The organism is Bacillus cereus group sp. BfR-BA-01379 (assembly GCF_022663605.1).
In the GTDB taxonomy this organism is placed as follows: Bacteria; Bacillota; Bacilli; order Bacillales; family Bacillaceae_G; genus Bacillus_A; species Bacillus_A mobilis.
In genome coordinates this window covers 1-57,090 of sequence record NZ_JAKUFT010000021.1, presented here as the reverse complement: position 1 = coordinate 57,090, position 57,090 = coordinate 1, and the positions used below count along the sequence as shown (strand labels likewise).

Genomic DNA, 57,090 nt, shown 5'->3' with positions numbered 1-57,090 from the left:
ACAATATTAATTTCCTTTTCTCCAGCTCTACTCTTTTCACCGCTTGGCCAATATCTACCTTATTTAGCTAATATTATTCTTATAAATACAACCTTTGTTACGATAATTAGTTTAATAGCTGGTTATTCCCTTTTAGATTGCTTTATAAAAAAAGATACTGCAAATATGAAAAAATATAATTGAGTACTCTATTGAATCGTGCAAGCCAAGGTTTGTACTTCCTTGGCTTGTTGTTAGAATAATTGCATTTAGCAAACAGTGCGACAGAGCCAAATAATCAATTTTTAAGTGTCGTTGGTTACGGTGGTTTATTTATAAGTGCGATATTACTTGTAAGAGTCGCTATTCATGCGGTAAGGAAATTTAAATAATAATAAAACGAGTATACAATCACATAGATTTTATACTCGTTTTTTATTGTTTATATATTCAATATGTACTAGGAAATTTATGTTAAACTAAAGAAAATCGTGTACTAAGTTAAATAACACTTCAACTAAGGGAGCATTATTATGTATAAACTTTTTGGATTTTCGTGTCTAATGTTTCTCGCAAGTATATGTTCTTTCTTTATTTTAAGAGGGCCTCATGCAAATTTAACCTTAATTATTACGATTCTAGCTATACTTTCATTACTCGGTATTATTTTTGCAATCGCATCAAAGAATTGGTTATTCGGAATAGTTGATACAGCATTAAATGGCGTAATATTAGTAGTTGTATATTTCTTATTGCTAGCAAAAGGAATAGGTGGTTAATATATTTACGTTTCAATAAGAAAAGCTCAAGCTTAAGCTATGAGCTTTTTTACTTATCTCACCTTTTCATCTACATACTCCATAAACTGCTCTGCTTGAATAAATCTTTCTTTGTACGCCTCAGGTACGTCTTCTACTTTCATTCCACCAGTTGATTTTGTCTTTACTTGTACGATTTCATATGTCATTAAAGCTTCCACATAATGGTCAAACTCTTCTTGTGTTAATACTTCTTTACTAGATTTATGACCATTTAATTTATCAAAGTATGGTTGAAGCCCCATACTTACCTTCTTCATCTCTTCTCTTTTTGCTGGTGATAATTGATCATAATCAATATTACCGTTCGAATCTCCGTATACCAGCTTTGCATTTGTTAATTTTTTTAGTTCTTTTGTAAACTCTTCATATTCCTTCGCACCCATTTCATCTTTCGCTTCTGATAATTTTGCATTCAAACGCATATACGCTTCTAATGTCATCGCTCCGGCATGTTTTTTTAAATTCTCAAAAGACCCGTATATACCATCCGCCATAATAGATTGATACGCAAAACCAGTCGTCGGGATTAAAAAAGCCGCTGCAAGCACTCCTGCGATAAGGCGCTTCTTCCTTTTACTTCCCCCGCTCTTCATTTTTATTTGAACAATTACTTTTTCTTTTAACTCCGGCGGGGCAATAATCCCCTTCGCTTCTTCTTGTATAGATTCTCTAACTCTACAATCTAAACTCATTTCACATTCCCTACCTCTCCTAAAAGGATTTCTTCTACTTGCTCTTTTTGACGTAGTTTTTTTAATGCCGCGTGAATTCTAGATTTCACAGTACCGATCGGGATATGTAATATTTGTGCTACTTCTTCTTGTGAATAATCGTGTAAGTATCTTAAGATAATAACTTGTTTCAATTTATACGGTAATTTATGAATGAGTTCGATTAGTTTTTGGTTTGATATTTTACTTACAACATCGTTAGAAAAATCAATTTGTACTGGTTTTCTTTGCTCTTCTGCTTTTTTTATAATTCGTAATCGCATCCACCTCTTTCTTCTATAAGAGTGAATTTGTTTAATCGCAAGTCCAATTAGCCAAGGGCGAAATGGTTTCTTGCTATCATACTTACGAAGCGATTCATATAGCTGTATGTATATTTCTTGAACGACATCATCTACATCTGTTTTATCTTCAATTAAAAAATGTGCTGTTTTATATACTTCTTGAATCGTTTTATCATACAGCTCGCTATATGCTTCTTTATTTCCTGATAAAGTTAAATGGATTAAATCTGTATACACTGTTTCATCCTTCATATACCATCCCTCCTTTGTCTTACACTATATATTGGCAAGTAATTGATATTTCGTTCGATTTTTTCAAAGGTTTTTTATATAAATTAATATAATGATTCAATGAGTTCATAAGCTTCACTTTTGAACTACTCACCACTTAACGTCCTTACGGACTGTTTGAAGTGGAAGATTCCTAAGTACAGAAGCCTAGCGGCTTCTAATTCATTAGGCTATCCCCGTAGTTCCTACGGTTAGAAGCCTTAAAGCTTCATTTTTAAGATTGATACTTGCGTTAATATCTCTGTCGTGATGACTATTGCACGCAGGACAATCCCATTCACGAAGATTTAGATTCTTAACGTCTTTATTTTGATACCCACAACAAGAACATAATTGGCTTGAAGCAAATGTTTTGGATACCGGAATGACTTGCTTTCCATACCATTTTGCCTTGTATTCTAGCATCGTTCTAAATTGTGACCAAGATACTTCACTAATCGCTTTTGCTAACTTATGATTTTTTAACATATTCGATACTTGCAAATCTTCTATACCGATAACATCGTGGTTTTTGATGATTTCAGTTGAGATTTTGTCCAAGTAATCTTTTCTAGCATTAGCTATGTGTTCATGAATTCTAGTTACCTTTACTCGTTGTTTATTCCAGCGAGAAGATCCTTTCATTCTTCTAGAAAGAACACGCTGTGCTTTTGCCAACTTCTCTTCCAATGAGCGAAAAATTTAGGGTTTTTATAGGTTGTTCCATCTGACAAAATGGCGAAATCTTTTAATCCTACATCCATTCCAATATAAGAATGTGTTTTCGGAAGTTCTTGCACTTCTGTTTCAACTAACAATGACACAAAGTATCTGCCAGAAGGGTTCCGTCTAACCGTAGCATTTAAAATACGTCCCTTTACTTCACGACTTTTTGCAAATCGAACAAGACCTAGTTTCGGCAATTTCATTTTGTTCCCCACAACAGCAATGTTTTCATTTGTTTGTTTTGTCGTATAAGATTGTATGTTGTTCTTTTTAGATTTGAAACGCGGGACACTGTTTTGTTTTTTAAAAAAGCGTGTGTAAGCATCCGCAAGGTTGCGAACAGACGATTGAATAGCAACACTATCCACTTCTTTTAGCCAAACAAACTCTTTCTTCATGGCAGGAAGTTTGGCAGAGCATGTACCATATGTCAAACCTTTTCCTGTTTCTTTGTATGCATTATCCCATAGAGATAGGAAATGATTGAATACAAAACGAGAACAACCAATCGTTTTATTGATCAGAATCGCTTGTGCTTTATTTGGATAGATACGAAATTTATACGCTTTATTGATCATCCTTCGTTTCACCTCCATTTCGGTATATGTCTATTATACACCAAACATACATTCTATTTATAGTGAAGTGATTATGACAAATTGTCCGGTAACACTTTACATATGTCGAACAATTAAGATGACTTCCTGTCATCTCTTGTTCGAAGCCAATTCATCTCCCACCTACTCGCTGGGCTACGTCCTTCACGCTCCTTGAGGAAGGAGTCTTCTTGGCTAAATTGATAAAGTCGCATAACTATTATATAATTTTCCAATTCAAGATGCAGGGAAAGCACATGAATGGGTCGAAAGTAGAAAAAGTACAGGGAAAGTAATACTAACTGTCCAGTCCTCTTCCTGAAATGAATACTTGAAACCGAGGTGTCATTCATGGGATCACGAATTATGCATGCTATTATCGCTAACAGGATTGCCGAGAAATTATCTATTCAAGATAAAAATTCTTTCATACTTGGAGGTGTAGCACCTGATGCTGTTCATTCAGCAGCAGAAAAAGGCGCTTCACACTTTTACGCTGGCACAACGAAAAACTATACGAGAAGGATAGATTTCAATTCTTTTTTTCAAAAATATAAAGTTCATATGGATTCCCCTTTTCTCTTAGGCTATTACACCCATCTCATTGCCGATGATAATTGGCTAAGTGGTTTTTTTCTACCTTGGCTAAAAAATAGAATAGAAAATGACGAAACTATCGCACCTATGTACTATAACGATTTTAAATTATTAAATGCAAAGTTGCTTCATCATTACGATAAAGAACAACGACTCTTCTCTCTTCTCAATCAAGAGGCTCACATTGTGGATATTGAAGAGGTTTCTAAAGAAAACGTTTTAGCTTTTCGAAAGTATCTTTTTGAAGATATGTTGTATCCAGAGCAACATTTGCATGAAGACTTACAAGTATTTACGTTTGATCAAATCGTTGGTTATATTGAAACAGCTATTGAAAAAGGCGTATTTTTTATTAATCAACTCTCTAATGAAAAATCCACTTCAAACATGTAACCCCCCTCAATATATTTGAGGGGGGGTTTTTACAAAGCAATATTATTATTTGTTCTTTTCCATAACCGCAAAATAATTCCCTTCACTATCAGCAAAGTTAAACACTTTACCAGAAGGCATAGTTACCATTTCTCCAACAGTAACATTTTTATTTTTTAAATCTGTATATAGTTGATCAAGATTTTCTGAGAAGAACATTAAGGACGGTGTACCAAGATTTAATTCTGGGTTCATTTTCGAAATCACTTCTTTATTATGTAATATAATGCTCGTTTCTGCACCGTTAGCCGGAGCGATTTCAATCCATCTCATTCCTTGCTTATTATCTTCCTCAGCTACTACATGAAACCCTACCTTTTCCGTCCAAAAATTTACTGCCTCATCTTGATTATTTACATACAACATAATTTGTCCGACTTTATGAATCATTTCATTTCCCCCTAATGGTTTTTATATTCTATGTAGCTTTCTACAGATGCTATCGTTATTCCTTTTGAATTTATATGTACTTCTTTGCAAAATTTATCGACTGACTCATCCCATCCAATTCGTCAAAATAATCATTTCTTTCAATCATGTTATATCCGTCGAATCTAATTTCATCTAATACCTTGAAGAATATATCGAAATCCACTTCACCATTTCCTGCTGCTACTTCTATATACTTACTCGAGCTATCACTTTTTACTTCTTTACAATCTTTAATATGAGTTTGTACTATATAATCTTTTAATAGTAATAAACCTTCTACCGGATTTTCATTTACATCACTTATTAAATTTGCTGGGTCAAAGTTAACCGCTAGTCCTTTTGAATTTATACTTTCTAAAAATCTTTTTAACACTATCGCTTTTTCAGAACCCGTCTCAATTGCGAAAATCCCTCCAAATTTGAGTGCTAATTCCCCTATCTCATAACAAACTCGCTCCATTTTATTATAATACTCACTTTTTTCATCATCTGGAATTCCCCCGATATGAGCTGTTATTATCTTTGCTCCTAACTCCAAACCTCTGTCAGTAATGTATTTAAATTGATCTATTTCACTGTCAACTTCCGTTCCCACAATTCCATTTTCTCCAAAGCTAATTGCTAATGATGGAACCTTTATTCCATTAAAAGATAAGCTTTTCTTTAAAGTATTCCATTCTACCCTTGAAATATTAGCTAAGTTGAAGTTCTTATTCATAGCATATAATTGAATAGATTCTAAATTCCATTCTCTCGCCTTTTTTATTCCTTCGTTTACTTCAATATGTTTCGTATTTAAAAACATTCCTAATTTCCTATCCATATATGTACCTTCTTTTTATTATTTCGCATCAGTTTAATATTCGACTCTCTTTATATTACTTCCTTGTACAAAACTAAATGAGAAATAATTTACCTTTATAGATATTTCTTATAAGATAGGTACATTTAAATTCCCTTTGTTATTGAATTACAAACAAAAAAGACGTAACTACAAATAGTTACGTCTTTCCCATTCTTTATCTAGGCTTTTTCTTCCCAGTAAACGCTGGTTTCTTTTTCTTTGGTGCTTTCGGTTTCGTTTCTACAAATGATCCGTTGAACATTTCTTGCTTCGTAAATACGATACCTAGTTTTTTTGCAAATTGAAGTAATTTACGCTCTTCTTGTTGTGTTACAAGAGAAACGACTGTTCCTTCTTTACCCATACGTCCTGTACGTCCTGAGCGGTGAATATATTGGTCTACTGTGTCTGGTAACTCCAAGTGGATTACATGTGTTAAATCATCAATATCAATACCGCGTGCTGCAATATCAGTAGCAAGTAGAATTTCTAATTTCCCGCCGCGGAAAGCACGCATCGTTGCTTCACGCTCTTGCTTACCTGCTTCTGCATGAAGAGCTGCTGCTTTCATTTTACGGAACTGCAATTTCTGAGTAATTTCATCTAAACGGAATGGGTCATTTAAGAAAGCAACTGCTTTTACATCGCCCATATGCATAATTCTTCTTACGTAATCATTTTTTTCGCGTCGCTCACAAATGATATACGTATGCTCAACTAAGCTTTTTGACTCTGCACGAGTTACACGTACCACTTGTGGTTCAACTGCTAAATCACGTGCCGCGTCTTCTGCAGCTTTGGTAATTGTCGCTGAGAAGAATACTAATTGACGGTCGCGCATCGTTGATTTAATTACATCTTGTACTGCGCCCATCATCTTTTGTTTTACAATTTGATCAAACTCATCAAATACAATTGTTTTCACTTCATGCATTTTTAGCTTTTTCATACGAATTAATTCTAAAATACGTCCTGGTGAACCGACAATTACTCTCGGGTGTTTCTTTAATTTTTCAACTTGGCGCTTAATATCTGCACCACCAATTAAAGATGCACCTGAAATTTCAGTCCCTGCTGTAAACTTTTGAACCTCTTCGTGAATTTGCATAACAAGCTCACGTGTTGGCGCTAAAACAACAACTTGTGGTTGTTTTACTTCAGGATTAATTTTATGTAAAAGGGGTAATAAGTACGCTAATGTTTTTCCTGTTCCAGTTGGAGATTCAGCTATAACGTCTTGTCCTTCTAAAATAGTTGGAATCGCTTGTTTTTGAATTTCAGTTAATTCTTTAAAACCAGCCTTCTCCCAAGCTTGTTGTAAAAATGGTTGCATATCTTTTATCATTTGTTTTTCTCCTTTATCTCTATTTTTGAAGAAAATGTTGTATTGTTCGCACCGTTTCTATCATGTGTGAAATAACAGCTATTAAATCATCAACATGGTCTTCTGTAATCGCTTTTTGAAATAGAACCTCTACCTTATTATGATATGAAATCGCTTGCTTATTATATTCGTATGAAAGTTTTTGCGTAATCATTCTTTCTTTTCCCCATATAGAATGCATGAAAGTTTCAATTTCTTCGCACACTACCTCTGGCTTTTCTATCGGGAATGAAAATGCTAACTTCATTTCACAACCTGGTGTAAATTGTGGTACTTCCAATATTTCACCAGATAAGTTCTTTGCATCTACAGATAGTGAAAATGTTGCTTCTACTAACTGTTCGAACGGCTCTGTTAATTGAAATGAAATATTGTATATACGACTTAATGAGGCAAGGTCCATCATATCTTTTCGATCTGTTACAAGAATATCTCCATGTAAATCAAAATCATATACAGCACCTTCTACGATTACTTTTAAATTATCAAAAGCAGTTGGATCAAACATAATTTCCTCCAAAAAACAGGCGCCTTTCGATGGAAAGGCGCCACTTGATGTATATATAGTTTACAGATAAACGAGATGAATTACAACCTTTTAGAATAAACCTACTGCTTTTCCATCTTCATTTACGTCCATTTGTAGTGCTGCTGGCTGTTTTGGAAGGCCTGGCATTGTTAACATTGTTCCTGTTAACGCAACGATAAATCCTGCACCAATTGATGGTTTCAGCTCACGAATTGTAACGATAAAGTCTGATGGACGACCTAATTTTGTTGCATCGTCAGAAAGAGAGTATTGTGTTTTCGCCATACAAATTGGTAGGTTACTCCATCCTTCTCCTTCATATTGAGCCAATTGCTTACGTGCTTTCGGAGCAAATTCAATATCTTTTGCGCCGTACACTTTTTGAGCAATTGTACGAATTTTTTCTTCTAATGGTAATTCTAATTCATAAAGTGGTGCGTAGTTGTTTTCACCTTTTTCAATTTCTTTTAACACTTTCTCAGCAAGGTCAACTCCGCCTTGGCCACCTTTCTCCCAAACTTCAGTTAAGGATACTGCATAGCCACGCTCATTGCACCACTCTTGTAAGTATGCAACTTCTGCATCTGTATCTGTAATAAATTTATTAATTGCAATTACGAAAGGCACACCGAAGCTTTGAATTGTTTCAACATGCTTCTGTAAGTTTTCCATACCTTTTGCTAATGCATCTACATTTTCTTCTTTTAATTGATCTTTTGCCACGCCACCATGCATTTTAAGCGCACGAATAGTCGCAACAATAACAACAGCTTCGGGTTTAATGCCAGCTGCACGAGCTTTTATATCTAAAAACTTCTCTGCACCTAAATCAGCACCAAATCCAGCTTCTGTAATAACATAATCACCTAATTTTGCCGCCATTGTTGTAGCGATAACACTGTTACAACCGTGAGCGATATTCGCAAATGGTCCACCGTGAATGATAGCTGGTGTATTTTCTAACGTTTGTACTAAGTTTGGTTTTAATGCGTCTTTTAATAATAATGTTAACGCACCTTCTACACCTAAATCTTTAACCGTTACAGGTTGATTTGCAAAGTTATAAGCAACTACGATGCGAGATAGACGCGCTTTTAAATCTTGAATATCTGTTGCAAGGCAGAATACAGCCATAATTTCAGATGCTACTGTAATATCGAAACCGTCTTCACGTGGTACACCTTGAACTGGTCCACCAAGACCAATTACTACGTTACGTAGGGCACGATCATTTAAGTCAACACAGCGTTTCCAAACGATTTTACGCGTATCAATTCCAAGTGTGTTTCCTTGTTGGATATGATTATCAATAAACGCCGCTAACGCGTTATTAGCAGTTGTGATCGCATGGATATCTCCAGTAAAGTGAAGGTTAATGTCTTCCATTGGTACAACCTGTGAAAAACCACCACCTGCTGCCCCACCTTTTAGTCCCATCGTTGGTCCAAGAGATGGTTCGCGAAGTGCGATTACTGTTTTCTTACCAATTTTATTAAAAGCTTGACCTAAACCAACTGTTACTGTTGATTTTCCTTCTCCAGCTGGAGTTGGGTTAATCGCTGTTACTAAAACAACTTTACCGTCTTTCTCGTTCTGTAAGCGCTTAAAAATGTCAAGAGATAACTTACCTTTATAATGCCCGTATGGCTCTAATTCATCTTCTAAAATATTTAATTCAGCTGCAATTTCTTGAATCTTCTTCATACTCGCTTCTTGCGCGATTTCAATATCGGATTTAACTGTTGTAGTAGTTGTCATATACCCTAGTCCCCCTTTAATTGGTTCTGATGATATTGTATCAGTTTTTTGTATTTTCTGCACTTATTTACCTCCTAAAAATTCTATCATTTCTTTATATGTTTTTTAACATAAATACCCATAAGAATGTTAATGATTGTTGTAACTCTGTAGGTAGTTGACCTAGCATCTTCTCATTTACTCCGCGCTTATATACACCGATGCCATCTACAACTTCAAAACCTTGTTCTTTCGCTAACTGTTCAAACTCCCAAGGCATCATCGTATTACAAACAACGTCTTTGCCGTATAAACGAGGATAACTGTTCTCTCGAGGCTTGGCTGTCGGTCCTAAAATTGCAATACATGCATACCCATCTCTTTTTAAAACGCGCTTTATCTCATTTAATGCTCGCAATGGCTCCTCGGTCCATTCTAAAGAATTAATTGCCATAATTGATTCAAATTGCTCATTTTCAAATGGTAAAGAAGAAAGATCCCCTTTTATAAAAGATAAATTCGGTCCTTCTCCGCGTTCCTTCCCTTTTTGAATCATCACTTCTGATAAATCTACTCCAACTGCTTTATAGCCCGCGTGACTTAATTTATATGTACCGTATCCATCTCCACAACCAACATCGAGCACTTGAGCTTCTTTCTTCACATACTGTTCAAAAAATGGAATAATTGTACTTCTGCTCCCGCTGTCCCACATCTCCTGACTATTCTGAGTCCAAAATTCTGCACTACTATCCCATTTTTTCTCTGCTGATTCATGCCAATTAAATTTCGTCATACATTCCCCTGCCTTCACGTTTTATCACTCATTTCATTCTACATCATTTTCCAAAATTCCTGTTTATCCCGCTTTAATGGGCAGTAAGACCCCCACCTCAAAATGCAGCGAAAGCAAAGAATTTAGGTGGGGGATCAACTGCCCATAAAAGTCCGATTGGTTCAACTAATAATCAGTGGAGGCTGAAGACCCCCCCACTGATTAAAGTTTCACTTTATCTTCATTAGGAGATGTACAAACTAATGATGAAATCTTTATTCTCCAATTTTTGCTTTACTTGGGTTTAACTCATACTCATGTTCTTCTCTTTATGTAAGATACTATAGGTACACCCAATTGAAAGAGAGGGATGTACATGCGAAGAAAGAGAAATCATCATTTTAAAAGTGGTGAAAAAAACGAAGAGTATGCAGCTGAAATATCACCAGCTGGCATTCCGATTAGACATAACCGTAAAGAAATTGCAAATGAAGTAGAAGGTACAAATACCGGTGCAATGGTAGGCTATGTCGCTTTATTTCTTTCGCTTTTCTCAATTGCATTTTATCCGGTTACACTCGGCTCTCTTGCGATTTTAGTCGGCTTATTAGCTGTCAATTTCGGAGCAAGAACACTTGGATATACTGCGATTGGTTTTGGTAGTTTTTCTGTTTTATTTACTTTACTCTATCCGCTTGCTTTGTCAGCGTTTTAAAAAAAACACACCAAGTTATACTTGGTGTGTTCATTCGTGATACAACATAATATGTCCGCATCCACAGCAATGTTTCGCTGTAATTTCTTGAAACACTGGATAATTCTCTTCATCTCGATGCTCAATAAACACCTTTTCAAATCGATACATATTTTGTGCATACGCCCAATCTTGTTTCGTACGTGCATACAAAGTTGAAGAAAAAAACTCCTCACCACCGCAAACGATACATGTCTTCTTCATTACTACCCCTCCTATGCTTGTCTTACTTCATCTATATGAACATAAGCATAAGAAAAAGACCTTCTATTACTAGAAAGTCTTTTCTGAAACAAAAAGAAATGTACCAAACATTCCTACTCCGCTATATTCTTTCGTAACACCAGCTTCTGTCTTAAATGTTTGCTTTACAGTCATAAAAAATACACCATTTCGTGCATCTGTACTTTCAAATTTTAATTTTTCTTTTTTACCATCTACATTTTGTGTGCATTCAAAACTACTCTCATCACATTTCAACGCATACTTATCCTCTACATACACTTTAAAATCTGATTCTTTTGGACAAGTAATAAGTAAAATCGCCACGAGAATAATACTTATCATACCCACAATTGTATAATATTTCTTCATTTGTACTCCTTTCAAATGACAAGAAAACTTGACTTCATGCGCCAAGTTTTCTTAGTCCACAACCCATTGCCATTCTTGTTCTTTCTTATCAAAAATGAGCCAACCTGTCTCTGTTGCTTCTTCTTTCAATTCATCAATATTATCTAGCACCTCATCCGTACTTTCATACGAACCAACTACATATACCGGAATTTCAAGACCCCTTCTTGACTCAATTTTCCCTGCTAGATCAATATAAAGACCGTCTTCCATTAATGGAATAAGCCCCATGATCAATTCTTTCGAAATTGCTGGGAAAATTTTTGATTTTTGGAACAAAGAAAAACGTTTCTTACCGAAAGCACCGAGTTTATAAGGAATGACTTTACTTAACATGCCTACAAAATCAGCAATTCTACGATAATACACTTTGTTGTACCATCCATCATCATGTGAAAAATAAACAAATCTATTTTTCAATAGCGGAAAGAATGTTCTTGCAAGTGGTTCTTTTTTGTGAGCCAAATATAAAAGCTCTGCAATTTCTTTTGGCTCTAACTCATCTAAATCGCTTGCATCATCAAAATCTACCCAACAAAATTCATCAAATTCATCAATCTCTGCTTGAATTAGCTTATGTATATTTTCTTCCTCAACATATTCAAATAAAGTATGATAATGAAAATCTGTCCATTCAAAGTTATGCTTCAAAAGCAACACTTGATGAAGCGGTGAAGGGATGTTACTTGCAAACTCTTTAAACGTAATTCCTGATGTAATAAAACAATGACCTCGACGATTACCATTAATATATATCATATTCTTTACTTGGTCAGATCCTCCAGACAAAGCACCTAGCCACCTTCGTTTTATATGTTTCAATTCTATAGCATATTTTAACATGAAAAATTTTAGAAACATAGAAAAAAATTCAAAAACTATTTACAATTTCATGTGTTTTATTACATAGTGATTACAAGAAAAAACACCTGCTCGTGAGCAGGCGTTTTTAAAGGATTTCATCTGGGTTTTGAGGATGATGATTTCCCTCTTTCTTTTCATCTTTTTGGAACATCGATTGAATTTTATCAATTGTTTGTGGAGCTAATTCAATCATTTTTTCTGCTAAATGTGTCGCATTTTGTAGATGCAGAATATTTACTCCATCTTTATTCACTACAAGAAATGCTACTGGTGTAATAGAAACACCACCCGCGCTACCGCCACCAAATGCAGGGTTACCGTTCGCTCTTTGTCCATCATTCGTTTGGAAATCAGAACCTCCTGCTCCAAACCCGAACGCTACTTTAGAAACCGTTAACACTACACCACCGTCAGCCGTTTGAACAGGCTCTCCAACAATCGTATTTACATCGACCATTTCTTTTAAATTTTCCATTGCCGCTTTCATTAACCCTTGAATTGGATGATCCACCGTTCATAACCTCCTTTGTCATATCTTTCCTAGTTTTTCCGAAAGTTGGTGAACTAAACATAAAATTTTATATTGATATTAAAAATATTTTTTATAATCTCCGCAGAAACAAAAAATGCCTATGAATTGTAAGAATGTCTCTAACAATTCATAGGGCACTTCAAATTTGATATTTTGTGTTTTTCCATGCAAGATAATTAAGTAAATAAAAATTCATTACATACTTATATTAGATTAGATTGGAAGTGTCTACTTGATCGTATATACTGTAAAACCACTTCACATTTATAAAAAAATGCAAGAAGAAGGTTTTTATCATGGAAATGAGAAATATGTTTGTCCTCACTTCAAATCTCCATATGCATGGATGATATTACAGATGAAAGAGAGAATTCCTAATTATGATGGCCGGACTTTCCCTGTATGGGTTTGGAATAAAAGACCTGACCAAAACCGCCCAGCACTTTTACCTAAAGGTCAAAAAGGTGTCATTCTTACATTAGACATACCAGATGAAGACATTCTTTGGTCTTGTTTTCATACTTGGCACGCTATTTTAAATAATAGTCCTATAACTAAAACGGAGGAAGAATGGGATCATTTCGAAACAGAAGGTTTTCCAAAAGATAAAATGATAGCTACCTGGACCAGAATTTTTGACTTTGATTGGTTACAAAGCCTAGATAAAGATTGGATAGAATTTGATCCAGATTGGGTACAAGGTGTAACACCTCGTATAGAAATGAAACATATAATGAAAGCTAAACGATTCATTGCTAAATAAAGTAGAGAGCCATAGCTTTCTACTTTTTGACTTTATATATAAAATAACGGATTTGAAGAATGAAAATAATTAATATATAGAGTGTAAATCTTCGTATCTTAGATTTACAAGTTGTTGCACGTAACCTTTTTTGTGCCACTTCATATTAAATGACTCTATTATTTCCCCTCATATTCTCACTTCAAAGTCATAATTACCTGTCTTTCAACAAACCCAAACTCTTCATACATTTCTTTTGCAAAATTTCCAGCAAATACATTTAAACGAATTTCTGAATAATTCTTTTGTAATTCCTTAATACCATCCTCCATTAACTTTCTTGACAATCCTTTCCCGCGGTACTCTGGAAAAACATACAATTCGTATATAAACCCTAGTTTTTTATGAGAAAAATAGTCCGTATTTTCCCCTATTAATATCCATCCCATTACATTATTTTCTTCTTTAACGACTAAATAATATGCTCCCTTTTCTACAATCGGCCTTGTAATTTCAATTGCTTTCTCTGTACTTAACTGGCAATTCCCTCTTGTCCCTTCAAAAAGTGATTGAGCTGCATATTGTATTATTTTGCCCGTTTCTTCCCGATTTGCCTTTTCTATCATTTTTCACAACTCTCCTCTTTAATAGGCATTAATATCGCTCGTTCAAGATCCTCCGCTTCCATAACAATTCCCATCAATCCCTTTTCCGTTCTCGTCTCATGAAATTCACCCTTCTCCCAAAATACAGCTTGTCCCGCTTCCACCTTCACTTTTTCTTTATCTGCTCCGCATACATATCCTTCTCCGCCCACAATAAGAAGCAGTTGCGATACAACTGCTTCATGATATCCAATTATTCCATTCTTTTGTAAATGCATAGCACCGATATGTACATTTCCTTTATGATTTAATATTTTCGACATTATGAAATTAGATTGAAATGCTGTGATTTGCTTTCCTACTTCTTCACTACAATCAAAAATTTTCATTACTGGTCCTCCTTATACGTATAAAACCATCCTTACTGTCTGCATCATATGTCCTTCAAAATCTTCCTCAAATTCCTCTAATTGTGCAAAACCTTTCGCTTCATAAAAATGTTTTCCTTTTTCATTCGCTGCTTCTACATGAATGTATAATTTCCGAATTCCTTTTAATGCCGTTAACCCTTTTTGTAATAAAGCACTTCCTATCCCTTTCCCTTGCTGATCGGGTAACAAATAAATCGCGCCTAATTCTGCTTCGTTTTGCAGTCTAACAGGTGAAAAATTCGCAAAGCCAATTACTTCTCCCTCTTCTTCCGCAACGAATAAATGTGTATTTTCGAGACGATATTTCATTTTTTCATCAGAATAAGCCTCGTCTAAGAAACTGTCTTGAATCTTTCTCGGAATAATACCTTCGTACGTATCATGCCAAGCTATTTTCGCTACTGATTGTACAGCGTGAATGTCTTCTTGCTTCATTTCTCTAATTACATATGTCATCTCGATGTCTCCATTCTCTTAAAATTATATTCTGCTAATATACTAGAAGAAATGGCAGAACCATTTTCATAATTTACTTTAATTAATTTTAATTTCTCAATTGAAGCTGTTGCACAATTAAATTTTCCATAAATATATTCCATTGCAATTAAAAACTGATTTACATGTAGCTTATTTGCAATTGTACAATGCGGAACCCATTTTCCAGGCACATAATATGAATTTAAATTATCATGAAAAGTTTTAAAATAATCATGATAAGAATGATGAAGTTTTAACAATTCATCTGTAATGGTCGGTGCTAAAAAGATCGTTCCGTTAGTAGGAAAAGTTCCAACAGCAGGAAAAGTTACCTCAGCCATATTCTCTTGAACTGCTACAAACTCCTCTAATTTCTCCTTATATAAATGAACGTCTAACTCATGGTAATCAGCTAATGTAATATGAGGTTCTACTCCTGCTAATTGATTTGTGCCAATGATATTTGTTATTTCATTTTGCAATTCTATAATTTTATTAGTAAACACACGATCAAATGTAGCAATAATAGCGTACATACTTCCTCACCCCTTTATTACATATAGTGCTTCCCATTCTTCACGAATCATACCCATTCGAATAGAATCATAGTATGTTCCGTTATAATAACGGCATTTGCGCATTCTACCCTCTAAAGTCATTCCTATTTTCTCCGCTACTTTCATCATTCGTTCATTACCAGACCAAGTCGTGATTCCTACCCTACCAATTTCCATCTTTTCAAATAGTAAATCTCGATATAACGTTAACGCTTCTGTACCGTAGCCACCATTCCAGTAATTTGGATTATAAATAACAAGCCCCATCTCCAACCAACGCGTCGGTTTATGCTCCCAATAAAACCCGATTGTTCCTATAATTTGGCCGTTATTTTCTATAATTAATTTAGATAGAGGTTCTTCTTTTAAACGTGTTTGCATCCCCTCTTTAAAAGATGGGTATTCTTGCATTGAAAACGGAAAATACGGTGCATCCCATTTTTTCCATTCTGGATTTTTTTCTTTAAATATGAGATTCCATAATAGGTTTATATCTGATTCTTCAATTGTACGAATTGTAACTTTATCCCCATTTACTATTACGTTTTGCATAATTTTCCTCCTACAACTCTCTTTATTTCATATATAATTATAATATTTTTTCAGAAAAATCAAAACAAATATCATTTATTATATTGTATAATTTTGTTATAAGATACCAATTATTCATGTAGAAAGCTGGTGATTCAATGAATAATCGATTTAGTATTGCTTTATTTCTCACTATTATTACGACAAATATTATTCTCTATTTCTTCTTACCTTTAAGTATTGTTACGAAATGGGACTTCAATGGAACGCCTACATCAACAATGGATAAAAGCACTTTTGTTATCGTAAATATAATTATATGTTCCTTCTTATTCCTTTTATTTTTAGCTTTATCTAAAGTAGAGGGTAATCCGAAATTTCTCCTTTGGATCGGCAACACAATTTTACTATTTTTATTTTTTGTCGATATTATCATTGCCCTCATCGCTCTTGGCTTCACACTTCCTCTTGATCATTTAATATTTTTAGCATTAGGGCTTTTATTTATATTAATAGGCTATTTCAGTTCCAAAATTGATACGACTAAATCAACAATTTCATTGGAATGGAATGATAAGCAGCTTGAAAAAAGAGCTTCAAATATTTGTAGTATTTCAATGATGATTGCAGGTATTTTTCTAGCGGGGCTTCCATTTATCGTTTCTGCTCCGTATAGAGGTTATGCTATACTCACAATTATTTTAGGAATGACGCTTATCATTTTACCGAGTACGATTTACTTACTTATGAAAGACAGCAAGCAATCTACTCCTTTAAAAAAATAATAAAAAAATAGGAGGTTACATCCCTCCTATTTCAGCTTAATATTTTCTTTTTCATTTTTTCTATCTCAACTAAAATACCTTTCTCTATCCAGCCTTCTACTCCATCTCTTTTAATTAAATCATATCCTGAGCAGCTATCATCGATGAGAGAAACAATGTCCCCTTTTCTTACGCTTATTTGTGCACAAGAAATATCGGTTTTCACTGTGCATTCACCTGAATCAAGTTGCCTAATATATTCATTTTTCACAGAGAGTAATTTATTCGTTTCTCTTTGCTTACATATCGTATAATCTTTCAATTTCTCCATAGGCTCTATGTAATAATACGGATATGTCACCCCGCCCTGCATGTCTGAATTCGCATTAAAATCTGCTATCACTTCAAACTCTGGAAAATAGTCTACATATGTATAAGAAAACGTATCACCTGCTCTTGTCCTCTGAATGATAAATGCGTTTAATTGTCCTGCTTCTTTAATCGCATTTCCACCGTCAATTGCAATAATCTTTTTCTCCTTATCAATAACTGGATTGTTTGATGGTGCGTTGTCTGAATAGTTTACAACAGGCCAATGACCGACAACTACGTACTTATTTGCTCTATGTGATTTATTATAAAACTCCGGCATTGCTATCGCATTTTTCCGTTCTGTTTCTTTCCAATCTTCTCTATTTTCAAGGCCAGCATGTACAAAGATATAATCCTCAGTTTCAATCGCTGTTGGCAATTCTGTTAGCCACTTTATTTCTTTTGAAAAATGGCTCATCAGTATGTTTTTCACTTCACAAATATCACTTTCTCCATTAACAGTAACGTTCAATTGCCCTAGCCACTCATTAAAAATTGTATTCTTTCGCGTACATAAATAATGTATTAGCGCAGGGTTTTCATTTACAAGCGCTTCAACTACAACTTCACAATTCCCTTCAATTACATAAACGTTTGGCTTGCTAACTATAAGGTCCATCACATAATTTACGACGCCAATGCTATTTCTTCCTTTCTCACAAAGATCACCATTAATAATTAAATAATCTTCATCTTTAAAATGAACTTTATGTAGTAGTTCCTTAAAAAGATCTAATTCTCCATGAATATCAGAAATAATGATGACTCTTACATCATTTGGTATAGATAATTTCTTTATTTTTTCCAAGTATAAACGCTCCTAACATGCTCTAAATTCAACATTTCCTTGTTAAATTCTAATATTCGACAAATTATATTACTAGACCTGTTCCTAGCTCAAATCTGGAAAAGAAAATAGGCTCCATATATTTTCACACACGGAACCTACTTAGTATTATAACTCTTTATAAAAAGAATAGCTTACCTTATCATAGCCCTCTCTTTCGTAAAAACGATGTGCTTCAATTCTTTGAAACGCGGATGTTAGAACGATAGAACCGCACCCTTTTTCTCTCCCCCATTTTTCTACATAGGACAGCAGAACCTTACCATAACCTTTTGATCTGTGAGCTTCCGCAGTTACAAGGTCATATACGAAAACATGTTTCTCATTATAAAAATTCGTACAAATTGCTACACCGGCCAGACTCACAGCTTCATCCTCTTCATTACGTAACGAGAGTAGTTTATAATTTTCTTCTTTCATTTTTTGAAATAAAGAACTCGCTTCTTCTCTTGAAAGCTTCGTTCGTAATTGCTGTAATACTGGGAATACATCATGTAAATCTGCCTCTGTTACTACCGCTCTAATATTCATTATGAATCTCTCCTTACTATTTATAAAATTTTCTAAATGTTATATCATCATTATAGAAAACCACTGCCCTTAACTTAAGTGACAGTTCTATTCTTTTTTATAAGGCCAGTATAAAGAGGAGCGTCTACGAATGGATCTTACTATCCCATTACAATCGCAAAGTAAAACACCCATTTACATACAGATTTACGAATATATGAAACGAGAAATTTCTCGTGGATCACTATGTGCCGGTACACGCCTTCCTTCTCACAGAAATTTAGCTATGCAACTTAATGTGAGTCGTATTACAGTTGAATCTGCTTATCAACAATTACTAGCTGAAGGGTATGTAGAAAGCAAACCGAAACGCGGGATTTTTGTTGCAGAAGTTGATATCGATGTCATTCAAAAGACACAGCAAATTGCGTCAAACAGTGCTAACAATAAAGAAAATGAACAATATGATTATGATTGTAGTCAAGGACTTATTGATCAAAAAGCTTTTCCGATAACAAACTGGAAAAGAGCAATACAAGAAACTTTATTTCAGTATGAAAATGAATTATTTGCTAAAGAAGATCCACAAGGTGAGCTCGTTCTACGAGAACATATTTCAAAGTATTTATATCATGCTCGCGGGGTACATTCTACACCTGATCAAATTATTATCGGTGCAGGCACGCAGCCTCTTCTTTGGCTACTACTTCAACTACTTGGTTCCAAAAAGGAATATGGAATCGAAAATCCTGGATTTCACCGTATCCCTGCTATGATTCAAAGTTCTGGCCTTCCCGTTCACCCTATCCCTTTAGATGATAAAGGGATTCATATTTCCGCTTTACGTGAATCGGGTTCCAATGTAGCGTATGTCACTCCATCTCACCAATTTCCACTTGGAATCATTATGCCGTTATCTAGAAGACTCGAGTTATTAAAATGGGCGAATGATTGTAAAGGCTATATTATTGAAGATGATTACGACGGGGAATTTCGCTATATAGGAAAACCTATTCCTTCTTTACAAGGGCTAGATTCAACTGAACGTGTTATTTATATGGGAACTTTCTCGAAATCTTTTTTACCTTCTTTACGAATGGGATATATCGTTTTACCACCTTATCTATTAAGTGCTTATCAAGAACTTGGTGGTATGTTTAAACAAACAGTCTCTACGTTGCAACAACTTACCTTTGCTACCTTTATTCAAAATGGTGATTGGGAACGTCATATTAACCGCAGCCGCACGTTATATAAAAGAAAACATAGTTCTTTAATTAAATCTATTACAAACGAAATGGGTAATAACATTCGTATACTCGGTGAACAATCCGGACTTCATATCGTACTTCACGTTCATAATGGGATGAATGAACAAGAACTTATTCATGCGGCTGCGAAACAACGTATTAAGTTATACCCTCTCTCCACATACGATTCTGTTCATAATATAAGAGAGGAGTCGTATGTATTACTCGGTTTTGGCAGTATTCCAGAGGATCGTATCGAAACTGTTGTCCAATTACTGAAAAAAGCCTGGTTCCCTAAATAAGAATAGCTCCACGCAAGTTATATTTACGTGGAGCTATCTTCATTCACTATTTTTCTGATTTCGCTGTTCTTCCTGGTCGTTTAACACCTGTTGTTTCTGTTGAATAGGAAGCTTCAATGATAGCAGTTGGATCTACAGAGAGAACGAGATCTTTCATTTTCGGATAAATGAAACGGTTTGTAATACAATAAATAATTCTCTTTTCTTCTCCTAAAAAACCACCTTCTCCATGTAGATACGTAACAGATAATTGCAATTCTTTCATAAGTAGATCGCCTATTTCTTTATTTTTACCAGAAATAATCATAACGCTCTTTCCTTGATTTATACCATCTAATATGAAATCAATCATCTTCGTAACAATATAGAAAATTGCTAATGAGAACATCGCTTGTTCGATTGAAAATAAAATCGCTACAAATGTGAAAATAACTGCATTTACAGCAAGTAAAAATGTACTAATCGGTACTTTAAAGTGTTTGTTCATCCAAACTGCTAACATTTCTGATCCGTCTATTGCTCCGCCCATTTTGACAACAATCCCAACGCCAATTCCAAACAATACTCCGCCATAAAGTACAATTAATAGTTCAGAAGTTGTAATCGCAGGAAATGGTTTTAAATAAATTAATCCGAGTGTTGTAACTACATTTGCATAAGATGTACGGATGAAGAACTTCTTCCCCATTACTTTTGCGGTAAATAACAGGATAGGAATATTAAGTCCTAAAAACACTCCGTACAGCGGTAATCCAGCAACTTTATTTGCCATGATAGCAATGGCCGTTACCCCGCCATCTACTAATCCATTAGGTGCTAAAATAAGCTCTAATGAACCCGCTACAATAATTGAGCCAATTGTTAATAATATGTATTCAAATAACCTTTTCATTCATTACCCCCAAAACTTATATATTTTCTTAGTATTATTTTAACGTAATTTTACTACTAATTCAAAGATATGAGTTTATATACACAAAAGTTTCACCTTTACAGTGATTTTTTATGTAATTTTTTTATAGAAACACACTTACATATTACAGTAAGTGTGCTCCAAACATTTATTTAAGTTTTGAGTATGAATTCATTTTTAATATTTCATCAACTGCCCTCTTATACCCACCAGCATTTCGAAGTGACTCTCCAACTTTACGACTATTCCCCTTAAACGTTACATCATCCATTACTTTCTCTACGGCTTCACGTAACGATTCAGAAGTTAAATCTTTACGATCAAGCCTTATTCCAGCCCCTACTTCATTCACTCGTTTCGCAACTAAAGGCTGATCTCCTGTTACCGGAATTACAACTAACGGGACACCATAATATAGTGCTTCACTTGAACTATTCATACCACCGTGTGTCACGAATACATCAGCATACTGTAATACTTCTAATTGGGGCACATAATTAAACAACTTAAAGTTATTCGGAATGTTTTCAAATTGACTTATATTTATCTTCTTTCCAACAACTAATATGACTGTCGCTTCTACATCTTTAAACGCTTCAAAACATTTTTCATATAGCTCAGGTTGTTCATTAAAAACTGTTCCCATAGAAATGAAAATCAATTTTTTATCTTTTAAATCTTCCATAGGAAAACTGCCTACTTCTTTACGCGTAGCAATGGATGGGCCGACAAACTTATACGATTCATCGAATACATCTGAACGCGGCTGATATTCCTTTGAAGTATATACAATCGTAATATCACCAGGATGGTTCATAATATCATACATACTATTACATTTCATTCCATACTGTTTATTCCATTTTTCTATTCCCGCTAAACAAGATTGATACAATGGATTCGTTTCATCTACTTTTCTTGATTCATGTTCATCGTTAAAAGTAATATATTGATTAAAAGCAAACGTTGTACAAGAAGAAACGCTAGGTAATTTTAAAGCATTGGCTATAATACGTCCTACCGGAAAATGATTATCGTATATCATGTAATCGTACTTTTCCCCTTTTGTTTCTTCTACAATTTGAGTAACAATACGTTCTGATGCTTCAATCATATGAGATAGCATCGTCAAAGGACTCCCGCCTTCATTTACTCGCTCCATAATATTAATTTGAGAGAGGAAATTCTCAAACACTCGGAATTCTGCACCTGTTGCTTCAATCTTCTTTCTATAATCTTCAATACAATACGAAACAACTGTCTCTCCTCGCCGAATTAACTCACTTACAATAGCTAAAGTCGGATTTATATGACCTTCTCCAGGGAAATTTATTACGAGTACATTTGCCATCATATTCTCTCCTATCTAATATTATTAATAATTAATTATATTAATTAATTTAAAACTATTATAAGGGAATCTATTCTATTACTTTATATTTTTCTCTTCATTTTATTATTGAGAAATATTTTTCATAACCCACATTATTACTCTCATAAAAGAACACTTAACTCTTCATTTACTGAAAAATAAGAGACTTACATTTGGGCATTTTTGCAGATTTATCATCAAAAATATTATTTTGATAATTCATACAAAACTAGAAAAATATAATTTACATACTGATTTCTCACCGTGAATGTATTTAAGTTCTATGTTGTTCCTATCATTATCCACTTGGAACATATTCTGTTATATAATGAATTTATAGAATTTACAGAAAAAAGGAGCAACTTCATGCTACAACAACTATTCACTTCACCTATTTTATCTGTTCAAACTTTACACCCAGGTTATGAAGACCATGCAAGCGATGTGTTTCTCGTCCGAACAGAAGATGCAGAAGTTATCGTTCGTTCTTCTAAAATTAATGAAGAACCAAATAATGATTTTTGGTGGGGATGTAAAAACCTATTTGGAATTGATCCAAGGAACGTACATCATTTAGAAGCTGTGCATACATTGCTGCAAGAACATACTAACCTTCTTATCCCAGCAATATTAGAAAAACATATTTTAAATGGGCGTGAATTCGTTGTAGCCGAAAAGTTAGTAGGTAACACAGTTCAATCTTTTATCGGGCAACCAGATTCTATTTTATTCAGGCTAGGAAAAGGGCTAGCCGAAATACATAAATTTAAAGCTGATTACATCGGAAATGTGTCAGGTTCCTTCCAAATTACACTAGATGAATTCCAATCACACATTTTAAATGTGAGTAAAGAGCTTGTGAATATGTTTTATTCCGATAATGAAAGCATACAAAATGCATTTCCTACTTTTGAATCACAACTTTCTTCCTTACCAGCACCAAAAGAATCAACGCTCGTTTTAATTGATATGGATCCTACTCAGTTTTTATCAAATGGTACATCTATTACAGGCTTAGTAGATACAGAAGCCTATGCAGTTGCTCCAAGGGAGTTTGATTTTATCGGCTTAGAATATATATTTACCGAAAAAGAGGCTCATGCTTTTCAACAAGGTTACGAAACCATTATGCCCATTCCTAATCTTACAGAATGTAGACCTCCCTATCGATATTTATACCGGTTACTATCAGTTCAAGGCAGCGTGGAGTTAGAAAAGTGGTTAAGTCATCCATCCTATTTTTAAATACGAATGAGGGGGATTATGAAATGAATATTGAACGAAAGAAATCTTTAACAGCAAACGAAATTCAGCAAATGAAAGAGTTAGCTCATATTTGTGGGCAACACGATGAAATTGATTACTCGTCAGATTTACATGTAAACTTTTTAACTGCTCGTAATAATGAAGAGTTAAATGATTTTCTACTTTATGACGATACTCAATTAATCGGTGCATTAAGTATGTATGACTTTGAAAGACCGACAAAACTGGAGTTAATAGGGTTTGTTCATCCGAACTATAGGAAACAACATATAGGCACTACTCTTTTACAAACCGCAATGAAAGAAATACGAATAAGAAAAGCAGATGAAGCTCTCATTATTATAAATGGGGCGTCTGCTTCTGGGAAAGAATTTGCAAAGCATATGAAGTTACTTTATTTATATAGTGAATATAGTATGGAGTTCAAAGCAAAAGAAGTGCAAAAAACAACAAAGAATACTATACAGCTCACTCTTGCATCTTCAGCATCACTTCTTGATCTTATTGAACTTTCCAGTAAAGCTTTTGGAGATTCAGTAGAAAATACCGCTACATGGTTACAAAAGATGATGAATTCACCTTCCCATCAAGTTTACAGTGCTCTTATCGACGAAAAAGTGATAGGAACGATTACAGTTTCTGAGCAAGAGCAATCTACTACACTATCAGGCTTCGCCGTTCATCCTTCTTATCAAGGTAAAGGATACGGAAAAGATATTCTTAGTTATATGGTATATACCCTTATTTCAGAAGGAATATCAACAATTGAATTAGACGTCGAAACGAAAAATAACAATGCTTTAAAACTATATACACAATGTGGTTTTGAAATAAAAACGAAGCATGACTACTATAATGTAATGAATCTTGATGTGAATACATATGTCTAAAAAACTAATTTATTCTAATTATGATATTTTTGCAGACATCTATAATAAACATTGGGGGCATTATGCTGAACACTCCTATCTACTTTTGGAAAAACTCGTTTTATAATATGCACCACCACATTCTCATGTTTTAGATCTTTGCTGCGGGATTGGTCACCTTACTAAGAAATTAATTGATAATACTTTTGTAGTAACTGGTATAGATGGTTCTGCTCAAATGATTGAATACGCACGTCAAAACGCGCCAGACGCAACATTTATCGTCGATGATGCTCGTTATTTCAATATAAATAAGCATTTTCACTATGTTATCTCTACTGGCGATAGCTTAAACCATATTTTAAAATTAGATGAATTAAAAAGTGTTTTTCGTAATGTTTACTCCGTATTACATAACGAAGGTACATTCGTATTTGATATGAATATGGAGAAAGGTTTTCTTGAAAATTGGGTTGCTTCATTTCATATTTCAGCGGAAGAATATGTTTGTACGATTGATTCTTCCTATGATAATGAAAATAAAAAAGCAGAAATGAACTTTATACTATTTAAACATGATCTAGATAACGCTTGGACAAGAAGTGACTTTTCTTTTGAGGAAGCTTGTTATTCCAATGAAGAAATAATTTCTTCATTGGAATCTGTAGGTTTTAAAAACATTCAAATACACGGTACAAATAGAGCATTTTTCATTTGCCAAAAATAAAAAAACTGAATCATAACGATTCAGTTTTTTCTTAGTATATTTACGACAGCAGTCGTTTCATTATTTTCTTTATACACTCGCGGGATTCTTCTGTCTAACATACATGTAACTTCATAGTTAATGGTACCTAACATATCCGCGATGTCTTCTACTGCAATGTTTTCTTCGCCTTGTTTACCGTAGAATACTACTTCGTCCCCAACTTGTACTGGCATTGCTTTTGAAACGTCTAACATAAGCTGATCCATACAAACACGGCCAATAACAGGTACTCGAACTCCATTTATTAATGCATGCCCTTTATTAGATAACTGACGATTATAGCCATCAGCATAGCCAATCGGTACAGTTGCAATCCATTCTTCACCCGTCGTTACATACGTATTCCCATAACTTACACCACGATTCTTCTTCGCATGTTTAATGTGAGCTATTTTTGATTTTAACGACAACGCAGGCTGTAAAGAAACAACTGAATGATCTACCTCTTTTGAAGGGTACATTCCATAAATTCCAATACCTACTCGAACCATATTTTGAAATGTATTGCTTAGTTCCATTGAACCTGCACTATTTGAACTATGAATATATGGAATATGAATTCCTAATTCTTTTGCTGCATTGACAGCTTTCTCAAATAAACTTGTTTGCATATTCGTATATGATTTATCAATTTCATCTGCCGTAGAGTAATGTGTAAACATTCCTACTACCTCTACATACTCCATACGGTTTAATTCTTCTAAAAATGGTTTAACCTCTTCTTCTTGTAAACCGATACGACTCATTCCTGTATCAATTTTCACTTGAATTTGCGCTTTCTTTTGAAGACGGTTTGCGATTTCATTTATACCATGTAAATCTTCACTTCTATAAACAGTCATCATAACGTCATATTGAATTGCCTCTTCAGCAGCTGCTACTGATGTATAACCTAAAATTAAAATCGGCACGTTAATTCCTGCTTCTCTTAACTCTATCGCTTCATCTACAAATGCAACTGCAAGCTGATTTATTCCTGCTTCAATAGCAGCTTTCGCAACTTCAACTGCCCCGTGGCCATACCCATTTGCTTTTACAGCAGCCATCATTGCAATATTTTCATCATTCACTCGTTTTTTAAATTCTTTTACATTATGTTTTACTGCATTTAAGTCAACTTCAATAATTGTATCTCTTCCATATTTCAAACTCATTGGTCTAACTCCTAACTCAATAATTGCATTCCATTCTATTTCACGTTTCATATGACCTTTTACAATATAATACTTTTCAATATGCTAGTCAAACTACTAGAATTTTCGGAATTTTGAGTATGATATAATACCCTTAAGAAACTATTATATACGGAGATGAGGAGAATTACAATGTTTGTAGAATCTGCCTTGCATCAACTTAAAGTTGCTGTTGATACTTCTATTCAAATGCTTAACCAATGTAATGAAGAAGAATTAAAAATACAACCCATTCACGCAAAGCGATCTTTATTTGAAATGTGTGCACATCTTTCTCTTATTTGCCATGCAGATCTCCTCATTTTAAATGGGATTACGGAAAAACAACTACATACTTTCTATAAAGAACAAACACCCGAAACAATTACGCAAATACAACAAACGATGATACAGGGCTACGATTTACTTTCTAAAACTTTTTTATCCTATTCCAATGAACAATTAGCAGAAATTAAGACTGCTTATTGGGGTATTTCTTATTCACGCTTTGAATGGTTGCTTGAAATTGTTGCACACTTTTATCATCATCGTGGGCAAATTCATATTTTATTATGTGAGCATACAAAAGATCCTCACATTGCTTTATTTGAGTGATTTTCCACTCATTCATTATCCAGTACACTTTCGTTGTTTATAAATAGAGAAGCGATAAAACCAATAAAAAGTATCATTCCTAATAAAATAAACGTTTGAGCATAACTTCCTATTTTCATAAGATAAATAGAAATGACGGGTCCTATACTAGTGCCTAAAAATAAAATAAAAGTATAAATAGAAACTGCTATTCCCCTTGCTTTCCCTCCTAGTTGGCCAACAAGAGAAACTAAAGACGGAACGGATATAGCAATACCTATTACAAAACAGACACTCATTATGACAAGAAGAGGCAAATACGAAACAAAGCCCATTGCACTTAGACTAAAAATAGCGACCAGCAATCCACCTTGAAGAACTTTCCTTACTTCGAACCTCTTCGTTAAACGACCCGCAATTGGTGATAGAATCATACCAATTAGCCCCGCTAAGCGAAAATAAAGAATTTGTTCTGCAGTTAAATTATAAGTAGGAGAGCTCAAATAATTCCCTAAAACAGTATACATATTAACAAAAGCCATTAATAAAACAAACGCAATCATATAGCTCAATACTAAGCTTTTATGTGTAAAGACTTTACCCATCTGTTTAATCGGTCCCAAAATATCAGTATAAGATTGAGATATCTCCCCTTTCGGAAGAGAATACTGAATCCATACAGCAGTAATCATATAGACAACGCTAAGAAGAAAGAACACCATATGCCATCCAAAATGTTGACTAACAACCGTACTTATTACCTGCCCTACAATTCCAGCTACTAAAAAACCGGTACTAACAAATCCTATTGTTGTAACCTTTTTTTCTACCGGAAACATTTCTACAACGTATGCTAACGCTACCGGAGAAAATGTAGCTGCTGCAATACCCTGTAAGCCCCTAAAAATAACAAGCCAAAATATACTATCCACAAATCCTAAGGAAAACGAAATAATCGACAGAGCAAGTAATCCAATGAAGATTACTTGCTTCCGCCCATATTTATCAGAGATTGCCCCAAATAACAAGCAACCTATAGCAAAGCCAACAGAAAATATACTGCCTGTAGCTGCAGCTTGTGCTAGTGAAACATTAAAAAGGTCTGAAAATAGTGCAATTAAAGGGATTGTTACATATAAGCTAGACATCACTACCATACCCGACCAACATAATACAACGGTCATTATTGTATAATTCTTTTCACTATTTATTTCCTTTCCTATTTCCATCATAATATCTCTCCCTTATTACAATTTTTTATCAATTTAAAACCTCTAAAGCACGCTTACTTATTTTAATTACATCGTAAAAAGTATGACTACCTCAAAAGTTAGTTAAACATATAATAAGGTAAGCTAATTATATTTCCAAATAAATAAGTTGACCCTTATAATCAACTTATTTACCTACCTTCTCCTAATTTCACCTGCATATTTACTTGCATTTTATTTAATAACCTTTCTAAAACTTGACGCTCTTCTTGATTAAAATCGTCAACTAACGAAGCGCAAGATAACCAAAAAGTTGGTAAAGAGTGCGTAACTAATTCTTTTCCTTTTGGAGTAATTTTCACTTTTAATCTTCTTCGATCTTTAGAATGATGGAATCTTACGATTAACTCTCGTTTCTCCATCCAATCTAATAGACCAGTGACAGAAGCACGTGTTATCCCTAATCGACTCGCAATATCAGAAGGGCTCATATTCACTTCTTCCCCATTGGATTCCATTTCACGTAAAATAAACAACAGTAAAAAATCTAATTTACTTTCCGAAATACCAAGCGGAGCTAAATCAACGTCAACAGAATCAAGAACATTATCAGACGTCCATAACATTAACAAACCAATTTTTGCTGCGATTGGATCCGTATCCGCTGATGCTGTCTTTTTTATTAGCTCAGCATACGGCCCAATCCCTAAAGGAAGAGAATCTTTTTTTGAATCCATTCATCTTCACTCTCCTTTCTCTTCAATTAATTAGCTTACCTAACTACTTTTCATTATACTCACATTTTTCCTTTTATTGCAAGAATATTGTTAGACAAAAAAATCCTGTAATTAAAACAGGATTTTTCAAACTGACTAGCTATTATTTTTAAATAAGACGAAACTCCTTTAAGGCAAAGGAAATACCACCTTCACTCGCCTTCTTTGTAACGAAATCAGCTCTTGTTTTTAACTCTTCTCCGCCATTCCCCATCGCAATACCTAATCCTACATACTGCAACATCTCAATATCATTTCCACCGTCGCCAAATGCAATCGCTTCTGATTTACAAATGTTTAAGTGATCTAATATCTTTTGAATTGCAGTTAATTTTGATACTTTACTATCTTCCAATACATTTATAACGTAATTATGAAAACGGTCAAACGTAAGTAATGGATATCTTTCAATAAACTTTTGAGCTTCTGTTTCATCAGCATACAGACATAAACAATAGATTTCTTCTGACAAATCTCTGCTTTTTTCAGGATACTTCTCTAAATTCAACGTCTCGCTAAGTGCTTGCATTACACGCTCATTATCCGAGTCTATTCCGTTCATTGCAAAATCCTCGGTAAAATAAGAAATACCGTAACCATGTAATGCAGCAAATCTCGAGATATCATGAACGATTTCACTAGAAAGTACCGATTTATGTAGGACTGTTTCTCCACACTTAATATGTGCACCATTTGCAGAAATAAACGTATTTATGCCTAGTTCCATAAATTGCGTACATAAGCTATATGGTCTCCCTGTTGTAACAACTACGTGAATCCCTTTAGCTATTAATCTTTGTATCGCTTCTTTTGTACTTTCGTGCATACTTCTATCAATCTCACTTAAAAGCGTACCATCAACATCAAAGAACACTACTTTGTACATAGGTCTTTACATCCCGTCTAAATGACTCGTATCATTAATGAAATGTACCGTTTTTTGTTCGCCATCAATTTCAATTAAACTTATTCCCGTATCTCCCATTTTAAAATAATAATCCATTGAGATTGGCATTTTGAAAAATGCACGTAATAGACTATTTATTACACCACCATGTGCAACGATTGCAATTCGGTCATATGTATTCTCTGTCACGATTTTAGAAAAGATTCCCTCTATTCTCATTCTAAATTCAATAAATGATTCCCCGTTTTCAAAACGGTCATGAAGAAACTTTGGCTCTGGATATTTCTTTGCTTCTTCAAAAGATAAGCCAGCTTGCACTCCGTTATTAAACTCCATTAATTCCTCTTCTAGTTGAATTGGGCATCCAATTCCTTCAGCTAACGTTTCACCCGTTTCACGAGCACGTTTTAACGTACTTGCCCAAATGAAATCTGGCGAAAAATCTGCTTTCACTTTCTGTACAAGCCTTTGCACTTGCTGTCTTCCCTTTTCTGTTAATTCAAAGTCAGCTCGTCCTTCATGTACATGTAAAATATCTGCTTCAGATTCTCCGTGGCGTATTAGTAGTATTTGCAATCTTATTCCCCCTTCTCTCCTTAAAACCAAGGTTAAATTTTAACATATTATTAAAATTTTTCAAAATAATAAAGCAATCCCCATCAATCTAAGAATGAACATTGTAATCTATAAAAAATAAAAAGAGAAATGGCATCCCATTTCTCTTTTTCACTCTTATTGTTCTTTTGGTGTATCTGAAGGAGGCAATTTCTTCGCTTGTTTTTCTTTAAAGATTTCTCCAATTGCCCCGAGAGTACCAAGCGTCTCAATTGCATTAGACGGAATAAAGACTTTATTTGCTGGTCCTTTCGCAACCTCAATCAATGATTCAAATGATTTATAAGCAAGTACGCGTTCATCTAAATCTGCTGCACGAAGTAATTCAATTCGATTTTGTTCTGCTTTTGCAATTTCCTCAATCGCTCTTGCTTCCCCTTGCGCTTCTAGTTCCTTTGCTTCTTTTATACCTTCAGCTTCTCGAATACGTGCTTCTTTATCCCCTTCAGCCATTAATATTTTACTTTGCTTTTCCCCTTCAGCACGAAGGACTTTATCTTGTTTTGCGGCTTCAGCTTCTAATATGATCGCACGTTTATTACGTTCTGCTTTCATTTGTTTTTCCATTGATGCTTGCACATCTTTTGGCGGATTAATATCAACAACTTCAACACGTTCAATACGAACGCCCCATTTTTCTGTTGCTTCATCAAGCGCTAAGCGAATTTCTGTTGAAATTTTTTCACGACCAGACAACGTTTCATCCAGTTCCATTTTACCGATAATTTGGCGCATCGTTGCAGAAGTAATGTTACGAACACCATATTCATAGTTCGAAATACCATATGTCGCAAGTTCTGGTTCCACAATTTGATAGAAAATAATTGTATCAATTTCTACTTGTACATTATCTTTCGTAATTACCTTCTGCGGTGGTACATTCGTTTGTTGAATACGTAAGTCATGATATACACGAACGCGGTCTACAATTGGTATTAATAAATTTAATCCGGGCTGCATAATACGCTGAAACTTACCAAATCTCTCAACGACTCCAACTTTTTGCTGTGGAATAATTTTAATTGTTAATGCGATAAATGTAACAACAATTAGTGCGAAAATAATCGTTAATGTCAATGCTACTGCCATATTTATTCACTCTCCTTTTTCACTTGTAATATAGTACTATTCCTCTTTATAACAATAACTTTTTCTCCAGCATCAATTGGATCATCTGCAATAGCTGTCCAAGTATCTCCATCCACCTTCACAATACCATTCGCTTCATTTGTAATCGCTTGCATAACAATCCCTTTTTTACCAACTAGCAAATCTACTGTATCAGTAAAACCTTTTGCTTCTCGAAAGTTTTTTGAAATTCTTTTTGTAAAGAAAGTCAATGTTAAACTTACAATCGCACCAGCAATAACTTGTAACAGTAGTGCATCAGGAGCAAATAAAGCAATTAGACCTCCGACAACAGCTCCAATTCCAAGCCAAAGCATGTAAAACGTAATCGATAACATTTCCGCAATAAATAAAATACCAGCTATTATAAACCAAATTACCCAAGCAGCCATATGCAACCCTCACTTTCTTTCTCATTTTCTATATGTATATGAAGAAAAGAATGGTTTATCCGCCCTTTCTTATACATGGGCGCTTACTACAAGCTATTGTACCTATTCACTGTTATAATGAGTATTTTTAAAATACTATATTAATATATTCTTCATTATACATGAAAATCCCTTTCAAAAAGCGACAAAAAATGAAATTCTTTCGAAAATTTAACTTTCAATTTATACTTATTTTAACTACTAAAATATTATTTTTTAGGAAGGTGGTGTGCTTGTTGCATAGTCGTTCATTAACTTACTATTTAGGATCAAAAATATGCATTACTCTCGCTGACATCGTATACATCATGATTATTACAACCCATATGTATATCACAACGAAATCAGCAACATTAACTGCTCTATTTCCATTACTCCAAGTCATAACTACTCTTATAGCAAATACATCTGCACCACTTATCATGAATCGTTTTCCATCTTATTCATTACTTTTTACACTACAATGGACAAAAACTGCTCTATTATTTTTATTAATGATATTATTCCCATTCCTGTCCACAAACGTTGTAGCACTATTCATTTTCATTTTTTTCATTTCATTATGTAGCGGCTGGAGCGCACCATTATTATACAGTATCCTACCTCGCCTTACACGAAAAGAAAAATTAGTAAAAGTAAATAGTATTTTTTCCTTTTCCACACAAATTGCGCAGGCCGCTGCTTATTCATTTACAAGTGTTATTGTTCTTCTTATCGGCGCTACTTCTACACTTATGATGAATAACATATTGATGATTTTTGGGTGTGTTGCACTACACGCTTCATTACGTTCCATACATAATGAACGAGTAATAGAGCCTTCTTCTTCAAAAGGCGCTATTTTGTTGGAAGGTTGGAAACTCTTATTTCAGAACCCGTCTCTCCGTATCGTTACATGTATGGACTTAATTGAAACTTTCGCAGGGACGATATGGATCGGTGCTATTACGATGGCTTATGTAACGACTGTCCTTCATAAAGGCGAAGAATGGTGGGGATATATTAATACAAGTTATTATGTGGGGACGTTAATTGGCGGGATATTAGCGTGGAAAATGAGTACATACATTCAAAACAATTTAATACGCTCCATGGCGATAGGCTCTCTTATGTTTAGTATTCTTACATTTTTATATGGAATGACAAGTAGCGGGTTTATTGCGCTTTTTCTATGCGTTCTAATGGGGCCATGTTATCAAATTAGAGATATTTCTCAAACGACAGTGCTACAATCAAGTGTCGCTCCTACTTTATTATCAAAAATGTATACAGCTCATGGTGCACTCCTCTCGACAGCTTCTGGTCTTTCTATGCTTAGCGTTGGAATTATTACCGATTTATTTGGTGTTCGTACGATTTATATCATCGCTGCTTTTCTTATTTTATGTTCCGCTTGTTTATCTTTTAGCCTATTAAAATATAATCAGACCGACCAGAAAGATATTTCGATGTAATCAATAAAGTAAAAAGGACAGGAACTCCTGTCCTTTTTACTTTATTCTATTTATGACAAACCCGGAATTTTCCGGTGTTTTGTCGCTTGTTCAAAAGCATATGCTAGTTTAATCAAGATCCCCTCAGAAAAAGCCGTGCTTGCAAGAGTAATTCCAAACGGTCTCCCGTTATCCATATATCCCGCCGGTATTGCTATAGACGGATAACCTGCTTTCGCACATATAGTGGAGCCGATATAGGAAGGGAATAAAATTGCATCAAGATTATATTTTTCCAGTGTAAAGTCAATACCTTGTTCTTGCGAAAAATATATATCTTCTAATCTTGCGTTTATATATTCAGGATTCCTTAACGTATTGGGAAAATCTTTTCTTCCTTCTAACTTAGTTTGCCCATATTTCAAAGCTCTTTCTGCTATGTTCTCGTTAAACTCCATTAACTCCGAAATTGAATGCACCGGAATAGTATGAGATAATTTCGAAAGATAGTTATCTAAACTATGCTTTAGTTCATAAAGCGGTACTCCCCAGCTCCATTCTCTATGAAAAGACGGAATATCAATATTTTCTACTACTACCGCTCCCTCACTACGCAATACTTCAATTGTTTCCTTAAACAATTTTTCATCATACTCACCAGATTCATAATAATCTTTTGGCGCATTGCTATATACACCAATCTTTGCTCCATGTAAGCCATTAACATCAAGATATTTTGTATAATCATGTTCTGCTATACCTTCACTTTTATGAGTAGCTACATCCTTCTCATCTACCCCAGTTAAATTCCCTAACAAAATAGCGGCATCTGTTACTGTTCTAGCAAATGGACCCGCTGTATCTTGCGAATACGTGAACGGAATAATGCCTCTACGACTAATTAAACCAACAGTCGGTTTAATACCGACTACAGAGTTTTGAACAGCTGGACTTAATATAGAAGCATCTGTTTCCGTTCCAACAGATAATACTGTAAAGTTAGCGGCAACTGCTATCGCAGATCCTGTACTTGAGCCACCAACAAACATATTATCCTCACCTGTACCGTAAGGGTTTATTGTTTGTCCACCTCTTGCACTATATCCAGCCCACATGTCAAAAGACATTGCATTTGCTAACTCTGTCATATTTGTCTTTCCTATTATGATTGCTCCTGCTTCTCTCAGTTTCGTAACGAGAAATGCATCCTCACTACTAATATTTTGTTCCAAGGCAATCGTACCTGCACTTGTATGCATGGAATCATTCGTTTCAATATTGTCCTTAAGTAAAACAGGTATACCATGTAATGGACCTCTTATACCTTTTATCTTTCTTTCATAATCTAACGCTTCTGCAATAAAAACGGCATCTGGATTGATTTCTAAAATAGAATTAATTTTTGGTCCATCTTGATCATATTTTGCAATTCTATGAAGATAATACATAACTAATTCTTTTGAAGTTAATTGTCCAGCTTCCATCGCTGCTTGTATATCATGAATTGTTAATTCTTTTTGTAATTGTGCATTGAATTGAATCTCCATCGTCATTCTCCTTCTATAAAGCCTTTTATTGATATCATGTATCTATTACTTGTTCATTTTCTCCGCTCCTCGTATATACAAATACAATCCCTGTAAAAGAATTCAACTTGCCAATGTAAAAACCTTTTATTTCCTGAAAAATAAAAAAAGTCTGAAACGAGTTCACCTTCGCTTCAGACCCTATTATTATTGCACGTATACTTCTTCTAACAGATGTAAAAACTCCCCTTGTTTCCCAGCTAATTCAGGGCATTTTGCAATATCAATCCATTCGTAGCAAAATACTAAACCTTCATCTTCCTCACCAGCACTTACAATATGTTCCCAATCATCTTTTACATCTGTTAGTAACGTTACATGGAAGAAATGGCGCTTTTGATATTCTTTTTTGTCTTTCACAAGTATGATGTAATCGGCTAGGAATCTTTCTATGCATAAATGGCGTAATCCAGATTCCTCTTGTACTTCACGTAAAAGTGCTGCTTCTAACGTTTCCCCTTCGTCAACTGTTCCCCCTGGTATTTGTATACCAGCTTCAGGTATATCACGATGTTTAAAAACAAGCAGTTGCATAACTCCTTCTTTTTCTCTTGTTACATATGCGTGTACTTTTTTCTTATATAACACCGTCATAATCCTTCTCTCCCCTCAATTTTTCACTGCGTTACTTCTTCAAGTGTCAGTTGATTTTCATATAAATATGTAGCTTGTGGATTTCCCACATACCTCACATGCCATGGTTCATATCGATAACCTGTAAGCGATTCTTTCTCTTTTGTATATCGAATGACAAAACCAAATTTATGGGCATTTTCAGAAAGCCACTGCCCTTCTTTCGTTTCGCCAAAAATTGTCTCTAATTGAAACTTAGCAGATTGAGATGTAATATCCATAGCTAGACCAGTTTGATGTTCACTCGTTCCAGGAACTGCGCTAGACATCGCTGTTTTTACTTCTCCATCTTGTTTTTTATACATCGTATTTAATGCTTTTTGTCGATCAAAAGACCTAAATCCAGAAACCGCAAAAAGAAAAACGCCCTCCTTATCAGCTTGCTGAAACATTTCCTCAAGCGCTCCTGCTGCCTCTTTTCTCATTTTTTTCTTTTCTTGATCACCTTCACTTGAGTAACGCACTTTCGGAATAACTAAATCTGGCGGTCTATACCCATCTGGTAAACGCCTATTTTTATTTACAAGCACAAGCATCGAATTTGGATTACTAATTACCGCAATATCTCCATCCATATTCGCAATCGTTTCTTTCGCTTTCGGAAATATGTTATTTACATTTACCTCACGCGCCTGCTTATCCTTATACATTTTATAATTGATTCCTGCTACTCCAACAATGAGTATCATCGCTACGATACCAAGTAGTGTCCATCTTTTTTTCATATAACGACCTCTTATTTTAATAATTTGGCCATTTCATACTCATCGATGTTCTCGCCATCGATAATAAGAGCAGCTCTTTTGACACCTTCTTTCTCAAATCCAGCTTTTGTATATAGTGTCTGAGCTCTTGTATTGTGGGCCATTACCGTTAATTCTAAACGCCATACATCATGTAATCTTGCCCACTTCTCAGCCTCTTTAAACAATCTCGTCCCAATACCTCGCCCGCTATACTCTTGCAAAATACCAATTACAATACCTGCTACATGTCTTTTTCTTTGAATATGATTTCCATTCACTAAAATAAACCCTACTATTCTCTCATCTTCAACTGCTACCAATATTGTTGCATACTTATTTTCTATAAAGCGATGAATCATCTGTTCTTGTTGCTCGTCTGTAAATTTTCTTTCTCCTGGTTCATATAACATAAATTTCGTTTCCTCATCTAGTTGCTTACTTAATTGCAAAAATGGTGCTGCATCTTCTATTTTAATCTCCCTAATCACTTCAATCACCCTACCAATTTCATAATAAAAAGTTTTCCTTGTAAAAAGATTTTCTCCACTTTCCTGAAAATCCCTTTGTAAATCTCCCAGTATAATTTGACAAATTTCGATATTACTATAACAACGACAAATTATGTCTATTCTGTGACGTCTCATCATGACAAAAAAAACGTAAGTATTACACTCACGTTTTTTCAAACTCTTCCACTCATTTATGTTTCACTTTATCCATTCACTTTTTCTGCTTGCCAGAAATATTCACCAAACGCTTTAGCAAGGGCATCAATCGATCGGTTTAGTTCTTCCTCTGTATTATCTACGCCACCAACTTCAATTAATATCGCTTGCCCGGATAAGTCTTGATTGTAGACACCATTTCCTGTTTGGAATCCTTTTTGAATGACACCACGACTCACTCCTGGATACTTCTTGCTAATCGTCTCATGTAAAGCCGTTGCTAATTGCAAGTTTTTTTCATAGTTTTTGTTTCCTTTCCCTACTACAAATGCAAGCTTCGCATATGATTTATCACCAATTGTTTTTGTCGTAACATTCTTCCGAGCACTATCACGGTGTATGTCGAAAAAATATTGTAGTTCTTTATTACCAGTCATTGCTTCTTGTACAATTTCCCGTGACATTTTGTAAGAACTATTACTATTTAACCCTTTACTAATCAACTTTTGACCAATATCTGTTTTATCGTTAGTAGCTCCGATCCCTTCGCTTACTAATTGTTCACGAAATCGATCGCCCACTATTGATATGTTCGTAACAGAACTGGTCGCTTTATTCGCATTTGGATCGTTTGCTAAATTAAGTAACGGCAAATAAGATTCCCAACTATGCGAATGATAAATAAACGCAACTTGTCTTTTTCCTGTCGTTTGAGCCGGTTGCTTTTTCTCTTTGTTCGTATCTGGCTTTTGAGCCTGTCCACCTTCACCAGTCCGTTCTTTTACTACTTCTTCAAGTGGAACGCTCGACTCTATCGGTAAGTTAGAATAATTTGTCCCTTCACCCGCAATTACAATTTCTGTATCGTACTTACCAAAACCAGGTAGCTCTTTGCCGACAAAACTGCGTACATCGTTAAAACGAATATTCGTAGCCATCGAAAAGAGAAAAGAAGAAATCGAAAAATCCTGATTTAAATTTCGATACTCTTGTGTAAAATAATGATTCTCTTTCCCAAGAACGTACATGTAACCATTCATCGATAGCTCATTTAACCAATTATATAAATACGTTGACTTTGTCTCTTTCATAGAAGTTACCATCATACTAATAAGAAAGAAAGTCGCTAGTACTGTAGCAATAATAAATAAAACTAACTTACGTACACTTGTGAATTTCACATAAAAAAAGCCTCGATTCATACTATCACCCTCTCTATTCCAAGTTATGTACAAGCTCTAGAGAATAGACCGTCTAAATTCCGGCTATATTGTTTATGAGGTGAAATGAATTGAAGCTACTAATAGGAACATTACCCGTTGTACTATCATTTATTTTTTATTGGCTTGCTAAGCATCATACAATCCGTGTTACTTTACATATTTCAGCGTACTTAGCACTTTATGTACTCGGCACAATTATTTCTATTCATATATATGATGTTTTAATACAAGATTTAGTTTTCATGACAAGCATTCATGGTATTTTACTAAATCCATTTTTTCTTATATCAGGAGCGTATATAGGGATATACACTTTATACTTACTTTTGTCTTACATGATTATAAATATGAAACATGGAGCGTAATGAAATGCAACCACCATTCATCTGTCATATATGTAAAAAAAGAATTGTACGAAAGAAAGATCTTATTACTGCCACATCGTACTTCCGCTTATATTTATTTCACGATGATTGTTTTAAACGACAGCAAATGTTCATCTCACGATTTATCCCTGTGAATACACTATTTATTTTCTTTCTTATTATATATGGACTTATTTTTGGCAGCATTCTTATGTTTACAGAGCCATCTATCACTTGGCTTATTTTTTTGTTTCCTATTCTATATCGGTTTCTTTCCTATTATTATGTTGAACGTTTTTTCTCTACATAAAGTGAAGACTGCCCTCTCGGAATACTTAGACATTCCCACTCATTTTCTTTTAACATTTTACCGATGTAAATAATCTGTCCAATATGCAAAGCGTAATGAGAAATTTGTCTTTCAATTGCTTGCATAACAGTCTGTGCTTCACCGCGAATATATACCGTCTGTAATAAATGTTCTGGCGTTAGGACATTCATCGTTTTAAAAACATATTCCCATCCTTCATTCCATGCTGTGAGAACCTCTTCCTTAGAATGATAGCCACCTTCAAATTCAGCATCTCGGTTACGATCTATTTTTTCACCATCAGATGTTAAAAAATCCGTCCATCTAGAACGCATATTTCCGTGCAAATGCTTAATTATAATTGCTATGCTATTTGTTTCTTCATGGGAAGACCATTCAATTTGTTCATATGATAATTGTGAAAGCACCCGTTCCCCTTGCTTCTTTGTTGCTTTAAAATTTGAAATGGCACATTGTAAATACTCTCGTCCAATATCCATGTTCCCCCGCCTTTACACTAACTAATTTTCGTTCCATTTGGTAATTCCATATTCGGCTGCAGTAATACGACATCACCAGCTTCAGGTACTCCTCCTAAAACAAGTACTTCTGATTTAAATCCAGCTACACGTTTTGGCGGAAAATTTACAACAGCAGCGATTTGCTGACCGATTAAATCTTCTGGGGTATATCTCTTCGTAATTTGAGCACTTGACTGCTTAACTCCAAGCTCTCCAAAATCAATTTTCAGCTTAATCGCTGGAACTCTCGCTTCTTTAAATTCCTCTGCATGTATTACAGTTCCAATTCTTACATCCAAAGTTAAAAAATCTTCAAAATTAGCCATTTTATCATTCCTCCCATTTATTACTTAGACAAAATATAAAAATCACCTTTAAAAAAAGAAAGGCGCCTAAGCACCTTTCTTTTGTAGTTCACTTGATTCATTTGATTTATAGAAGAAGAAACCGAGAATCCCGCCAATACATGATGGGATTAACCACCCTATTCCTTCTTTATATAATGGTAACATTTGTAATACGTTAGAAATCGCGTCAATTTTAATGTTCGCACTTTCTAAACCGTTAAAGAAGCTGATTAACAATGCACCTAAAATAGCTCCAATATAAATGGTATTACGCTTCCCAATCCATTTATGGAAGTAAGAAAGAACAATTAATACAATTGCAACTGGATAAATGATCATTAACACTGGTAAAGTAACTGCGATTAATTGTGTTAAACCTAGGTTAGATACAATTAAACTAAACAGACATACCATTGTTACGATCGTTTTATGCGAAAGTTTTGGGAATATGTTTGTAAAGAAGCCCGCGCAAGCTGATGTTAATCCAACAGAAGTTGTTAAACAAGCGAGTATAATAACAAGTCCTAATAAAACTTTACCACTTGTTCCATATAACTCATTTACAACATTCGTTAAAATAAGCCCACCATTCTCTGATACACCAAGTGATGTACTCGTTGAACCAAGATAAGCAAGTGATAAATAGATTAACGTTAAACCAAGTACAGCAATAATACCTGATACTACTGTTATTTTTGCAACTTCACTACTCTCTTTTATCCCTTTAGAGCGGATAACTTGTACAACAACAATTCCAAATACGAGAGCACTTATTGCATCCATCGTTAAATATCCTTGTATAAATCCACCAAAGAAAGCATTTTCTTTATATGCCGCTAGCGGCGCAGCTGGTTCTCCAATTGGATCAATAATTGCCTTTCCGACAATAACAGCAACAATCAATACTAACAATGGTGTAAGAAATTTTCCAAACCAATCCACTAATTTAGATGGATTTAATGATAAATACCACGTTATTCCAAAGAAAACTATCGTGAATAAAAACAGCATGTACCATTCTGAAACCAATGCTTCTGATAGAAATGGCTTCATACCCATTTCAAATGAAACGGCTCCCGTACGCGGAATCGCGAAAAATGGTCCAATCGCTAAATAACTAATCAATGGAAAAATAAACGCAAATATAGGGTGAACTCTAGAAGATAGCGCTTTCAAGTCCCCCTCTACAAACGCGACAGCTGTTACAGCTAATAGGGGTAATCCGACTCCCGTTACAAGGAATCCAATTGTAGCAACCCAAACATTCTCTCCAGCTTGTTGCCCTAAAACTGGTGGGAAAATTAAATTTCCTGCTCCTAAAAATAGTGCAAATAACATTAAACCAATTGCTACCGTATCACCTGGCCTTAAACGTCCCTTCATACTTTTCATTTGCATAGCACTTTTTCATTGTTTATCTCTATTTTCACAATATGCTATGCATCCTCCTCTCTGCTCAAGATGATAAAATATGCCCCTTACAAAGCAGTGTCTTTCTCCATAATTTCTCCATTCCCCTTATTCTTACTCTAACTATTAATTTTTGATTTTTTTGAATATTTAACTCATTAGAGTGGTATTGCGTGGAGTATAGTTGTCAGACCTCTTTGTTTTTATCACACATATAGTAACATATTTAGTTGAAAAATAAAAACATATTTTCAAATTGATTTTTTTGAAAATCAAAATTATCTACATTTTTTATTCTTTTACACAAATATTGTTACAATCTCACCTTTTATCCTATCATTATTTTCAAATAACTTTATGCACGTAACATAGCAAAAAAGCCATCCAACATAATTAGATGGCTTTTGCATGTTACTCTATCGTCTCAACTTCACGTGGATTTTTCATCTCTTCCACATACACAACTCTAAATCCGTGATCTTCTAAATCTGTCAATAACGTCTCTAATTCACCGTCGTTAAACTCTTCTCCTAATGTAAACATAATTCTACGAACTAATAAGGCATCATTATCAAAAGTCATTAAACTTTGGATACCTGTATATTTTTTTAATACTGTCGATAATTTTTGAATGGCCCCATTATAATCCTGTGTCCCAATCATGACAGAATATTTACTAGAATGAACGCCCCAAGCATCTTCTAACAACTCAAAAACTTTTTTATGCGTTAAAATTCCAAGGAAAACTCCTTTTTCATCAACCACTGATAAATAAGGTAATTTTTTTATTGTAAAAAATACTTTAAAGAACGAAGAATCTTCTCTGACATACCCTTCTTTATCGTTTAATAATTGTACTACACTCTCTTCCAGCGAACCTTTATATTCTAAAATATCTACTTTATATATATTCCCTAAATATTTCTCTTTTTTTTCATCTAAAACTGGTACACAACGATAGCCAGTTTTATTTAAATGCTTCAGCGCTTCCCCTATTGTAATTGAACTTGAGCAAAATAGAACTTCCCTTTTCGGCACATAATTCCCTTTAATCCTCATAAACAGCCTCCTTATGTTAAAATACTTTCTGTGCCATAACTATATTATATTTTCAGAAAAAAATAAATAATTTATTTTACTTTTCTGAAAATTATTCATTTTCTTGTCATAATTTATTCACGTTTCATTCACTTATATCCCCTACAATACTAAACTTCTTTAAGAAAAATATATTGTAACTTACACAGAAAAAAGCTAAAATAAGAATAAGAATTTTCTGAATATTCTAAGAGTAGGTGATTACATGTCTTTATTGCGCTCACATATATGTAAATTTATTATCGGTGTTCTCATTATTTTTATCATTAGTCCTATTCCTGCTTTATTCATTACACATAAATACTCATACATAACTGGCTTTATAAGCATTTTTCATAACTTCGCACAACTTTCTTCTATGACAATTCCAAAGATTGATTGGATGAACGAATCTATCTTTTTCTCAGCAAATCAGATGGTTCATACTTCGAATCATTCAACACCGTTATTCCCTTACATATGGGAAATATATTTTGTATCGATTGTTCGTTTTACCTTTACTCTTGCGATCGGATTCTTCATCAGTCTAGGGATCGGTCATTTATTTTTTAAAGCACCTCATTCGGTTAAGAAGTTCACTTCTTTATTAAGATGGATACCGTACTCTTTTTGTACCGTATTATTACAATGCTCAGTCTTATTTCTACTCCTATACATCGCAAAATTTATAAAACTTCCCTACTACTCATCTTTCATCATCGTTTGTAGTACTTCCATGATTATCGTTATGCAAGCAATAAAAAAGTGGGTCCCTTTCTTAAGTAACAGAAATGAATATGAAATAAAACAATCTTCTTTCCTTGTAGATACATTGTTTTTGGCGCTTACTTCAAATCATAAATCTATTCTAGGTTCCATTATTCTTTCATTCGTTTTTATGGAATGCGTTTTTCACGCAAGCGGACTATTACAATTTATCGTTCAATTCGGCGGAAATGCACCTGTAATTGTCACAATTAGCTTACTGCTTTTGTATATCCCGTATTGCATACTCTCTTTCCTTCAAACGCTATGGACGACAAATCACGTTAAACAACAATCATACGCTTTAACGAGAAGTATTCCAAAACCTTAATTTGAAATAACCCTCTAGAATCTGAAAGTGGAGGGTTATTCCTTTTGTATAGCGGACAAAATAACAGCAAATTCAAAAGCTATTGCAGAAACATACCAATATTTACCCTTTTTCTTTGACTATTCTTTTCGTTTGGATTTATTATAAAAGTATAACATAATTGCAGGAGGTGACATCTTTATTCCAAACTAGGGAATAGAGAACACACTTGGACATATTAAATATTTTTCTCATCTTTATACTTATCCTTATTTCAGGCTTTTTCGTTGCATCAGAATTCGCTGTTGTAAAAGTACGAAAAAGTCGAATTGACCAGCTTGCAAATGAAGGCAATAAACAAGCTTTAGCTGCAAGAAGTGTCCTATCTAATTTAGATGTTTATTTATCAGCTTGTCAGCTCGGAATTACGATTACTTCTTTAGGACTTGGTTGGCTTGGTGAACCGACTGTGGAACATTTACTACGACCGCTCTTTGAAAAAATTAATATTACTGGAACAATGGCGAATACTTTATCCTTTATTATTGCTTTTAGTTTTATTACATTTTTCCATGTTGTATTAGGTGAATTAGTTCCAAAATCTTTCGCCATTCAAAAAGCAGAATCAATCACACTTAAGTTTGCAAGACCGCTTATTTTATTTGATAAAATTATGTATCCATTCATTTGGCTACTCAACAGTACGGCAATCTTTTTCACAAAACTACTTGGTTTAGAGCCTGCGAAAGAAAATGAACTTGCCCATTCAGAAGAGGAACTACGACTCATTTTAGGTGAAAGTTTCAAAAGCGGCGAAATAAACCAAACCGAATATAAATATGTAAATAATATTTTTGAATTTGACGACCGGGTCGCAAAAGAAATTATGGTCCCTCGTACAGAAATGATTTGCTTATCTACTGAAAATACGTTAGAAGAAAATATGGATATCGTCGCAACTGAAAAGTTTACACGCTATCCGATTATCGAAAAAGATAAAGATGATATTATCGGTATGATCAATACGAAAGAAGTGTTTCACAATCAAACGAAAGGCATTCATAAGCCACTTGAATCATACATACATCCAGTACTAACTGTATTTGAAACTGTTCCAATTCGCAAAACACTCGTACATCTACAAAAGAATCGTGTTCAGATGGCAATCGTTATGGATGAATATGGTGGTACTGCTGGACTTTTAACAATGGAAGATATTCTTGAAGAAATCATTGGAGAAATTCAAGATGAATTTGATGCGGATGAATCACCTATGATTGAAAAACGTACGCCGAAGCTTACTGTTTTAGATGGGAAAGTACTCATTTCTGAAGTAAATGATATGTTTGGCCTACATATTGATGATAGCGATTTAGATACAATTGGAGGCTGGCTCCTCTCTCAAGCAGTGGACTTAAATATTGAGGCTGGTTATTTCATTGAATTTGCTGGTTTTCAATTTAAAGCACTAGAACTTGATGGACATCAAGTGAAAAAAATTGCGGTACATAAATTAGACACGAAGAAGGAGTTATAAAGTGACAGTATTATTAACAATCTGTATCATTGCCTGTTTCATTGTTTCATTTCTCGCCTTTATTTATCCTATCATTCCAGGCATCCTTGCTGTATGGGCTGGATATTTCATTTACCATTTTGGTATAAATGGCGGAGAATTGACAACTTCCTTTTGGATTATTCAAGTCATTTTCACACTTTTCATTTTCGTTGCTGATTTTATTGCGAATGGATATTTTCTAAAGAAATACGGGAGTTCTAAATGGGGCGAACGTGTCGGTATGATTTCTATCATTGTTGGGTCTTTCTTCTTCCCACCATTCGGTTTAATTATCATACCGTTCTTATCGGTATTTATTACAGAACTCATGCATAAAAAAGCGCCAAAAGACGCCTTTCTAGTAGGAGTTGCTACTGTAGTTGGTTTTTTAAGCAGTACAGTAGCGAAAGCCATTCTCCAAATTATTATGATTATCATATTTGTATGTTATATCATCTTTTAACCATCCCAGTTTCGGGATGGTTTTTTAATAGGAAATACCTACTCGACTATTCTCATATTCGTTTTCACTACATAGATTCCACGTAAATTGCGCTGTATCACCAACCGTTATTTTCGCTCCACCTTCTGGTAATACATCTTTTTCAGTTCGATATACCCCTGTCGCACCCCCGTCTATTAAATGCGTCGGACAAACGACCGTCCAACATAAATTACTACGACTAAGTATCTTATATGCAGCTAAATGATCTTCTGCTGCTGTTGTCGTTTTCCTTTTTGATTCAGTTGATTGAAAACGATATACATTTAAATTTATTCTCGCTTGTAAAATACCAGCTGTTCCTATTGTAATGATTTTACGAACTCCTTCTTCTTCCATTTGCTTTATAATTTGTGGCATACTCTTCGCTAATGTCCCATTTTGATCCGTTCCAAGTGCACTAATTACTATATCACTACCTTTTACAGCTTTCTTTATATCATTTTCATTCCATACATTACCTTCTATCACTCGTAACCTTTCATGATGTATTTCCATTCTATTTACATCACGCGCTAATGCAGTTACTTCCGCTGAATCCTTTAATGCTAATTTTATTATGTTTGAACCTACTCGCCCAGTTGCTCCCAATATACATACTTTCATTTGTTTCCCCCCTATTTCATTCTTTCTCTATTTTTCAATAATCTCACTCAATTTACAACAAAAAAGCTTCCTCATTTATAAGAGGAAGCTCTATTATTATTTTATTTCTTTTCTTTAGAATCCGTAGACTTCTCAGTTCCACTTGTTTCTTTATCCTTTTTGTCCTCTTGTTGTGTTGTTGTATCGTCTTCTTTCTTCTTGTCCTCACCTTTACTACAACCTACCATTAATAAAGAACTTGCAAGTGCCATAGCAGTTAATGATTTAACCCATTTGTTCATTTGCGTTTCCTCCTTTAGATAGAATATGTACAATCCCATATTACTCTCTATTTTTAAAGGAAAGATTGAAAAATAGTAAATAAACGGTAAATGTTTGTAAATTTTCTGATAATATACATAGCCCCCTATTCTTTTTTCTCCATGAAAAGTAAAAAACTAAGGCGCCTATCTTTCCGCCTTAGTTTCTTATGCAAACTTCTCATTTTCATATACATGTTTAATCTTATACTCTTTCTTCACAACATATTGCCATACACTATAGGCATAACGGTTCATTTTCAGGAAGCAATTTTCTAAAAAAGAGCGAAATTCTGGATTCGCAACTTCAACTGCCACTTGAGCAAACTTTAGTGCTAACCGTTTCAAATGCGAAATATAACAAGTTGCAATATGGACATCCCCTGTATATTTACTATCAGTTTCCTTTTCCATTTCATGAAAATGAAATGAAATTGGTTCACAAGTTATATGCTGTACATTCTCTCCTTCTTGAAAATTTACTTGTTCATTATATGCTTGCAGCATATAAGGTAAATGCTGCTGTAATAGCTCCTTTAATTCTTCGTCTCTTACCTTTCCTGTATACTCCCCAATCTTATATATAAGCATATAACTATACCTCATTAATTCTTTCATACAATCCATGAAAGTACCTCCCTTCTCTTTTGTATATACACTATAAATATGATGCTATAACATTTGCTATTCTTGCTAAAAACCAATCCCATTTACTAATTTTCTCAAAATCTTCTTCCGAAAATCTTTTTGATTTATGAAAATCTACTTTTAATCGGTTCCATACGTCAGCAACAACTTTTTTATCATATATGAGACAATTAGATTCACAATTTAAATAAAAACTTCTATTATCAAAATTCGCTGTACCTATATCGACAATTTCTCCGTCAATGATTGTTACTTTCCCGTGAAAAAAACCATTCCGATATTGATAAATTTCTGCTCCAGCATCGTTCATATCTTTCAAATACGGATAAGCCGCTTGTTTTAACAATACCGCATCACTTTTAAATGGCACGAGAATTTTTACATTGACACCGCGATGTAATGCATCTTTTAACTCACCCATCATTTCTTTACTTGGTACAAAATAAGGCGTAGCAATAATTAAAGACTTTTTAGCCTTCTTTAAAAGCGCTCCATATTTCTCCCATAAACCCTTTCCATCTGAAAATAAATATTGATATTTCACATTCCCTATGGCAGGTAAACTTTCATGTACAGGCATTATTTCTCCTGTATCTTCTTTCCAGTCAGCAGCAAATTTTCTTTCCATATCCGTAGCACCATTCCCATTGATTCGTACATGATAATCACGCCACGGACCAAATTTCGGATCTTGTCCAAGGTACTCCTTTCCAATATTAAAACCGCCGACGTATGATACCTTCCCATCTATCGTAACAATGCGTCTATGATTCCGTTGATGCAATGAATAGAATACATGTTTCAGTTTAAGCTTTTTACTAAACGTAAACTGGACACCGTTTCTTTTTAGTTGACGAATTACCTTTTTCTTCAGCTTATATCCACCTATTCGATCAACTGACAATTTCACTTCTACTCCACTCGATGCCTTTTTCTCGAGTAACTGCAAAAATTCTTGGCTTATTTCATCTTTACCTACAATATAAAAATGGATATATATGTACTTTTCAGCATTACGTATATCCTCAAATAAATTCTTATATAACTCTTCGCCGTTCGTATATAGTTGAAAATCACCTAATCGAACTTGTCCTAATTCATATTCACTAGCCATTTTTTTCCCCATTTCCACATCGATGTTCATCCAAATGAATACACCTACTAAAAAAAGGAGTACAGCGAAAAAGTGTTTCATGGATATTTTCCTTTCTCCACTTACTGTTATTTCTATATCTTCCCTTTTTTAATACATTATCATTCAAGAAAATATGTCATTACATGATATATGTCCATAGCAAACGATAGCTCATTTGCATATTGTATGTTGTATCTTAAAATAAAAGGAGGAAATAACAATGGGCTTCGCACATGGTAATGGATTCGCGCTATTAGTCGTATTATTTATCCTCTTAATCATCGTCGGTGCTGCTTGCTTCTGCTAAGTAGTTATCGTCATATGATATGTGGATGAAAAAACTATAAAAGCGGACACCTATTTTTAGGTGTCCGCTTTTCATATGAAAAACATTTCAGTTCGTTATAATACCGTTAACAACTACATATTCAACTCAAAAAGTTAGTAATGTGGCTACTTTCTTACTCTCTGCTTTACGTATATGACGTTGTTCTGCACGCAACACAGCAATGCGATGTAATTCTTTCTCTTCTTCTGTTTCAGGGATTACTCGAGGAACTGGAACCGGGTTATTCTCCTTACTAAGTGCAACGAATGTAACAAATGAAGTTGCTGCTATACGTTTCTCACCTGAAATTAGATCTTCTGCTACTACCTTCACAAATACTTCCATAGAAGTTCTACCCGTCCAAATTACAAAAGATTCATAACTAACACAATCTGAAGAGCGAACAGGATGTAAGAAATCTACCCAATCCATAGATGCAGTGACACATTCTTTTCTTGCATGCCTCGTTGCTGAAATAGAAGCAACCATATCCATCTCGGCTAATATTTTTCCACCAAATAGCGTATTATGATCATTTAAATCTGTTGGAAATACTCGGCTCGTTTTAAACACTCTGGATTCATTAGCTGTTTTTCCCTTTACTTCAGTCATTATTATCACCTCTTTGATTATTTAATCCACTATTTGCAGACAGTGAACTACCCACCACAAAATTCGGCTGGAGCAAAGAAGTTCGGTAAGAGTTCCATTTCCCATTAACATTAGAACAGTATGAACTTACTATCACTACACGTTTAATATTAACAACATTCAGAACTCTTAGTCCACAAAAAAGAACCGATGTGATCAATCGGCTCCTCTAAATACATATTGTTCTTTCGGCTGTTCAACTTTATTCCATTTCGTTACTTCTAAAACAGGGATGTTCGCATGGAACGGCTGATAAAATTCCGTTGCTATTTCTCCTTCAACTTGAATCCAATCATCATTGTTCCATTCTACCCCTTCTGGTTTTTTCACTAACATACCATATACACCAGAATCCGCTACACAATGTATAATACCGAAACGGAATAAGAAATATTGTTCTTTTTTAGAAGAATCATCTTTGAAAACAAACCCTTTAAAAGATAATTTTTTCCCAGTAAACTCGCCAGGATAATTATAAATTGTTTCCATCCCTTTTAGGAAATCTTCATCTTTTAAAGTAATACTATCTTTCGTAACGAACTCTTTTTTCCCTTTTTCCATTACACCACGGTATCCTTCTTTCCCGTAATAAATGCTCGTATCAGGTCTTAGAAATTGCCTTGTCATAAATGGATCTTTACTTTCTGCTTGTGCCACTGGAAAATGAAACCCTTTCGCCTTAACAATATCTGAATCTAATGTTGCAATTGGGAAAAACAATCCTGAGACTATCGGAAAACAAAACAATGTGTACGAAAATGCTTTTTTCCACCATGTATTCTCATCTTTTGAATGATCATGCCCACAATGGCTATGATCGCAACCACAATTGTGTTGTTCTTTTTCTTTTTCTTTTTGATGTTCTTTTTGGAAAACGATAATAATTTGAACGACCGTTAAAAAACCTAAAATAATAGCTGCTGTTTTTGATAAATAGGCATACTTCATATTGATATACTTCGTAATATTACCTGAAATATGAAGCTGCGCGATTAAGATTGTAAACCCTAATAATATATATGCTCGAAACATAACCTACCACCCCATCGCATAAATGAGTAGTGAGCTTGCATAAACAACAAGTGTAACTGTAACTGTAACGACAATTACAAATTTCGTTTTAAATGTTGCAAGCATCATAAACATATTTTTAATATCCACCATCGGTCCGTATACGAGGAACGCGACAAGTGATGCTGTTGAAAATGTACTTTGGAATGACGAAGCAATAAATGCATCCGCCTCTGAACAAAGTGATAAAATGTAAGCAAGTCCCATCATAACAGCTGGTGAAGAAAACGGCCCTTGTCCTATAGCAAGCAGTGTTGAAGTTTGTACGAACGTTTGAACTGCAGCTGCAATTAACGCACCTAATACTAAATATTTTCCCATCGAGAAAAATTCCTCAACAGCATGCGTACATACATCCCACATTTTTTTACGTAATGGACGCTTATGATTCACTTCTGGGAAGTGATCATCTCTTAATTGATGTTCTTTAAACTTAAATGATAATATAATTCCAACGATAATTGCTACGATAATCGCTACAATAGAACGATACCATACCATGTGCATACTACTTCCAAAGGCAACATATGTTGCAAATAATACGACCGGATTAATAATCGGCCCAGTTAACATAAATGCAATCCCGGCATATGGTGGAACCCCTTTTCCGATTAATCGTCTTACGATCGGAACAATCCCACATTCACAACCTGGAAACATCATACCTAAAAAAGTAGCCATTAAAACAGACAGAAAACGGTTTTTCGGCATCCATTTTGCTACCATATCCTCTGTCACAAACATTTGAATGAATCCTGAAATAAATACACCAATGAGCACAAAAGGAAGTGCTTCGATCAAAATAGAGATAAAGATTGTATTCATTTGCAGGAATGCTTTCGGTAATTGAAACAATTCCATGATGTATTTCCTCCAACTTTTCATTAACAATATGTAATTTTAACCCCATTTTATTAATTGGACAAGACTTATACGGAATACACCCCCTTCCTATACATTACATTTTATAAGTTATATTCTATTCAAAACTTTGGATTTCATAGCAAAAAAGCTGCTCTAGCGCAGTTACACAACTATGCTAGAGCAGCTTTCTTCTCGTTAAAAGTAACGTTTCTTCCAAAAAACAAACGCTAATGTGAAAGATAGTGTTACACATATTATGAGTACAATTACAAAACCATGTGCTTCCCCTTCAAACGGGACCTTTACGTTCATTCCAAAGAAACTAGAAACCATCGTTGGTAACGATAAAATGATTGTGATAGATGTTAACAGCTTCATAACACTATTTAAATTATTTGATATAACGGAGCTAAAAGTATTCATCATTCCACTTAAAATGTGACTATATATTTCCGCCATTTCAATAGCCTGTTTATTTTCAATTAATACATCTTCTAACAAATCTTGATCGTCTTCATACATTTTTAAAAATGTACTGTTACGCATTAATTTTTGAATTACAATTTTATTCGCCTTTAATGATGTTGTAAAGTAAACTAAACTCTTTTCAAGGCCTAGCAATGTGAAAATCTCTTTATTTTTCATCGACTTATTTAATTGATGCTCTAAATCGATTGTTTTTCTGTTAATTTGCTTTAAGTATCTTAAATAATAAGTAGAAATCGTATATAAGAGCTGAAGTGCAAAGCGTGTCTTTTTAAACGTATAAAATTCTTTAATACGTTGATTAATAAAACGTTCAAAAATTGGGTTTTCTTCTAAACAAATTGTCACAAAGCAATCTGGCATTACAATCATACCTATTGGAATCGTGTCATAAATCGAATTTCCTTCTTCATCATGTCTAACTGTTGGAATATCCACGATTATTAAAGTATTATTGTCTTCCTTTTCAATACGAGAGCGTTCTTCATCATCTAAAGGGTCTTTAATGAAATCTAAGTCTACATTTAAAGTTTGTACTAGATATTGAATTTCTTCTTCCGTTGGATGAAGTACATTAATCCAGCAACCCTTTTGCATTTCCTCAACCTCTTGTAGTTTTCCGTTTCGGTCTGTTAAATAAATATTTAACATACTATCACCCCGATTCTTTTTACATGTAGGAATCTACCTCTCTTACATAACAGTTTTTGAACCGCCATTCTCAGCATATGAAACATACGTTTAAATTTCAATAGAAAAATTATTTTGAAAACGTTTTTATAAGAAAAATATTCTAAACAAAGAAAAAGACAGAGTGCTCTCTGCCTTAAAAAGCTTATGTTGCCTTTATAACATATTTAGAAAGCATCCACAAGTTAAAGCCAACTGAAATCGTATAACCAGCGTATGTTGAAATGATAAAACTTACATAATCGAAATACGGAAGCAATACAATATTTAAAACTATCTTCACAATAATACCAATCACTAATCCTAGCACTGTTTTCTGTTGTTGATTAATTCCTTGTAACATCGCAGCTGTTACTGTAAAAAGGGAAAATAGTATACAAGCAGGAGCGTAATACTGTAAAATAACTCTCCCCATCTCCGGGTCATTGCCGGCACCAAATAAAAGAGTATATACTGGTTTTGCTAGTAACATCATCCCAATTGCTGCTGGTACCGTAATACCTACCACTAATACATTCGTCCTCGTAAAATGTTTGTACAGTAACTTCACATTTCCTGCTGTATAGGCTTTCGTCATCTCAGGTACGAGAGACATACTAAAAGCAGTCGCAACGGAAACTGGGATAAGTACAACCATCTGAACAAGACCAATTATTGCATTAATCTTCTCCGCTTCTCCTTGCATATATCCTATTTGTATAAGTAGTTTATTAATTGTAAATGTGTCAATCGTCTGATACAACGGAATTGCTAAACCAACGACAACAAACGGTATTGAATATGTAAAGAGCTCCTTATATAGCGAGAAAAAAGATTTCGTTGTTTGCGGAATACTTGCCATTTCTTTTTTCTTTAAGTGCTTTCTCCTTCTAATGTAATACGCACTTAAAACCGTTAATCCACCTATCGCTCCCATAAAGGCACCGAACGTTGAAATACCAACAGCTAGAGAGATAGAAGCTTTTAAAATATATAACACGACAAAGCTTCCTATCAAAATGGTTAAGACTCGGAAAAATTGCTCTACCACTACACTTAAAGCAGAAGGCCCCATCGATTGGAATCCTTGAAAGAAACCCCTTAATAAACTCATTACCGGTACAAGTATTAACGCAAAGCTTACAATTTGAATATTAGTTGTGACCGCCGCTACACTATTCCCTGTTTGATCATTTCCGTCGATTACGAGTGTAGCTAAATGTGGAGCTAATATATATAGGGTTAAACATGAGATTACTCCCATTATTAACATAAAAAAGATGCCACTCTTTAATACTCTCTTAACTGTATGGTAGTCATTTAGTTGATCATATTTTGATACCATTTTTGAAACTGCAAGCGGTAGTCCCATCGTCGCAATACTGAGCATAATCGTATACGGACGATATGCATAGGTGTATAAAACGTACCCACTCGTACCGACCATGGCTGTAAATGGTATAACATATATAAATCCTAACATTTTAGATATCATCGTTGCCATCGTTAAAAATATCGTTCCACGTATAAACGGTGACCCTTTCATCACATTCCTCCGCTACGCTTTATTATTATACATTATGGACAACTCTGTTTTTTTAGAACCGAAAACAAGTCAACTCCCCCTGAATTGTTGGGTTTCACCCGTAACACAAATCAGATGGAGTCTTCTTGCCGAAACAAATAAAAAAGCCAATGAAAAATCATTGACTTTAACGCGCTGCTTTTTTCTTTTTGAAATACTTTAAACCGAAGTATAAAGCAACAAAGAGAACAGCTCCTATAATTATGTAATGTGTGTAATCAGATGCATACTCTTTAATGTGTCTCCAATTTCCACCAAGCTTTTCACCTAAGTATATAAATAGTATTGACCATGGAATAATCGCAACTACAGTATACAGTGTAAATAGTTTTAACGGCATTTTAGCTAATCCTGCTGGAATAGAGATTGCGTGACGTACGACTGGGATAAAGCGCGCAGAAAAGATTACTCCTGCTCCGTAACGCTTAAACCAACCTTCCGCTATGTCTAAATGGTGTTTATTAATAAGTAGATATTTCCCGTATTTCTCTACAACTGGACGTCCTCCATAGTATCCAAGCCAATATAAAAATATTTGAGCTAACGTACCACCGATTGTTCCAGCAATGACTGCACCGACAAAGCTAATTTTACCATCTGCAACTAAAAAGCCCGCATACGAAAGTACAATTTCACTCGGGATAATTTCAATCATTAAAGCTAGCGCTACTCCAAAGTAACCTAAGCTTGCAAAAAATTGCAATAACTGATCTATTATGCTTGCTAACATTTTATTTTCTATCTCCTTTTTTCTTCACATACCATCCCATTATTACATAAAGGTTGCATTCTGCCAATATCTTCATTCCAACAATATTATCTATTAATCTAGTAAAGTTTCTTTCTGAGGTTCTTTCATGAAGGAAAATATTTCTTTAATTTGCTCTTCTGTATTTCTAGCAATCGATAAATTAGGCAATTCATTCTCGCCAAAGAATTCCACATCTTCTGTTTCAATACTCGTTTTCTTTTCGCCACCAATAATCTTACAGCTAATAAAAATTTTATATACATGTGTTGCTGAAGGTGATGGTTGATGTTTTTCTTTATCAAATATAGCGAGTAGTTTAAAATCATCTACTTCATAACCCGTCTCCTCTATAACTTCTTTTGCAGCTACTTCTGTCGGCGTATAGCCGATATCAGCCCATCCACCCGGCAATGCCCATTTCCCATCACTTTTTTCTTTCACAAATAATAACTTTTCATTTTGAAAAACGACTGCTCTTATATCAACTTTTGGTGTTTGATAGCCTGTCTCATTTGCAAATAACTTCTCTACAACTTCCCAATCTGTCTTTGTATAATGTGACATTATCGAAATGGAAATATCCCGTAATTGTTGGAAACGCTCTATATCATACACATCTTTAGAATACGTTAAACCCGCTTGGGCTATAGCTTGTATTTGTTTTACCCAATCAATCCATTTTACCGTCATGTTTCCACATCTCCCATCCTCTTTTAATTGAATATTAAGCCAGTTCTGTTGATACATCTTTATTATACAAAAAAAGAGATTGATAATGTCCCAATCTCTTTCAAAATTAATCCAATTCATGTAGGTGGTCATGTATATACTTTCTTCTTTTATTTATATATTCATAAATCATTTCAGCTTCTTGATCAAATGTTTCTAATTTGTCTTTCATATATGGATCTTGAAGTAAATATGGACGAATCGATTCACACAACCCTTCAACTTTCGGCGTCATAAATGAAACGGTAAATTGTTCTTCTAATATTTCTTCCAAAATACCTCGGTATTGTTTTCTAAATACAGGTATATCTAACAATCTTGCACTTAACGTGTTATAGCCTTGAATACGAATATACTCATGATTTAGTGGCCTTCCTTGTACATCACGCCCCCAAGTCGCATCATAATCCCACGGTATCACTTCAAATAAATTCGTTTCATCATTATGATATAGCGCATAGTTATGAACAAAACCATCAAAGTTTTGCGTAAAAATAACGCCAGCTAACCACCTTAAATATTTATCAACATGTAGAAACTTCCCAATTTCTTTTTCATAAGCTTCCCTCGACAAAGCATTCGCTTGAAATACAAATTCACTCAGTTGTTCTTCACTATTTTTATTCGAATGTTTAAATTCATAACCCGCAAAGAGCTCGGTCTTAACATCTTTATCTCTCTCACTCATTAAAGAAAAATTCGCATCATCATCGATCGCATAATAAATAGAACCATTTGGTAATCCTCTATTTTTCAAAAAGTTTTCATCTACTGATTCTAACTGTAAATATACTCCTTGAATTTGACCATTAATTTTTATAAATACATGTTGTGATTTTGGTGAAAGTACACCAATATCATGAAAAAAATCTAAAGATAATTTATTTCGTATGAGAGACGGATCCATAAACTCAGAATTTAAATGAAACTCTTTTGCACCTTGAAACTTTTTCGGTTTATAAAATATAACATGATAAGACTTTTTCTCGAATTCACGAATATGAGCCCCTCGGTATACGATATCAATGTCATACTTCTTTTTTCCATAAGTTAATTTTGCTGGCACTGGACTATCTGACCAAATGTCTTTTTTTAATTCCACTAAGTACATTGGATGAATAAAAAAATCATATGAAGGTAGCATATTTTCTCATCCCTTCTCAGTTCTCTTCATTCAATGTATGCACCTTGCCTTGTCCATACATCCGCTATCATCTATTTATATAAAATTACACTCTTGTCCTGTTCAGAAAGACGTCATATCTCATATCATGTTAAGGAAAAAGAATACCTTTTCACCTGAATACATGATAAGGAGGATTTCTATGAAACGTGATATTAGAAAAGCTGTCGAGGAAATCAAAAGTGCGGGGATGGAAGATTTCTTACATCAAGATCCAAGTACATTTGAGTGCGATGATGATTGCACAACAAAAATAGAGTGTAGCGAAGATTGTAAATGCCCAAGAACAAGGTGTACTCGCGT

General features: G+C 34.4%; 67 protein-coding genes and 3 pseudogenes (1 of these 70 only partly in view). 20 read left to right on the top strand and 50 right to left on the bottom strand.

Annotated features, from left to right (window positions below; genetic code table 11):
* The 3 genes from MR113_RS10750 to MR113_RS10740 all read left to right on the top strand — a co-directional run.
* Positions 1-183: the 3' end of a hypothetical protein gene (locus MR113_RS10750; RefSeq protein WP_242254120.1), read on the top strand. Its footprint begins 252 nt before the window's first position; only the last 183 of its 435 coding nucleotides appear in the window; the start codon falls outside the window, past its left edge; it ends in the stop codon at positions 181-183.
* A gap of 59 nt (positions 184-242) precedes the next feature.
* Complete coding sequence (locus MR113_RS10745) at positions 243-371, top strand: ABC transporter (RefSeq protein WP_097858475.1); 129 nt, start codon at positions 243-245, stop codon at positions 369-371.
* A 141-nt stretch (positions 372-512) separates the two neighbouring features.
* Complete coding sequence (locus tag MR113_RS10740) at positions 513-758, top strand: hypothetical protein (RefSeq protein ID WP_242254118.1); 246 nt, start codon at positions 513-515, stop codon at positions 756-758.
* 53 nt (positions 759-811) lie between these two features.
* Here MR113_RS10740 and MR113_RS10735 read toward each other — a convergent pair whose 3' ends face one another.
* The 3 genes and pseudogenes from MR113_RS10735 to tnpB all read right to left on the bottom strand — a co-directional run bounded on the left by MR113_RS10735 (position 812) and on the right by tnpB (position 3,389).
* Positions 812-1,492 (bottom strand): DUF3600 domain-containing protein, encoded by a 681-nt coding sequence (locus MR113_RS10735; protein WP_242254116.1) that lies wholly within the window; start codon positions 1,490-1,492, stop codon positions 812-814.
* Complete coding sequence (locus tag MR113_RS10730; protein WP_242254114.1) at positions 1,489-2,067, bottom strand: sigma-70 family RNA polymerase sigma factor; 579 nt, start codon at positions 2,065-2,067, stop codon at positions 1,489-1,491. Before MR113_RS10730 ends, MR113_RS10735 begins: the two co-directional genes overlap by 4 nt.
* Before the next feature lie 204 nt (positions 2,068-2,271).
* Positions 2,272-3,389: pseudogene (gene tnpB / locus MR113_RS10725) on the bottom strand (IS200/IS605 family element RNA-guided endonuclease TnpB).
* A gap of 369 nt (positions 3,390-3,758) precedes the next feature.
* On the opposite strand from tnpB, the gene MR113_RS10720 reads away from it, so the two are divergent.
* Positions 3,759-4,397 (top strand): zinc dependent phospholipase C family protein, encoded by a 639-nt coding sequence (locus tag MR113_RS10720; protein WP_242254112.1) that lies wholly within the window; start codon positions 3,759-3,761, stop codon positions 4,395-4,397.
* 45 nt (positions 4,398-4,442) lie between these two features.
* Here MR113_RS10720 and MR113_RS10715 read toward each other — a convergent pair whose 3' ends face one another.
* From MR113_RS10715 to MR113_RS10690, 6 genes are all read right to left on the bottom strand, one after another.
* Positions 4,443-4,826, bottom strand: coding sequence for a VOC family protein (locus MR113_RS10715; protein ID WP_242254110.1), 384 nt, complete (start codon positions 4,824-4,826; stop codon positions 4,443-4,445).
* Positions 4,827-4,896: 70 nt separating this feature from the next.
* Positions 4,897-5,691: a sugar phosphate isomerase/epimerase family protein gene (locus tag MR113_RS10710; RefSeq protein WP_242254108.1), complete on the bottom strand. Its 795-nt coding sequence runs from the start codon at positions 5,689-5,691 to the stop codon at positions 4,897-4,899.
* 196 nt (positions 5,692-5,887) lie between these two features.
* Positions 5,888-7,057, bottom strand: coding sequence for a DEAD/DEAH box helicase (locus MR113_RS10705; RefSeq protein ID WP_061678608.1), 1,170 nt, complete (start codon positions 7,055-7,057; stop codon positions 5,888-5,890).
* A 19-nt stretch (positions 7,058-7,076) separates the two neighbouring features.
* Complete coding sequence (locus tag MR113_RS10700) at positions 7,077-7,604, bottom strand: hypothetical protein (protein ID WP_061678609.1); 528 nt, start codon at positions 7,602-7,604, stop codon at positions 7,077-7,079.
* Between the two features lie 90 nt (positions 7,605-7,694).
* On the bottom strand, positions 7,695-9,383 hold the full coding sequence (locus MR113_RS10695; RefSeq protein ID WP_012644371.1) for a formate--tetrahydrofolate ligase: 1,689 nt from the start codon (positions 9,381-9,383) through the stop codon (positions 7,695-7,697).
* A gap of 94 nt (positions 9,384-9,477) precedes the next feature.
* Entirely contained in the window at positions 9,478-10,158 is a 681-nt protein-coding gene (locus MR113_RS10690) for a class I SAM-dependent methyltransferase (RefSeq protein ID WP_242254106.1), read from the bottom strand.
* 355 nt (positions 10,159-10,513) lie between these two features.
* On the opposite strand from MR113_RS10690, the gene MR113_RS10685 reads away from it, so the two are divergent.
* The gene (locus tag MR113_RS10685; protein ID WP_242254104.1) at positions 10,514-10,852 is read left to right on the top strand and encodes a permease; all 339 of its coding nucleotides are present in this window, start codon (positions 10,514-10,516) and stop codon (positions 10,850-10,852) included.
* Positions 10,853-10,882: 30 nt separating this feature from the next.
* Here the strand turns inward: MR113_RS10685 and MR113_RS10680 are convergent, their stop codons facing one another.
* The 4 genes from MR113_RS10680 to ytfJ form a co-directional block, all read right to left on the bottom strand.
* Positions 10,883-11,095, bottom strand: coding sequence for a hypothetical protein (locus MR113_RS10680; protein WP_151630658.1), 213 nt, complete (start codon positions 11,093-11,095; stop codon positions 10,883-10,885).
* A gap of 69 nt (positions 11,096-11,164) precedes the next feature.
* Positions 11,165-11,485, bottom strand: coding sequence for a hypothetical protein (locus MR113_RS10675; protein WP_242254102.1), 321 nt, complete (start codon positions 11,483-11,485; stop codon positions 11,165-11,167).
* A 51-nt stretch (positions 11,486-11,536) separates the two neighbouring features.
* Positions 11,537-12,313 (bottom strand): hypothetical protein, encoded by a 777-nt coding sequence (locus tag MR113_RS10670; protein WP_061678612.1) that lies wholly within the window; start codon positions 12,311-12,313, stop codon positions 11,537-11,539.
* A 160-nt stretch (positions 12,314-12,473) separates the two neighbouring features.
* Complete coding sequence (gene ytfJ, locus MR113_RS10665) at positions 12,474-12,899, bottom strand: GerW family sporulation protein (protein WP_000349987.1); 426 nt, start codon at positions 12,897-12,899, stop codon at positions 12,474-12,476.
* A 253-nt stretch (positions 12,900-13,152) separates the two neighbouring features.
* Between ytfJ and MR113_RS10660 the strand changes: the two genes are divergently transcribed.
* Entirely contained in the window at positions 13,153-13,683 is a 531-nt protein-coding gene (locus MR113_RS10660; protein ID WP_242254100.1) for a DUF3841 domain-containing protein, read from the top strand.
* Between the two features lie 176 nt (positions 13,684-13,859).
* On the opposite strand, the gene MR113_RS10655 is transcribed toward MR113_RS10660, so the two are convergent.
* Genes MR113_RS10655 through MR113_RS10635 form a run of 5 tightly spaced genes read right to left on the bottom strand, consistent with a single transcriptional unit; the run spans position 13,860 to position 16,284 of the window.
* Positions 13,860-14,288 carry a GNAT family N-acetyltransferase gene (locus tag MR113_RS10655; RefSeq protein ID WP_242254097.1) on the bottom strand — a complete coding sequence of 143 codons (429 nt, stop codon included), beginning with the start codon at positions 14,286-14,288 and terminating at the stop codon, positions 13,860-13,862.
* Positions 14,285-14,656: a cupin domain-containing protein gene (locus MR113_RS10650; protein ID WP_242254095.1), complete on the bottom strand. Its 372-nt coding sequence runs from the start codon at positions 14,654-14,656 to the stop codon at positions 14,285-14,287. The genes MR113_RS10655 and MR113_RS10650 overlap by 4 nt, the downstream gene beginning before the upstream one ends.
* 12 nt (positions 14,657-14,668) lie before the next feature.
* Positions 14,669-15,154 (bottom strand): GNAT family N-acetyltransferase, encoded by a 486-nt coding sequence (locus MR113_RS10645; RefSeq protein WP_242254093.1) that lies wholly within the window; start codon positions 15,152-15,154, stop codon positions 14,669-14,671.
* On the bottom strand, positions 15,151-15,711 hold the full coding sequence (locus MR113_RS10640) for a 2'-5' RNA ligase family protein (protein WP_242254091.1): 561 nt from the start codon (positions 15,709-15,711) through the stop codon (positions 15,151-15,153). Before MR113_RS10640 ends, MR113_RS10645 begins: the two co-directional genes overlap by 4 nt.
* 6 nt (positions 15,712-15,717) lie before the next feature.
* Positions 15,718-16,284 carry a GNAT family N-acetyltransferase gene (locus tag MR113_RS10635; protein ID WP_242254089.1) on the bottom strand — a complete coding sequence of 189 codons (567 nt, stop codon included), beginning with the start codon at positions 16,282-16,284 and terminating at the stop codon, positions 15,718-15,720.
* A gap of 137 nt (positions 16,285-16,421) precedes the next feature.
* Between MR113_RS10635 and MR113_RS10630 the strand changes: the two genes are divergently transcribed.
* Positions 16,422-17,048, top strand: coding sequence for a DUF1648 domain-containing protein (locus MR113_RS10630; protein ID WP_242254087.1), 627 nt, complete (start codon positions 16,422-16,424; stop codon positions 17,046-17,048).
* A gap of 31 nt (positions 17,049-17,079) precedes the next feature.
* Here MR113_RS10630 and MR113_RS10625 read toward each other — a convergent pair whose 3' ends face one another.
* Both MR113_RS10625 and MR113_RS10620 read right to left on the bottom strand, forming a co-directional pair.
* On the bottom strand, positions 17,080-18,207 hold the full coding sequence (locus MR113_RS10625; RefSeq protein ID WP_242254085.1) for a metallophosphoesterase: 1,128 nt from the start codon (positions 18,205-18,207) through the stop codon (positions 17,080-17,082).
* 147 nt (positions 18,208-18,354) lie between these two features.
* A complete protein-coding gene (locus MR113_RS10620) occupies positions 18,355-18,777 on the bottom strand; it encodes a GNAT family N-acetyltransferase (protein ID WP_242254083.1) in 423 nt (140 codons plus the stop codon).
* 130 nt (positions 18,778-18,907) lie between these two features.
* On the opposite strand from MR113_RS10620, the gene pdxR reads away from it, so the two are divergent.
* Complete coding sequence (gene pdxR / locus MR113_RS10615) at positions 18,908-20,308, top strand: MocR-like pyridoxine biosynthesis transcription factor PdxR (protein ID WP_242254082.1); 1,401 nt, start codon at positions 18,908-18,910, stop codon at positions 20,306-20,308.
* A gap of 46 nt (positions 20,309-20,354) precedes the next feature.
* Here pdxR and MR113_RS10610 read toward each other — a convergent pair whose 3' ends face one another.
* On the bottom strand, positions 20,355-21,200 hold the full coding sequence (locus MR113_RS10610; RefSeq protein WP_242241671.1) for a YitT family protein: 846 nt from the start codon (positions 21,198-21,200) through the stop codon (positions 20,355-20,357).
* A gap of 169 nt (positions 21,201-21,369) precedes the next feature.
* Positions 21,370-22,572 carry a macrolide family glycosyltransferase gene (locus tag MR113_RS10605; protein ID WP_242254080.1) on the bottom strand — a complete coding sequence of 401 codons (1,203 nt, stop codon included), beginning with the start codon at positions 22,570-22,572 and terminating at the stop codon, positions 21,370-21,372.
* Positions 22,573-22,959: 387 nt separating this feature from the next.
* Between MR113_RS10605 and MR113_RS10600 the strand changes: the two genes are divergently transcribed.
* The 3 genes and pseudogenes from MR113_RS10600 to MR113_RS10590 all read left to right on the top strand — a co-directional run bounded on the left by MR113_RS10600 (position 22,960) and on the right by MR113_RS10590 (position 25,455).
* Complete coding sequence (locus MR113_RS10600) at positions 22,960-23,838, top strand: nitrate reductase (protein WP_242254078.1); 879 nt, start codon at positions 22,960-22,962, stop codon at positions 23,836-23,838.
* Positions 23,839-23,861: 23 nt separating this feature from the next.
* Positions 23,862-24,749 carry a GNAT family N-acetyltransferase gene (locus tag MR113_RS10595; RefSeq protein ID WP_242254076.1) on the top strand — a complete coding sequence of 296 codons (888 nt, stop codon included), beginning with the start codon at positions 23,862-23,864 and terminating at the stop codon, positions 24,747-24,749.
* Positions 24,742-25,455: pseudogene (locus MR113_RS10590) on the top strand (class I SAM-dependent DNA methyltransferase). Before MR113_RS10595 ends, MR113_RS10590 begins: the two are co-directional and overlap by 8 nt.
* A gap of 20 nt (positions 25,456-25,475) precedes the next feature.
* On the opposite strand, the gene alr reads toward MR113_RS10590, so the two are convergent.
* Entirely contained in the window at positions 25,476-26,651 is a 1,176-nt protein-coding gene (alr, locus tag MR113_RS10585) for an alanine racemase (RefSeq protein ID WP_242254136.1), read from the bottom strand.
* A 171-nt stretch (positions 26,652-26,822) separates the two neighbouring features.
* Between alr and MR113_RS10580 the strand changes: the two genes are divergently transcribed.
* Positions 26,823-27,284, top strand: a complete 462-nt coding sequence (locus tag MR113_RS10580) for a DinB family protein (protein WP_242254075.1) — start codon at positions 26,823-26,825, stop codon at positions 27,282-27,284.
* Positions 27,285-27,292: 8 nt separating this feature from the next.
* Here the strand turns inward: MR113_RS10580 and MR113_RS10575 are convergent, their stop codons facing one another.
* The 6 genes from MR113_RS10575 to MR113_RS10550 all read right to left on the bottom strand — a co-directional run bounded on the left by MR113_RS10575 (position 27,293) and on the right by MR113_RS10550 (position 32,292).
* Positions 27,293-28,492, bottom strand: a complete 1,200-nt coding sequence (locus MR113_RS10575; protein WP_242254072.1) for an MFS transporter — start codon at positions 28,490-28,492, stop codon at positions 27,293-27,295.
* Positions 28,493-28,665: 173 nt separating this feature from the next.
* A complete protein-coding gene (locus MR113_RS10570; protein WP_242254070.1) occupies positions 28,666-29,211 on the bottom strand; it encodes a MarR family winged helix-turn-helix transcriptional regulator in 546 nt (181 codons plus the stop codon).
* A gap of 148 nt (positions 29,212-29,359) precedes the next feature.
* Complete coding sequence (locus tag MR113_RS10565; protein WP_242254068.1) at positions 29,360-30,136, bottom strand: Cof-type HAD-IIB family hydrolase; 777 nt, start codon at positions 30,134-30,136, stop codon at positions 29,360-29,362.
* Positions 30,137-30,142: 6 nt separating this feature from the next.
* Complete coding sequence (locus tag MR113_RS10560) at positions 30,143-30,733, bottom strand: histidine phosphatase family protein (RefSeq protein WP_097864404.1); 591 nt, start codon at positions 30,731-30,733, stop codon at positions 30,143-30,145.
* A 156-nt stretch (positions 30,734-30,889) separates the two neighbouring features.
* Positions 30,890-31,861, bottom strand: a complete 972-nt coding sequence (locus MR113_RS10555) for an SPFH domain-containing protein (protein WP_242254066.1) — start codon at positions 31,859-31,861, stop codon at positions 30,890-30,892.
* A 2-nt stretch (positions 31,862-31,863) separates the two neighbouring features.
* Positions 31,864-32,292 (bottom strand): NfeD family protein, encoded by a 429-nt coding sequence (locus MR113_RS10550; RefSeq protein WP_242254064.1) that lies wholly within the window; start codon positions 32,290-32,292, stop codon positions 31,864-31,866.
* 275 nt (positions 32,293-32,567) lie between these two features.
* On the opposite strand from MR113_RS10550, the gene MR113_RS10545 reads away from it, so the two are divergent.
* Positions 32,568-33,785, top strand: a complete 1,218-nt coding sequence (locus tag MR113_RS10545) for an MFS transporter (protein ID WP_242254061.1) — start codon at positions 32,568-32,570, stop codon at positions 33,783-33,785.
* A 50-nt stretch (positions 33,786-33,835) separates the two neighbouring features.
* On the opposite strand, the gene MR113_RS10540 is transcribed toward MR113_RS10545, so the two are convergent.
* The 5 genes from MR113_RS10540 to spoIIP all read right to left on the bottom strand — a co-directional run bounded on the left by MR113_RS10540 (position 33,836) and on the right by spoIIP (position 38,596).
* Positions 33,836-35,311 carry an amidase family protein gene (locus tag MR113_RS10540; RefSeq protein ID WP_242254059.1) on the bottom strand — a complete coding sequence of 492 codons (1,476 nt, stop codon included), beginning with the start codon at positions 35,309-35,311 and terminating at the stop codon, positions 33,836-33,838.
* Positions 35,312-35,497: 186 nt separating this feature from the next.
* Positions 35,498-35,944, bottom strand: a complete 447-nt coding sequence (locus MR113_RS10535) for an NUDIX hydrolase (RefSeq protein ID WP_242254057.1) — start codon at positions 35,942-35,944, stop codon at positions 35,498-35,500.
* 23 nt (positions 35,945-35,967) lie between these two features.
* On the bottom strand, positions 35,968-36,708 hold the full coding sequence (locus MR113_RS10530; RefSeq protein ID WP_242254055.1) for a M15 family metallopeptidase: 741 nt from the start codon (positions 36,706-36,708) through the stop codon (positions 35,968-35,970).
* Positions 36,709-36,719: 11 nt separating this feature from the next.
* Positions 36,720-37,217, bottom strand: coding sequence for a GNAT family N-acetyltransferase (locus MR113_RS10525; RefSeq protein ID WP_242254053.1), 498 nt, complete (start codon positions 37,215-37,217; stop codon positions 36,720-36,722).
* Between the two features lie 224 nt (positions 37,218-37,441).
* The gene (gene spoIIP, locus MR113_RS10520; protein WP_242254051.1) at positions 37,442-38,596 is read right to left on the bottom strand and encodes a stage II sporulation protein SpoIIP; all 1,155 of its coding nucleotides are present in this window, start codon (positions 38,594-38,596) and stop codon (positions 37,442-37,444) included.
* An 89-nt stretch (positions 38,597-38,685) separates the two neighbouring features.
* Between spoIIP and MR113_RS10515 the strand changes: the two genes are divergently transcribed.
* The gene (locus MR113_RS10515; protein ID WP_242254049.1) at positions 38,686-38,982 is read left to right on the top strand and encodes a hypothetical protein; all 297 of its coding nucleotides are present in this window, start codon (positions 38,686-38,688) and stop codon (positions 38,980-38,982) included.
* 4 nt (positions 38,983-38,986) lie between these two features.
* Entirely contained in the window at positions 38,987-39,292 is a 306-nt protein-coding gene (locus MR113_RS10510) for a permease (RefSeq protein ID WP_242254047.1), read from the top strand.
* Here the strand turns inward: MR113_RS10510 and MR113_RS10505 are convergent.
* The 4 genes from MR113_RS10505 to cbpA form a co-directional block, all read right to left on the bottom strand.
* Entirely contained in the window at positions 39,265-39,792 is a 528-nt protein-coding gene (locus MR113_RS10505) for a DUF1572 domain-containing protein (RefSeq protein WP_242254044.1), read from the bottom strand. The genes MR113_RS10510 and MR113_RS10505 overlap by 28 nt on opposite strands.
* A gap of 17 nt (positions 39,793-39,809) precedes the next feature.
* Positions 39,810-40,139, bottom strand: a complete 330-nt coding sequence (gene csaA / locus MR113_RS10500; RefSeq protein ID WP_071721684.1) for a chaperone CsaA — start codon at positions 40,137-40,139, stop codon at positions 39,810-39,812.
* Positions 40,140-40,205: 66 nt separating this feature from the next.
* Positions 40,206-41,543 carry a branched-chain amino acid transport system II carrier protein BrnQ4 gene (brnQ4, locus tag MR113_RS10495; protein WP_396022448.1) on the bottom strand — a complete coding sequence of 446 codons (1,338 nt, stop codon included), beginning with the start codon at positions 41,541-41,543 and terminating at the stop codon, positions 40,206-40,208.
* Positions 41,544-41,981: 438 nt separating this feature from the next.
* Positions 41,982-42,629 (bottom strand): cyclic di-AMP binding protein CbpA, encoded by a 648-nt coding sequence (cbpA, locus tag MR113_RS10490; RefSeq protein ID WP_061676430.1) that lies wholly within the window; start codon positions 42,627-42,629, stop codon positions 41,982-41,984.
* Positions 42,630-42,873: 244 nt separating this feature from the next.
* Here cbpA and MR113_RS10485 point away from each other — a divergent pair, with 244 nt between their 5' ends.
* The 3 genes from MR113_RS10485 (at position 42,874) to MR113_RS10475 (ending at position 45,743) form a co-directional block, all read left to right on the top strand.
* Positions 42,874-43,743, top strand: a complete 870-nt coding sequence (locus MR113_RS10485; protein WP_242254041.1) for a hypothetical protein — start codon at positions 42,874-42,876, stop codon at positions 43,741-43,743.
* A gap of 208 nt (positions 43,744-43,951) precedes the next feature.
* Complete coding sequence (locus tag MR113_RS10480; RefSeq protein ID WP_242254040.1) at positions 43,952-45,259, top strand: hemolysin family protein; 1,308 nt, start codon at positions 43,952-43,954, stop codon at positions 45,257-45,259.
* 1 nt (position 45,260) lies between these two features.
* On the top strand, positions 45,261-45,743 hold the full coding sequence (locus MR113_RS10475; RefSeq protein WP_000217326.1) for a DUF456 domain-containing protein: 483 nt from the start codon (positions 45,261-45,263) through the stop codon (positions 45,741-45,743).
* A 24-nt stretch (positions 45,744-45,767) separates the two neighbouring features.
* On the opposite strand, the gene MR113_RS10470 is transcribed toward MR113_RS10475, so the two are convergent.
* The 4 genes from MR113_RS10470 to cls form a co-directional block, all read right to left on the bottom strand.
* Positions 45,768-46,388, bottom strand: a complete 621-nt coding sequence (locus MR113_RS10470; protein WP_242254039.1) for an NAD(P)-dependent oxidoreductase — start codon at positions 46,386-46,388, stop codon at positions 45,768-45,770.
* Between the two features lie 101 nt (positions 46,389-46,489).
* Entirely contained in the window at positions 46,490-46,669 is a 180-nt protein-coding gene (locus MR113_RS10465; protein WP_001045960.1) for a hypothetical protein, read from the bottom strand.
* A gap of 186 nt (positions 46,670-46,855) precedes the next feature.
* Positions 46,856-47,314, bottom strand: coding sequence for a spore coat protein (locus MR113_RS10460; RefSeq protein WP_242254034.1), 459 nt, complete (start codon positions 47,312-47,314; stop codon positions 46,856-46,858).
* Positions 47,315-47,345: 31 nt separating this feature from the next.
* A complete protein-coding gene (gene cls, locus MR113_RS10455; protein ID WP_242254032.1) occupies positions 47,346-48,530 on the bottom strand; it encodes a cardiolipin synthase in 1,185 nt (394 codons plus the stop codon).
* A 160-nt stretch (positions 48,531-48,690) separates the two neighbouring features.
* Here cls and MR113_RS10450 point away from each other — a divergent pair, with 160 nt between their 5' ends.
* On the top strand, positions 48,691-48,777 hold the full coding sequence (locus MR113_RS10450) for a YjcZ family sporulation protein (RefSeq protein WP_000505094.1): 87 nt from the start codon (positions 48,691-48,693) through the stop codon (positions 48,775-48,777).
* Positions 48,778-48,903: 126 nt separating this feature from the next.
* Here the strand turns inward: MR113_RS10450 and MR113_RS10445 are convergent, their stop codons facing one another.
* The 8 genes from MR113_RS10445 to cotH all read right to left on the bottom strand — a co-directional run bounded on the left by MR113_RS10445 (position 48,904) and on the right by cotH (position 56,748).
* A complete protein-coding gene (locus tag MR113_RS10445; protein WP_000141167.1) occupies positions 48,904-49,410 on the bottom strand; it encodes an acyl-CoA thioesterase in 507 nt (168 codons plus the stop codon).
* 195 nt (positions 49,411-49,605) lie between these two features.
* Positions 49,606-50,481: a TIGR03943 family putative permease subunit gene (locus MR113_RS10440; protein ID WP_242254031.1), complete on the bottom strand. Its 876-nt coding sequence runs from the start codon at positions 50,479-50,481 to the stop codon at positions 49,606-49,608.
* Between the two features lie 3 nt (positions 50,482-50,484).
* Entirely contained in the window at positions 50,485-51,381 is an 897-nt protein-coding gene (locus MR113_RS10435; RefSeq protein WP_061676438.1) for a permease, read from the bottom strand.
* Positions 51,382-51,579: 198 nt separating this feature from the next.
* Positions 51,580-52,521 (bottom strand): magnesium transporter CorA family protein, encoded by a 942-nt coding sequence (locus MR113_RS10430; protein ID WP_000932392.1) that lies wholly within the window; start codon positions 52,519-52,521, stop codon positions 51,580-51,582.
* A gap of 184 nt (positions 52,522-52,705) precedes the next feature.
* Positions 52,706-54,085 (bottom strand): putative polysaccharide biosynthesis protein, encoded by a 1,380-nt coding sequence (locus MR113_RS10425; RefSeq protein ID WP_242254030.1) that lies wholly within the window; start codon positions 54,083-54,085, stop codon positions 52,706-52,708.
* A 166-nt stretch (positions 54,086-54,251) separates the two neighbouring features.
* Positions 54,252-54,854, bottom strand: a complete 603-nt coding sequence (gene uptA / locus MR113_RS10420; RefSeq protein ID WP_000881202.1) for an undecaprenyl phosphate transporter UptA — start codon at positions 54,852-54,854, stop codon at positions 54,252-54,254.
* Between the two features lie 93 nt (positions 54,855-54,947).
* Positions 54,948-55,565: an NUDIX hydrolase N-terminal domain-containing protein gene (locus tag MR113_RS10415; RefSeq protein ID WP_242254029.1), complete on the bottom strand. Its 618-nt coding sequence runs from the start codon at positions 55,563-55,565 to the stop codon at positions 54,948-54,950.
* Between the two features lie 106 nt (positions 55,566-55,671).
* Positions 55,672-56,748: a spore coat protein CotH gene (gene cotH / locus MR113_RS10410; protein WP_242254028.1), complete on the bottom strand. Its 1,077-nt coding sequence runs from the start codon at positions 56,746-56,748 to the stop codon at positions 55,672-55,674.
* A gap of 181 nt (positions 56,749-56,929) precedes the next feature.
* Between cotH and exsB the strand changes: the two are divergent.
* A pseudogene (gene exsB / locus MR113_RS28340) lies at positions 56,930-57,090 on the top strand (exosporium protein ExsB); the annotation flags it as partial.

Excerpts from the sequence above, each read along its gene's own strand:
- MR113_RS10740 (WP_242254118.1), top strand. The coding sequence starts at position 513 with ATGTATAAACTTTTTGGATTTTCGTGTCTAATGTTTCTCGCAAGTATA.
- MR113_RS10735 (WP_242254116.1), bottom strand. The coding sequence starts at position 1,492 with ATGAGTTTAGATTGTAGAGTTAGAGAATCTATACAAGAAGAAGCGAAG.
- MR113_RS10730 (WP_242254114.1), bottom strand. The coding sequence starts at position 2,067 with ATGAAGGATGAAACAGTGTATACAGATTTAATCCATTTAACTTTATCA.
- MR113_RS10720 (WP_242254112.1), top strand. The coding sequence starts at position 3,759 with ATGGGATCACGAATTATGCATGCTATTATCGCTAACAGGATTGCCGAG.
- MR113_RS10715 (WP_242254110.1), bottom strand. The coding sequence starts at position 4,826 with ATGATTCATAAAGTCGGACAAATTATGTTGTATGTAAATAATCAAGAT.
- MR113_RS10710 (WP_242254108.1), bottom strand. The coding sequence starts at position 5,691 with ATGGATAGGAAATTAGGAATGTTTTTAAATACGAAACATATTGAAGTA.
- MR113_RS10705 (WP_061678608.1), bottom strand. The coding sequence starts at position 7,057 with ATGATAAAAGATATGCAACCATTTTTACAACAAGCTTGGGAGAAGGCT.
- MR113_RS10700 (WP_061678609.1), bottom strand. The coding sequence starts at position 7,604 with ATGTTTGATCCAACTGCTTTTGATAATTTAAAAGTAATCGTAGAAGGT.
- MR113_RS10695 (WP_012644371.1), bottom strand. The coding sequence starts at position 9,383 with ATGACAACTACTACAACAGTTAAATCCGATATTGAAATCGCGCAAGAA.
- MR113_RS10690 (WP_242254106.1), bottom strand. The coding sequence starts at position 10,158 with ATGACGAAATTTAATTGGCATGAATCAGCAGAGAAAAAATGGGATAGT.
- MR113_RS10685 (WP_242254104.1), top strand. The coding sequence starts at position 10,514 with ATGCGAAGAAAGAGAAATCATCATTTTAAAAGTGGTGAAAAAAACGAA.
- MR113_RS10680 (WP_151630658.1), bottom strand. The coding sequence starts at position 11,095 with ATGAAGAAGACATGTATCGTTTGCGGTGGTGAGGAGTTTTTTTCTTCA.
- MR113_RS10675 (WP_242254102.1), bottom strand. The coding sequence starts at position 11,485 with ATGAAGAAATATTATACAATTGTGGGTATGATAAGTATTATTCTCGTG.
- MR113_RS10655 (WP_242254097.1), bottom strand. The coding sequence starts at position 14,288 with ATGATAGAAAAGGCAAATCGGGAAGAAACGGGCAAAATAATACAATAT.
- MR113_RS10650 (WP_242254095.1), bottom strand. The coding sequence starts at position 14,656 with ATGAAAATTTTTGATTGTAGTGAAGAAGTAGGAAAGCAAATCACAGCA.
- MR113_RS10645 (WP_242254093.1), bottom strand. The coding sequence starts at position 15,154 with ATGACATATGTAATTAGAGAAATGAAGCAAGAAGACATTCACGCTGTA.
- MR113_RS10640 (WP_242254091.1), bottom strand. The coding sequence starts at position 15,711 with ATGTACGCTATTATTGCTACATTTGATCGTGTGTTTACTAATAAAATT.
- MR113_RS10635 (WP_242254089.1), bottom strand. The coding sequence starts at position 16,284 with ATGCAAAACGTAATAGTAAATGGGGATAAAGTTACAATTCGTACAATT.
- MR113_RS10630 (WP_242254087.1), top strand. The coding sequence starts at position 16,422 with ATGAATAATCGATTTAGTATTGCTTTATTTCTCACTATTATTACGACA.
- MR113_RS10620 (WP_242254083.1), bottom strand. The coding sequence starts at position 18,777 with ATGAATATTAGAGCGGTAGTAACAGAGGCAGATTTACATGATGTATTC.
- pdxR (WP_242254082.1), top strand. The coding sequence starts at position 18,908 with ATGGATCTTACTATCCCATTACAATCGCAAAGTAAAACACCCATTTAC.
- MR113_RS10610 (WP_242241671.1), bottom strand. The coding sequence starts at position 21,200 with ATGAAAAGGTTATTTGAATACATATTATTAACAATTGGCTCAATTATT.
- MR113_RS10605 (WP_242254080.1), bottom strand. The coding sequence starts at position 22,572 with ATGGCAAATGTACTCGTAATAAATTTCCCTGGAGAAGGTCATATAAAT.
- MR113_RS10600 (WP_242254078.1), top strand. The coding sequence starts at position 22,960 with ATGCTACAACAACTATTCACTTCACCTATTTTATCTGTTCAAACTTTA.
- MR113_RS10595 (WP_242254076.1), top strand. The coding sequence starts at position 23,862 with ATGAATATTGAACGAAAGAAATCTTTAACAGCAAACGAAATTCAGCAA.
- alr (WP_242254136.1), bottom strand. The coding sequence starts at position 26,651 with ATGAGTTTGAAATATGGAAGAGATACAATTATTGAAGTTGACTTAAAT.
- MR113_RS10580 (WP_242254075.1), top strand. The coding sequence starts at position 26,823 with ATGTTTGTAGAATCTGCCTTGCATCAACTTAAAGTTGCTGTTGATACT.
- MR113_RS10575 (WP_242254072.1), bottom strand. The coding sequence starts at position 28,492 with ATGGAAATAGGAAAGGAAATAAATAGTGAAAAGAATTATACAATAATG.
- MR113_RS10570 (WP_242254070.1), bottom strand. The coding sequence starts at position 29,211 with ATGGATTCAAAAAAAGATTCTCTTCCTTTAGGGATTGGGCCGTATGCT.
- MR113_RS10565 (WP_242254068.1), bottom strand. The coding sequence starts at position 30,136 with ATGTACAAAGTAGTGTTCTTTGATGTTGATGGTACGCTTTTAAGTGAG.
- MR113_RS10555 (WP_242254066.1), bottom strand. The coding sequence starts at position 31,861 with ATGGCAGTAGCATTGACATTAACGATTATTTTCGCACTAATTGTTGTT.
- MR113_RS10550 (WP_242254064.1), bottom strand. The coding sequence starts at position 32,292 with ATGGCTGCTTGGGTAATTTGGTTTATAATAGCTGGTATTTTATTTATT.
- MR113_RS10540 (WP_242254059.1), bottom strand. The coding sequence starts at position 35,311 with ATGGAGATTCAATTCAATGCACAATTACAAAAAGAATTAACAATTCAT.
- MR113_RS10535 (WP_242254057.1), bottom strand. The coding sequence starts at position 35,944 with ATGACGGTGTTATATAAGAAAAAAGTACACGCATATGTAACAAGAGAA.
- MR113_RS10530 (WP_242254055.1), bottom strand. The coding sequence starts at position 36,708 with ATGAAAAAAAGATGGACACTACTTGGTATCGTAGCGATGATACTCATT.
- spoIIP (WP_242254051.1), bottom strand. The coding sequence starts at position 38,596 with ATGAATCGAGGCTTTTTTTATGTGAAATTCACAAGTGTACGTAAGTTA.
- MR113_RS10510 (WP_242254047.1), top strand. The coding sequence starts at position 38,987 with ATGCAACCACCATTCATCTGTCATATATGTAAAAAAAGAATTGTACGA.
- MR113_RS10505 (WP_242254044.1), bottom strand. The coding sequence starts at position 39,792 with ATGGATATTGGACGAGAGTATTTACAATGTGCCATTTCAAATTTTAAA.
- csaA (WP_071721684.1), bottom strand. The coding sequence starts at position 40,139 with ATGGCTAATTTTGAAGATTTTTTAACTTTGGATGTAAGAATTGGAACT.
- brnQ4 (WP_396022448.1), bottom strand. The coding sequence starts at position 41,543 with ATGAAGGGACGTTTAAGGCCAGGTGATACGGTAGCAATTGGTTTAATG.
- cbpA (WP_061676430.1), bottom strand. The coding sequence starts at position 42,629 with ATGAGGATTAAAGGGAATTATGTGCCGAAAAGGGAAGTTCTATTTTGC.
- MR113_RS10485 (WP_242254041.1), top strand. The coding sequence starts at position 42,874 with ATGTCTTTATTGCGCTCACATATATGTAAATTTATTATCGGTGTTCTC.
- MR113_RS10470 (WP_242254039.1), bottom strand. The coding sequence starts at position 46,388 with ATGAAAGTATGTATATTGGGAGCAACTGGGCGAGTAGGTTCAAACATA.
- MR113_RS10465 (WP_001045960.1), bottom strand. The coding sequence starts at position 46,669 with ATGAACAAATGGGTTAAATCATTAACTGCTATGGCACTTGCAAGTTCT.
- MR113_RS10460 (WP_242254034.1), bottom strand. The coding sequence starts at position 47,314 with ATGGATTGTATGAAAGAATTAATGAGGTATAGTTATATGCTTATATAT.
- cls (WP_242254032.1), bottom strand. The coding sequence starts at position 48,530 with ATGAAACACTTTTTCGCTGTACTCCTTTTTTTAGTAGGTGTATTCATT.
- MR113_RS10450 (WP_000505094.1), top strand. The coding sequence starts at position 48,691 with ATGGGCTTCGCACATGGTAATGGATTCGCGCTATTAGTCGTATTATTT.
- MR113_RS10445 (WP_000141167.1), bottom strand. The coding sequence starts at position 49,410 with ATGACTGAAGTAAAGGGAAAAACAGCTAATGAATCCAGAGTGTTTAAA.
- MR113_RS10440 (WP_242254031.1), bottom strand. The coding sequence starts at position 50,481 with ATGTTTCGAGCATATATATTATTAGGGTTTACAATCTTAATCGCGCAG.
- MR113_RS10435 (WP_061676438.1), bottom strand. The coding sequence starts at position 51,381 with ATGGAATTGTTTCAATTACCGAAAGCATTCCTGCAAATGAATACAATC.
- MR113_RS10430 (WP_000932392.1), bottom strand. The coding sequence starts at position 52,521 with ATGTTAAATATTTATTTAACAGACCGAAACGGAAAACTACAAGAGGTT.
- MR113_RS10425 (WP_242254030.1), bottom strand. The coding sequence starts at position 54,085 with ATGAAAGGGTCACCGTTTATACGTGGAACGATATTTTTAACGATGGCA.
- uptA (WP_000881202.1), bottom strand. The coding sequence starts at position 54,854 with ATGTTAGCAAGCATAATAGATCAGTTATTGCAATTTTTTGCAAGCTTA.
- MR113_RS10415 (WP_242254029.1), bottom strand. The coding sequence starts at position 55,565 with ATGACGGTAAAATGGATTGATTGGGTAAAACAAATACAAGCTATAGCC.
- cotH (WP_242254028.1), bottom strand. The coding sequence starts at position 56,748 with ATGCTACCTTCATATGATTTTTTTATTCATCCAATGTACTTAGTGGAA.